Source organism: Streptomyces sp. NPDC007896 (assembly GCF_042959425.1).
In the GTDB taxonomy this organism is placed as follows: Bacteria; Actinomycetota; Actinomycetes; order Streptomycetales; family Streptomycetaceae; genus Streptomyces.
Genome location: NZ_JBIBKX010000002.1, coordinates 393,240 through 450,173, shown reverse-complemented (window position 1 = coordinate 450,173; position 56,934 = coordinate 393,240). Strand labels below are relative to the sequence as shown.

The 56,934-nt window shown below is 68.5% G+C and carries 52 protein-coding genes and 2 pseudogenes (2 of these 54 running past the window's edge); 30 read left to right on the top strand and 24 right to left on the bottom strand.

Annotated features, from left to right (window positions below):
- Nucleotides 1-91 carry the 3' end of a restriction endonuclease subunit S gene (locus ACFZDJ_RS09695; RefSeq protein ID WP_391057481.1) on the top strand. Its footprint begins 1,052 nt before the window's first position, so 91 of the gene's 1,143 nt are visible here — the last part of the coding sequence; its start codon lies beyond the left edge, outside the window; its stop codon occupies nt 89-91.
- 16 nt (nt 92-107) lie between these two features.
- On the opposite strand, the gene ACFZDJ_RS09690 is transcribed toward ACFZDJ_RS09695, so the two are convergent.
- The 3 genes from ACFZDJ_RS09690 to ACFZDJ_RS09680 form a co-directional block, all read right to left on the bottom strand.
- Nucleotides 108-776 carry a DNA repair protein RadC gene (locus tag ACFZDJ_RS09690; RefSeq protein WP_391057478.1) on the bottom strand — a complete coding sequence of 223 codons (669 nt, stop codon included), beginning with the start codon at nt 774-776 and terminating at the stop codon, nt 108-110.
- A gap of 25 nt (nt 777-801) precedes the next feature.
- Nucleotides 802-2,472, bottom strand: a complete 1,671-nt coding sequence (locus tag ACFZDJ_RS09685) for a DUF262 domain-containing protein (protein ID WP_391057475.1) — start codon at nt 2,470-2,472, stop codon at nt 802-804.
- Nucleotides 2,473-3,006: 534 nt separating this feature from the next.
- Nucleotides 3,007-4,320 carry a hypothetical protein gene (locus ACFZDJ_RS09680; RefSeq protein WP_391057472.1) on the bottom strand — a complete coding sequence of 438 codons (1,314 nt, stop codon included), beginning with the start codon at nt 4,318-4,320 and terminating at the stop codon, nt 3,007-3,009.
- A gap of 280 nt (nt 4,321-4,600) precedes the next feature.
- Between ACFZDJ_RS09680 and ACFZDJ_RS09675 the strand changes: the two genes are divergently transcribed.
- From ACFZDJ_RS09675 to ACFZDJ_RS09665, 3 genes are all read left to right on the top strand, one after another.
- Entirely contained in the window at nt 4,601-5,758 is a 1,158-nt protein-coding gene (locus ACFZDJ_RS09675) for a hypothetical protein (protein ID WP_391057470.1), read from the top strand.
- 946 nt (nt 5,759-6,704) lie between these two features.
- Entirely contained in the window at nt 6,705-7,379 is a 675-nt protein-coding gene (locus tag ACFZDJ_RS09670; RefSeq protein WP_391057466.1) for an HAD-IA family hydrolase, read from the top strand.
- The gene (locus ACFZDJ_RS09665; RefSeq protein ID WP_391057465.1) at nt 7,376-8,233 is read left to right on the top strand and encodes a DUF1932 domain-containing protein; all 858 of its coding nucleotides are present in this window, start codon (nt 7,376-7,378) and stop codon (nt 8,231-8,233) included. The genes ACFZDJ_RS09670 and ACFZDJ_RS09665 overlap by 4 nt, the downstream gene beginning before the upstream one ends.
- 37 nt (nt 8,234-8,270) lie before the next feature.
- On the opposite strand, the gene ACFZDJ_RS09660 is transcribed toward ACFZDJ_RS09665, so the two are convergent.
- The gene (locus ACFZDJ_RS09660; RefSeq protein WP_391057462.1) at nt 8,271-8,831 is read right to left on the bottom strand and encodes a guanylate kinase; all 561 of its coding nucleotides are present in this window, start codon (nt 8,829-8,831) and stop codon (nt 8,271-8,273) included.
- Nucleotides 8,828-9,868 carry an AAA family ATPase gene (locus tag ACFZDJ_RS09655; protein ID WP_391057459.1) on the bottom strand — a complete coding sequence of 347 codons (1,041 nt, stop codon included), beginning with the start codon at nt 9,866-9,868 and terminating at the stop codon, nt 8,828-8,830. Before ACFZDJ_RS09655 ends, ACFZDJ_RS09660 begins: the two co-directional genes overlap by 4 nt.
- Nucleotides 9,869-10,080: 212 nt before the next feature.
- Here ACFZDJ_RS09655 and ACFZDJ_RS09650 point away from each other — a divergent pair, with 212 nt between their 5' ends.
- From ACFZDJ_RS09650 to tyrS, 10 genes are all read left to right on the top strand, one after another.
- Nucleotides 10,081-10,278 (top strand): hypothetical protein, encoded by a 198-nt coding sequence (locus ACFZDJ_RS09650; protein WP_391057456.1) that lies wholly within the window; start codon nt 10,081-10,083, stop codon nt 10,276-10,278.
- Between the two features lie 179 nt (nt 10,279-10,457).
- Complete coding sequence (locus tag ACFZDJ_RS09645) at nt 10,458-11,267, top strand: HAD family hydrolase (RefSeq protein WP_391057453.1); 810 nt, start codon at nt 10,458-10,460, stop codon at nt 11,265-11,267.
- Entirely contained in the window at nt 11,264-12,277 is a 1,014-nt protein-coding gene (locus ACFZDJ_RS09640) for an alcohol dehydrogenase catalytic domain-containing protein (protein ID WP_391057450.1), read from the top strand. Before ACFZDJ_RS09645 ends, ACFZDJ_RS09640 begins: the two co-directional genes overlap by 4 nt.
- Before the next feature lie 155 nt (nt 12,278-12,432).
- On the top strand, nt 12,433-13,446 hold the full coding sequence (locus tag ACFZDJ_RS09635; protein ID WP_391057447.1) for a hypothetical protein: 1,014 nt from the start codon (nt 12,433-12,435) through the stop codon (nt 13,444-13,446).
- On the top strand, nt 13,440-14,336 hold the full coding sequence (locus tag ACFZDJ_RS09630) for a radical SAM protein (protein WP_391057444.1): 897 nt from the start codon (nt 13,440-13,442) through the stop codon (nt 14,334-14,336). The genes ACFZDJ_RS09635 and ACFZDJ_RS09630 overlap by 7 nt, the downstream gene beginning before the upstream one ends.
- Nucleotides 14,333-15,349: a hypothetical protein gene (locus ACFZDJ_RS09625; RefSeq protein WP_391057441.1), complete on the top strand. Its 1,017-nt coding sequence runs from the start codon at nt 14,333-14,335 to the stop codon at nt 15,347-15,349. Before ACFZDJ_RS09630 ends, ACFZDJ_RS09625 begins: the two co-directional genes overlap by 4 nt.
- Before the next feature lie 14 nt (nt 15,350-15,363).
- Nucleotides 15,364-16,074, top strand: coding sequence for a methyltransferase domain-containing protein (locus ACFZDJ_RS09620; RefSeq protein ID WP_391057438.1), 711 nt, complete (start codon nt 15,364-15,366; stop codon nt 16,072-16,074).
- Complete coding sequence (locus tag ACFZDJ_RS09615; RefSeq protein WP_391057435.1) at nt 16,071-17,162, top strand: hypothetical protein; 1,092 nt, start codon at nt 16,071-16,073, stop codon at nt 17,160-17,162. Before ACFZDJ_RS09620 ends, ACFZDJ_RS09615 begins: the two co-directional genes overlap by 4 nt.
- Nucleotides 17,159-18,070, top strand: a complete 912-nt coding sequence (locus tag ACFZDJ_RS09610; protein WP_391057432.1) for a glycosyltransferase — start codon at nt 17,159-17,161, stop codon at nt 18,068-18,070. The genes ACFZDJ_RS09615 and ACFZDJ_RS09610 overlap by 4 nt, the downstream gene beginning before the upstream one ends.
- 98 nt (nt 18,071-18,168) lie before the next feature.
- Nucleotides 18,169-19,572 (top strand): tyrosine--tRNA ligase, encoded by a 1,404-nt coding sequence (gene tyrS, locus ACFZDJ_RS09605; RefSeq protein WP_391057429.1) that lies wholly within the window; start codon nt 18,169-18,171, stop codon nt 19,570-19,572.
- A gap of 168 nt (nt 19,573-19,740) precedes the next feature.
- On the opposite strand, the gene ACFZDJ_RS09600 is transcribed toward tyrS, so the two are convergent.
- Nucleotides 19,741-20,370 carry a hypothetical protein gene (locus ACFZDJ_RS09600; RefSeq protein ID WP_391057426.1) on the bottom strand — a complete coding sequence of 210 codons (630 nt, stop codon included), beginning with the start codon at nt 20,368-20,370 and terminating at the stop codon, nt 19,741-19,743.
- Nucleotides 20,371-20,763: 393 nt separating this feature from the next.
- Between ACFZDJ_RS09600 and ACFZDJ_RS09595 the strand changes: the two genes are divergently transcribed.
- From ACFZDJ_RS09595 to ACFZDJ_RS09585, 3 genes are all read left to right on the top strand, one after another.
- On the top strand, nt 20,764-21,360 hold the full coding sequence (locus ACFZDJ_RS09595) for a DUF317 domain-containing protein (protein ID WP_391057423.1): 597 nt from the start codon (nt 20,764-20,766) through the stop codon (nt 21,358-21,360).
- A 98-nt stretch (nt 21,361-21,458) separates the two neighbouring features.
- Nucleotides 21,459-21,905 carry a hypothetical protein gene (locus ACFZDJ_RS09590; protein WP_391057420.1) on the top strand — a complete coding sequence of 149 codons (447 nt, stop codon included), beginning with the start codon at nt 21,459-21,461 and terminating at the stop codon, nt 21,903-21,905.
- A 90-nt stretch (nt 21,906-21,995) separates the two neighbouring features.
- Nucleotides 21,996-22,694, top strand: a complete 699-nt coding sequence (locus ACFZDJ_RS09585; RefSeq protein ID WP_391057418.1) for a hypothetical protein — start codon at nt 21,996-21,998, stop codon at nt 22,692-22,694.
- A gap of 48 nt (nt 22,695-22,742) precedes the next feature.
- Here ACFZDJ_RS09585 and ACFZDJ_RS09580 read toward each other — a convergent pair whose 3' ends face one another.
- The 8 genes from ACFZDJ_RS09580 to ACFZDJ_RS09545 all read right to left on the bottom strand — a co-directional run bounded on the left by ACFZDJ_RS09580 (nt 22,743) and on the right by ACFZDJ_RS09545 (nt 32,105).
- The gene (locus tag ACFZDJ_RS09580) at nt 22,743-23,288 is read right to left on the bottom strand and encodes a hypothetical protein (RefSeq protein WP_391057416.1); all 546 of its coding nucleotides are present in this window, start codon (nt 23,286-23,288) and stop codon (nt 22,743-22,745) included.
- Nucleotides 23,289-23,510: 222 nt separating this feature from the next.
- Entirely contained in the window at nt 23,511-25,235 is a 1,725-nt protein-coding gene (locus tag ACFZDJ_RS09575) for a relaxase/mobilization nuclease domain-containing protein (RefSeq protein ID WP_391057414.1), read from the bottom strand.
- Nucleotides 25,232-25,855: a plasmid mobilization protein gene (locus ACFZDJ_RS09570; RefSeq protein ID WP_391057411.1), complete on the bottom strand. Its 624-nt coding sequence runs from the start codon at nt 25,853-25,855 to the stop codon at nt 25,232-25,234. The genes ACFZDJ_RS09575 and ACFZDJ_RS09570 overlap by 4 nt, the downstream gene beginning before the upstream one ends.
- Nucleotides 25,856-25,976: 121 nt before the next feature.
- Nucleotides 25,977-26,906, bottom strand: a complete 930-nt coding sequence (locus tag ACFZDJ_RS09565) for a DUF2637 domain-containing protein (protein ID WP_391057858.1) — start codon at nt 26,904-26,906, stop codon at nt 25,977-25,979.
- A gap of 314 nt (nt 26,907-27,220) precedes the next feature.
- Nucleotides 27,221-27,841, bottom strand: coding sequence for a hypothetical protein (locus ACFZDJ_RS09560; RefSeq protein WP_391057408.1), 621 nt, complete (start codon nt 27,839-27,841; stop codon nt 27,221-27,223).
- Between the two features lie 179 nt (nt 27,842-28,020).
- A complete protein-coding gene (locus ACFZDJ_RS09555) occupies nt 28,021-28,707 on the bottom strand; it encodes a hypothetical protein (protein WP_391057405.1) in 687 nt (228 codons plus the stop codon).
- 5 nt (nt 28,708-28,712) lie between these two features.
- The gene (locus ACFZDJ_RS09550; RefSeq protein WP_391057401.1) at nt 28,713-29,555 is read right to left on the bottom strand and encodes a helix-turn-helix domain-containing protein; all 843 of its coding nucleotides are present in this window, start codon (nt 29,553-29,555) and stop codon (nt 28,713-28,715) included.
- Nucleotides 29,556-30,656: 1,101 nt separating this feature from the next.
- Nucleotides 30,657-32,105, bottom strand: coding sequence for a recombinase family protein (locus ACFZDJ_RS09545; RefSeq protein WP_391057398.1), 1,449 nt, complete (start codon nt 32,103-32,105; stop codon nt 30,657-30,659).
- 23 nt (nt 32,106-32,128) lie between these two features.
- Here ACFZDJ_RS09545 and ACFZDJ_RS09540 point away from each other — a divergent pair.
- Nucleotides 32,129-32,557: pseudogene (locus ACFZDJ_RS09540) on the top strand (aminotransferase class I/II-fold pyridoxal phosphate-dependent enzyme); the annotation flags it as partial.
- Between the two features lie 245 nt (nt 32,558-32,802).
- On the opposite strand, the gene ACFZDJ_RS09535 reads toward ACFZDJ_RS09540, so the two are convergent.
- Complete coding sequence (locus tag ACFZDJ_RS09535; RefSeq protein ID WP_391057396.1) at nt 32,803-34,842, bottom strand: FAD-dependent oxidoreductase; 2,040 nt, start codon at nt 34,840-34,842, stop codon at nt 32,803-32,805.
- Nucleotides 34,843-35,288: 446 nt separating this feature from the next.
- Entirely contained in the window at nt 35,289-35,843 is a 555-nt protein-coding gene (locus tag ACFZDJ_RS09530; protein ID WP_390933031.1) for a Uma2 family endonuclease, read from the bottom strand.
- Nucleotides 35,844-36,018: 175 nt separating this feature from the next.
- On the opposite strand from ACFZDJ_RS09530, the pseudogene ACFZDJ_RS09525 reads away from it, so the two are divergent.
- Nucleotides 36,019-36,198: pseudogene (locus tag ACFZDJ_RS09525) on the top strand (aminotransferase); the annotation flags it as partial.
- Between the two features lie 104 nt (nt 36,199-36,302).
- Nucleotides 36,303-37,502, top strand: coding sequence for a hypothetical protein (locus tag ACFZDJ_RS09520; protein ID WP_391057393.1), 1,200 nt, complete (start codon nt 36,303-36,305; stop codon nt 37,500-37,502).
- Nucleotides 37,503-37,611: 109 nt separating this feature from the next.
- Here the strand turns inward: ACFZDJ_RS09520 and ACFZDJ_RS09515 are convergent, their stop codons facing one another.
- Nucleotides 37,612-38,148, bottom strand: a complete 537-nt coding sequence (locus tag ACFZDJ_RS09515; RefSeq protein WP_067374173.1) for a YbjN domain-containing protein — start codon at nt 38,146-38,148, stop codon at nt 37,612-37,614.
- A 174-nt stretch (nt 38,149-38,322) separates the two neighbouring features.
- Nucleotides 38,323-40,908, bottom strand: a complete 2,586-nt coding sequence (gene clpB, locus ACFZDJ_RS09510) for an ATP-dependent chaperone ClpB (RefSeq protein WP_384908750.1) — start codon at nt 40,906-40,908, stop codon at nt 38,323-38,325.
- Between the two features lie 144 nt (nt 40,909-41,052).
- Between clpB and ACFZDJ_RS09505 the strand changes: the two genes are divergently transcribed.
- On the top strand, nt 41,053-41,466 hold the full coding sequence (locus ACFZDJ_RS09505) for a TIGR03618 family F420-dependent PPOX class oxidoreductase (protein ID WP_391057391.1): 414 nt from the start codon (nt 41,053-41,055) through the stop codon (nt 41,464-41,466).
- Nucleotides 41,467-41,852: 386 nt separating this feature from the next.
- On the opposite strand, the gene ACFZDJ_RS09500 is transcribed toward ACFZDJ_RS09505, so the two are convergent.
- Nucleotides 41,853-42,149 carry a (2Fe-2S)-binding protein gene (locus ACFZDJ_RS09500; protein ID WP_075033054.1) on the bottom strand — a complete coding sequence of 99 codons (297 nt, stop codon included), beginning with the start codon at nt 42,147-42,149 and terminating at the stop codon, nt 41,853-41,855.
- Nucleotides 42,150-42,515: 366 nt separating this feature from the next.
- Between ACFZDJ_RS09500 and ACFZDJ_RS09495 the strand changes: the two genes are divergently transcribed.
- Both ACFZDJ_RS09495 and ACFZDJ_RS09490 read left to right on the top strand, forming a co-directional pair.
- Nucleotides 42,516-43,508, top strand: a complete 993-nt coding sequence (locus ACFZDJ_RS09495) for a helix-turn-helix transcriptional regulator (protein WP_384908746.1) — start codon at nt 42,516-42,518, stop codon at nt 43,506-43,508.
- Entirely contained in the window at nt 43,505-44,494 is a 990-nt protein-coding gene (locus ACFZDJ_RS09490; protein ID WP_391057388.1) for a helix-turn-helix transcriptional regulator, read from the top strand. The genes ACFZDJ_RS09495 and ACFZDJ_RS09490 overlap by 4 nt, the downstream gene beginning before the upstream one ends.
- On the opposite strand, the gene ACFZDJ_RS09485 is transcribed toward ACFZDJ_RS09490, so the two are convergent.
- On the bottom strand, nt 44,457-45,491 hold the full coding sequence (locus ACFZDJ_RS09485; RefSeq protein ID WP_384908743.1) for a LuxR C-terminal-related transcriptional regulator: 1,035 nt from the start codon (nt 45,489-45,491) through the stop codon (nt 44,457-44,459). The genes ACFZDJ_RS09490 and ACFZDJ_RS09485 overlap by 38 nt on opposite strands.
- Before the next feature lie 360 nt (nt 45,492-45,851).
- On the opposite strand from ACFZDJ_RS09485, the gene ACFZDJ_RS09480 reads away from it, so the two are divergent.
- The 3 genes from ACFZDJ_RS09480 to ACFZDJ_RS09470 are packed head-to-tail and all read left to right on the top strand — an operon-like array spanning nt 45,852 to nt 49,194.
- Nucleotides 45,852-47,405 carry a circularly permuted type 2 ATP-grasp protein gene (locus ACFZDJ_RS09480; RefSeq protein ID WP_168509838.1) on the top strand — a complete coding sequence of 518 codons (1,554 nt, stop codon included), beginning with the start codon at nt 45,852-45,854 and terminating at the stop codon, nt 47,403-47,405.
- Nucleotides 47,402-48,334, top strand: coding sequence for an alpha-E domain-containing protein (locus tag ACFZDJ_RS09475; protein WP_168493960.1), 933 nt, complete (start codon nt 47,402-47,404; stop codon nt 48,332-48,334). Before ACFZDJ_RS09480 ends, ACFZDJ_RS09475 begins: the two co-directional genes overlap by 4 nt.
- A gap of 5 nt (nt 48,335-48,339) precedes the next feature.
- Entirely contained in the window at nt 48,340-49,194 is an 855-nt protein-coding gene (locus ACFZDJ_RS09470) for a transglutaminase N-terminal domain-containing protein (RefSeq protein ID WP_391057385.1), read from the top strand.
- A 33-nt stretch (nt 49,195-49,227) separates the two neighbouring features.
- Here the strand turns inward: ACFZDJ_RS09470 and ACFZDJ_RS09465 are convergent, their stop codons facing one another.
- Complete coding sequence (locus tag ACFZDJ_RS09465; protein ID WP_391057382.1) at nt 49,228-49,842, bottom strand: Uma2 family endonuclease; 615 nt, start codon at nt 49,840-49,842, stop codon at nt 49,228-49,230.
- A complete protein-coding gene (locus ACFZDJ_RS09460) occupies nt 49,829-50,293 on the bottom strand; it encodes an ATP-binding protein (protein ID WP_391057379.1) in 465 nt (154 codons plus the stop codon). Before ACFZDJ_RS09460 ends, ACFZDJ_RS09465 begins: the two co-directional genes overlap by 14 nt.
- Nucleotides 50,294-50,534: 241 nt before the next feature.
- Between ACFZDJ_RS09460 and ACFZDJ_RS09455 the strand changes: the two genes are divergently transcribed.
- Together ACFZDJ_RS09455 and ACFZDJ_RS09450 are read left to right on the top strand one after the other, a co-directional pair.
- Nucleotides 50,535-51,416 carry a Scr1 family TA system antitoxin-like transcriptional regulator gene (locus ACFZDJ_RS09455; protein WP_390933025.1) on the top strand — a complete coding sequence of 294 codons (882 nt, stop codon included), beginning with the start codon at nt 50,535-50,537 and terminating at the stop codon, nt 51,414-51,416.
- 11 nt (nt 51,417-51,427) lie between these two features.
- Nucleotides 51,428-51,616 (top strand): DUF397 domain-containing protein, encoded by a 189-nt coding sequence (locus ACFZDJ_RS09450; protein ID WP_391057377.1) that lies wholly within the window; start codon nt 51,428-51,430, stop codon nt 51,614-51,616.
- Here ACFZDJ_RS09450 and ACFZDJ_RS09445 read toward each other — a convergent pair.
- Nucleotides 51,594-52,085 (bottom strand): hypothetical protein, encoded by a 492-nt coding sequence (locus ACFZDJ_RS09445; protein WP_390933106.1) that lies wholly within the window; start codon nt 52,083-52,085, stop codon nt 51,594-51,596. The two genes, ACFZDJ_RS09450 and ACFZDJ_RS09445, sit on opposite strands and share 23 nt — an antisense overlap.
- A gap of 494 nt (nt 52,086-52,579) precedes the next feature.
- Entirely contained in the window at nt 52,580-53,707 is a 1,128-nt protein-coding gene (locus tag ACFZDJ_RS09440) for a substrate-binding domain-containing protein (protein ID WP_390933023.1), read from the bottom strand.
- Nucleotides 53,708-53,982: 275 nt separating this feature from the next.
- On the opposite strand from ACFZDJ_RS09440, the gene ACFZDJ_RS09435 reads away from it, so the two are divergent.
- Nucleotides 53,983-55,935 (top strand): PA14 domain-containing protein, encoded by a 1,953-nt coding sequence (locus ACFZDJ_RS09435; RefSeq protein ID WP_391057374.1) that lies wholly within the window; start codon nt 53,983-53,985, stop codon nt 55,933-55,935.
- Nucleotides 55,936-56,055: 120 nt separating this feature from the next.
- On the top strand, nt 56,056-56,934 hold the 5' portion of the coding sequence (locus ACFZDJ_RS09430; RefSeq protein WP_391057372.1) for a PA14 domain-containing protein. Its footprint extends 846 nt past the window's final position; 879 of the gene's 1,725 nt are visible here — the first part of the coding sequence; it begins with the start codon at nt 56,056-56,058; the stop codon falls past the right edge of the window.

The following is a 56,934-nucleotide window of genomic DNA, read 5'->3' as shown; positions in this document are numbered from 1 at the left end:
GCGGACAACTGAAGCCGGAGCAGAACAGACTGCACAAGTGGCTGCTCTCCGCCCCGCCCTCCTCAATGCTGCGTTCTCCGGTCAGCTGTAGCCGGCCTCGGAGACTCTCAGCCGGAGGTCGTCTCCACCCGCCGCCACTCCTGGTCCGTGACAACCACATGGTCCAGGAACCGGAGCCCGACCGCTTCCGCTCCCGCCACCAGGCGGGCTGTGGCGCGGCGGTCGGGCTCGCTGGGCTCCACGCGGCCGGTCGGGTGGTTGTGGGCCACGCCGAAGGCCGTGCCGCCCGTGGCCAGGACTAGGGCCAGCACATCGCGGACAGGAAGAATAGAGCGGTCAACCGCGCCCTCGGTCAGCGTTGCCTTCCGCAGTACAGCGCCAGCCGCATCGCACACAACGACCACGACCCGCTCATGCCTCAGGCCCGTCAGTAGCGGTGCCGCGGTCCTGGCCAGGTCGACGGATCCGCGGACGTATTGTCGACTCTCGATCTCGGCCGGTGCTGCCCGGCGCCCCAGCTGAAACGCGGCCGCGATGCGCGCCGCCTTTGCTGGCCCCATCCCCCGTAGCCCCGCCATCAGCTCATGTGCCGGTGTCCGGGAGAGTTCGTAGAGCCCGCCGTGCCGGGCGATGAGCTGCCCCGCCAGCTCCACCGCATCGCAACCGCCCGTGCCCGAGCTGATCAGCAGGGCGAGGAGTTCGCGGTCGGAGAGCGCTTCCGCTCCTCGGTCCAGCAGCCGCTCCCGGGGCCGATCAGTAACCGGTACATCCGCCATCCGCATTCCGGCCCCACCTCACCCATCAGTCCGCAGAATCGCGGTCGATCGGTTCGTCCAGGAGGGAGTCGGAGTCCGCTTCCTCCTCCAGCCCCTCGTCATCGGGCAACGACTGCGCCTCACCCCTCGCGGCAGGACTCACCGGTCCCGCCGCTCCACCGATCAACTGCATCAACCGCCGGTGCAACGTCTCCGACCTAACACGCAGAAATGTGTCGTAGTCGTCCCGCAGCGCCGCCTGGTAGGCGTCTTCCTCTACCAGGCAGGTGCTCAACCGCTCACGTAGCGGTCCCTCGCCCTCGATATCGGCCAGGTCCCGCAGATACTGCGAGGGGGGCCGGTCGGTCACCCAGATGTTGCTGTGGGAGGTCAGCATGACCAGATTGCCGCAGACATTCGCCCCGGCGCTGCTCACCCCGCGCGATCGCAGAAACGCCTTGGGAAAGAAGTGATGGAACTCCTTGTCGTTCTGCCACGACAAGGCCCTGCCAACATCGATCCGTTGCCCGGTGAGCAGGTCCAGCGGGTCCTCGTACGCAAGGAGGAGAGCGAGGAGCTTGCTCGGTGCGTTCCGTTTGGAGAAAGCACTCCGCCGCCACAAGGCGCTCCGCGGGAGTGCCGCTCCCGTCTCGACCTCTTGGGCCTCACCCTTGGCGAAGGCAGTGATCGCCTGCAGGTCGGGACCCATCTGGGCCTCGCTCCAGCCCTTGAAGTACTCACCGCTCGCGGTCAGCCAGAACCAGCGGCGCAACACGTCGTACTGCACGGACGAAGGCTTCGGCAGCTGCCGGAACACTTCGACGAGCACCGCGAACTGGTTGTAATAGGGAAGAGCGTCGGCCTTCGGCGTGCGAATCTGGGTGCTGAGGAAGTCCACTGCCCGCTCGGCCGCCTTCGCCGCCTCGACGACGGCCTCGCGCAACCGCTCCTTGTCGAGTTCTCTCAGACGGTTGATGTCCTTGGTGGAGAACCCGAATCCGGCGGCGACCGCGATCGTGCGGAGCATGGTCTTGGTGTCGACCCGGCCGTAGCGCTTTGCGTCGAGGACCTGGAGCAGAGATTCGATCTCCTCCTTGAGGTCGAAGTCGGGACTCCAGGTGCCGGCCCGCGCTACGTCGACGATGTTCATCGTCGTGCCCGTGCTGTTGATCCGTACGAAGACCTCCGCCGACTCCTCCGCCGACATGTGGTCCAAGGTCACCACTGGCACCAGGTAATTGGCGAACTGCTCGTACAACTCGGTCGCGCGCTCGCGCAACTCGGGGGACAACTCGGCTACCTGCCCGAAGAGGGATCCTGCCGAGCTCACCTTCCTCATGGGGATGATGTGCGGTCCGGTCGCGCTCTCCGGGGTGCGCTGGAAGAAGCGCTCCTCTTCCAGGTCGTAGGCGATGTCCCAGGAGCCGGTGCCGCCGTGCAGTGCGCCGATGATACTGGCGAGCCTCTGCTGGCCGTCGAGGATGTACTTGACCGGGCGGCCGGGACGCGGCGGATCCACCTCCAAGCCAGCGACGGTCTCCTCGCTGGCGAGTTGCTCCGTGGTGTCCCACAGCAGCAGGCTGCCGATGGGGTAGTTGCGCAGCACCGAATCCAGGAGGTGGAGGATCTGGTGGGGCCCCCACACGAACGCCCGCTGGTACTTCGGCAGCACGATCTCACCGGTCAGCACACGGTCGGCGAGCCGGGAGACCGGCACGATCGTCGGTTCCGGGCTAGCGGACTGGCGCCTGCGGCCTGTTGCGCTCACTGAGCATGCCCCCAATAGGCCGTGATCTTTGGAAGATTGTTCGCTGGGGATTCTACGGAGCAGCACTGACAGACAGACGTGCTCGAGACCGGATCGACACGGATGCTTCGGCACTGTCGTGCCCAGCCAGAGCTCACTCTCGCGGCGGCCGGACGCTGGCGGCCTTCAGGAGGGCGGGAGACCGTTACGCACGGTGTTGCGGGGGTGAGATCCCCCGAGCCACCCGACAGGGGCTGCCCCCAACACGCTTTCCAAATGTTCGTCTGGGGGTTCGGGGCGGGACGGGGGCGTCCTGACCTGCGGTGGAGCAGGTGATTGTAGGAGGTTCGGACGGCTCCGGACGGGAGTGAATGAGACCGACAACCAAAACTGAGGCCAGAGACAGCCTGGTTGATCCTGTTCTCAACGCCCCCGGGCTTAGCCCTGAGCCGTGTGGCTGGCTCAGCGACGCCGCCTCCGGACCGGCAACACCCCTGCTGAGATTTACAGCGATGCTTCCTGGTCAGTTGGTTCGGCGTTCTCGGGTCGGTCCCATTTCTCCCATGCAGCCAGCGCCCGTTCCCCTTGAGGTCCGCGCCACCTCATCTGTTCGATCTGCTTGTGTCCCAGGAACGATCCGGAGATCTGATTGTTGCCCGTGCACGCATCGAGGAGGTGTTCCAGCTGCTCGTCGGTGATCGAGTGGGCAAGGCCGTTGAGGACGTTGAGTACCGCTGCCCCACTTTCGTAGGAGCCAGCCTTCGAAGCTAGCTTGATCAACGCGGGAACCAGTCGTGGATCAGGGTGTTCTCCGAAGTAGCGGGGCAACGCCCCCGTCATGCCGGCCAGCGCGCCGGGTGTGGTGATGTCCGGAAGCCTATTGAGTAGCATGTCATCGATGGGGGCAGGAGGGAGCGGACCGAGGAAGAGCAGGTGAGTCTGCACCAGATCCAAGGGCTTGGCCACGTGCAGCAGTTCCTCCACTCGACCCCTTGTCCCGGAATGCAACGCGTCCCACGTGCCCGGTACGGAGCACAGGCCAGCGACCAGGGCCATGAGTCCGTCATCGTCGAGAAGGTTCTGAGCAGGGTCCAGTACGACGCGGAGCTGTTCTTCGAACAGGGCTGGGGTGATCTTCTGCAGTTCCCGCGCTGCGCGGGTGCTGCGTCGGCGCTTCTCCAGCGGATTTTCCGGCTTGAGGGTGTTCTTGCAGACGACTTTGATCAGATTCTCCTTCAACGCCTTCGTCCCGTGGTCCATGTAGCTGTGGCGGAGGTGGGCATTGAGACGCTGGTCGTCATTGGGAAACGAATCCGAGTTGATTTCCCTGCCGAACCGCTCGATCGCCTTGCGACCTGTTACCGCCGGATGTGACAGCAGTGCGTCTACCGCTGACGTCAGGTGTGCACGCACGAGTTCGGGTGATGGAGAGAACAGTTCCTCGTTGTCCGAGACGTAAGCCGGGTGGGCGCACAGGTGCCGGTCGTTGTAGAGGCGCGTCAGCTCCTCTGCCTCCCTGGCCCCGATCAGCTCCAGATCCTGGTGAGCCCGGGTAACGAGGTTGCGTTCGAACGTCTGGAGCGCGCCGACGTTGTTCCCCTTGATGGCGCGGTCCAGTTCATCCCGGAGCTGAGCTGCCCTACCGTCTTCGTCGGCGAGGAGCCGGATTTTGTCGATAACGTCCGCCGCTACAGCGATCCAGATTGAGATCAGCGCGGCACGGTAAGCACTGGCGCCGTATGCGGCCACCGCCTCCTCTACGTAGCGACGCGAGGTCAGTGACCTTACCTGGTTCTTGATGTCCTCCAACGCGCGCATGCCCACCCCTTCGTGAAGACCAACAGCCAAGCAGGGTAGACAAATGTCTCGGGGAGCGTGCGGCCAATGCCCGAGGATCGGCACCCGTGCCGTGCGAGCCCAGATGGCCTGCTGGCGGGTAGTGAACCCCTTGCGGTACCAGTGGAAGAGGATGTGCCGGGCACGATGCTGCGTGTTCCGAGGCCGGCGGAAGAAGCCCCATGGCCGCCCCGCAGCGGTATCAATAGACGGGCAAACGATCGCTGACCACGGTCTCAGGATCACAGGGGTGGGGTAGCAAGTGACTGATCAGTCGGTATTCGTCCTCGGTAGCGCTCTGCAGACGCTGGAGCCAGCCGCATTCGCGACCGAGGCGGAGTTCCAGGAGCTCCTCGCGCGCCACCCGCGGGTGCTGGATTTCGGCTCGCTGGCCGATGGCCAACCGTTGCGGCTGGTGCTGGTGGCGCGGGAGATGCGTGTTCCGACAAGTGCGGAGAGCGCGTCGGCGTACTGGCTGGACCACCTCTTCGTCGACGCAGACGGGGTGCCGACTCTGGTGGAGGTCAAGCGGGCGAGCGACACCCGGATCCGGCGCGAGGTCGTGGGTCAGATGCTGGACTACGCGGCGAACGGGGCACGTTACTGGCCCGGAGCGCTGCTTCAGCGCTCCTTCGAGGAGACCTGCGTCGCGGACGGCCGACCGCTGGAAGAGGCGTACGGCGAACTGCTCGGCGACCGCTCTCCGGAAGAGTTCTGGGCAACGGTCGAGGAACGGCTGGCCGCCGGGCAGATGCGGCTGCTGTTCGTCGCGGACCGGATCCCACTGGAGCTGAGGGCGATCGTGGAGTTCCTGAACCGGCAGATGCGGCAGACCGACGTGTACGCGGTCGAGCTGACCCAGTACCGAGGCGACGGAGACCTCCGCGTCCTGGTCCCACGCATCCACGGGGAGGTCGCCACGGCAGCGAAGTCCCCGTCCGGCCGCCGCACCACACAGCGAACCACACGGGACGACATGGACTCGGAGATCCGGGCTCGGCTCGCCCCGGAGCCGAGGCGGATCGCGACCGCTCTACTCGATCACGCGGCAGCCAGGGGACGGTTGGAGGGCGGTACGGCCACCTACCCGAGCATGTCCGTCCACTATCCCGTCGCCGGCCGCCACGTGCCGCTGTGGACGCTGTCCCTGTACGACCACCCCTCCAAGGAAGAACTCGCCTTCAGCTTCGGATCGATCACTCACCACCTCGGCCGCGACCGCGCGGCGGCGTTCGCGGAGTCCCTGCCGTCCGTTCCGGAACTGCAGAAGAAGCTGGAGGTGCAGCGGGAAAAGGGATACAAGGGCTGGCCGTCGGTCCGTCTCACCGCGCTGGCAGCCGAACCCGGTGCTGTGGAAGCGATCCTCGCTGCGATCCAGGAGCTCATGGACGGCCGGGAATCGTCCGACAACGTCGGTTGAGCGGGGAGTCGGCGGCAGGCGAGGTCCACGCTGATGACGGGGGCCGTACGCGAGCACCGTGCCGACCGAAGGGGTCTCGCCCGGCTATTCGTCCGTCCGCGCGGTCGACCTCCACGGTGCCGGAACCCGGGTGCCACACCGGTGCCGGCGCGGTGGACCAGTCCGGCGCCTCAGGCCGTAGGGCCTGGATGGCCTCCATCCCCATCCCGTGGTTCATCCCGCCGCATATGCAGTCGCATGCCGTATCCGGTGAGGCGAGGGCGCAGCTCGGCGAGCCGCAAGCGGATGTCTCACCGTCGCCTGGGTGCTGCTGGCACAGGGCGGACCAGCACGGGGTCCGCAGGTACCAGTCGAGGCATCCGACCGCGCCGGTCAGCTCGCGGTCGAGGACTGCCAGCATGACCGGAACGACGTCTTCCAGCATGGTGACGGTGCTCCAGTAGGACACGGGCGGTGCGCTACCGATGATTGTGTCTCGGTAGCCCGAGGCAAAAGTACGGGTCATGGCGTGGTCGCTGACGGCGCAGAGATCGGTACTCAGACCGAGGGGACGGAAGTCACCAATCGCCCATGAGTCGTCGGAGAGGTGAGCCCACCGACTGCCGGTGGGGTAGCACTCGAAACTGCCGCCGCGGATCTCCTCCCACTCGCGGATCATGCCAATCAGGACGGTCCCAGTCTCACGGCCGTCCGCGAGTCGTCTCTGCTCAGGGGGCGTCTTGGCCAGAGTGCGGCTGATCGCGTCTTCGGCTTGCCGGGTGTTCTGCGAGCTGGAGACTGCCTTTCGGCGCGACGAAACCAAACAGCACCTCTCACGACGGGTACACGATGGGGGCGATAGAGGCCATCGTTTCCCGGCCTGCTGTTGGGAAACCAGGAGCCGGTCAGAAGACTCGGACGGTACCCAGCAGTGTCTCGGAGAGGTACGGGCAATTAGGGTGCGGGTGTGCAGCGCCTCCTGGTTCTCTTCGATCTCGACAACACACTTGTGGACCGACGGGGCACGCTGGCCGACTGGGCCGCTGAGTTCGCCGCCCAGCATCACCTGGAGGACGAGGATCAGGCGGATGTCCTAAACATGGTGGCCGAGCGAGCCTATCCGTCCACCTTTGAGACGATTCGCACTCGATACCGGCTGCCTGCGTCGGCCGACGAGATGTGGCGCGCGTACTGCGCCGACATGGCGGCCTTGGTGTCGTGCCCGGCTGAGACCCTCGACGGTCTGGATGAACTACGTTCGGCCGGCTGGCGGGTCGGGGTGGCGACCAACGGCGCGTCGGACATCCAGCGTGCCAAGCTGCGTGCAACCGGTATCTCGGAGCGCGTGGACGGTGTCTTCGTCTCCGAGGACGCCGACGCACGCAAACCGCAAGTCCGACACTTTGCTCTAGCCGCGGCCCGCTGCGGTGGTGTGCTGCACGACGGCGGTTGGATGGTCGGAGACAACCCGGTCAACGACATCGCTGGCGGGCACTCCGCGGGTCTGCGCACCATCTGGATCGGCCATGGTCGATCCTGGCCGGCGGGCGCCTCTGGGCCCGACCACACGGTGCCGCATGTACGCGCAGCCATCGATCTGCTGCTTCTGCACACCGCCGATCCTGCGAGGACCGCGGCATGACGTACACAGTCGGGCTGCTGCACCCCGGCAGCATGGGCTCCGCCTTCGGCGCCCAGCTGCGCGGTCGTGGTCACACCGTGCTGTGGTGCCCCGACGGACGCAGCGACGCTACCCGCCGCCGGGCCAAGCAGGCGGGTCTCGAAGCCGAGGCGCTGACTGGGCTCGTCTGCCGCTCCGACCTGCTGCTCTCCCTGTGCCCGCCAGCTGCTGCGGAGGAGGTCGCTGCCCAGGTGGCAGAACTCAGCACGGTCGGCGCGGGCACGATCTATGTCGAAGCGAACGCCGTCGCGCCGCTGCGCGTGCAGCGGATCGCCGATTGTCTGGCCCCGATGCCGGTCGTCGACGCCTCGGTCGTTGGATCGCCTCCGGTGGGCGGCAAGACACCGACACTTTATCTGTCTGGCGTGGGTAAGCAGGCCGACAGGATCGCCGAGCTGTTCGCGGGAACCGATGTGCGGACCCACTTCCTGGGCGGCAGCATCGGCCAAGCCTCCGCCCTTAAGCTCGCGTACTCCAGCTACCAGAAGGTCTCCCGCGTCCTCGCCGCTGTGGCGTACGGAGCGGCCGAATCGTACGGAGTCGCGGATGAGCTGCTGGAGATCGCGGCTAATCGTGCTCGCAGCTATCTCGTGGAGACCGATTACATCCCCAAAACGGCTGCTCGCGCTTGGCGTTGGGGCCCGGAGCTTGAGGACGCGGCGGCTCTACTGGCCGATGTCGGACTGCCTGACTCCCTGATGCGCGCAGCCGCCGCGACACTCGCACGATGGGACGCCAACAGAGACGAGCGGCTGGATATCGCCGAGGCATTGGAAGCCCTGCGCGGTGAGCGAGACCAGGATGATCCGCGTTGAGCAGATCGCATGTGCCTGGTCATCGGCGCCCTGGCTGTCAGGCGTGAGGTGACGTTGCGCGGACGGTAGCATCGATCCGCTTCGCCGCTTCAGCAGCCGTCGCCGTATCCGTGTCCACGCTCAGTTCCCACTGAGCGTACGGATGATCCGCGAGATCGGCCTGGGTGGCGTCCCACGCGGTCAGCCGAGCCGCCGTGTCCGTGTCGCCCCGCTGCGGCGAGCGTAGTGCGACGGTCTCCTTGGAGCACCAGAGCAGGACGCGCACCCAGTGCGCCGGGAAGAGGGCGGTTACCTGGGCCATCCCGATCATCTGACCGAGGTGGACCACGGGGATCCGTCCGCCCTCCATAGCTTGTTCGAGGCCAGGCCGGTCGATGACGTAGATGTTGCCGTATCGCTCGTTGCGATAGATGACGTCGCCATGGGCGTCCAACTCGGCCAGTTGCTCCGGTGTGCCCATCCGGTAGCCCTGGGTCTTCCCTGCCCCGACCTTCAAGCGGGTGAACGCCACGTACTGCGGACTAAGTTCGGCGAGTGCCGCCGTGACCGTGTCCTTGCCGACCGCCGGCGGCCCGTACAGCAGGATGCCCTGCCTCACTGGAACACCGTCCCGAAGACCTGGCGCACCTGATCCGTCAGCGAGATCGCGGCGCCGAGTCGGTTGTCGACAACCAAGTGCGGAACAACGGGACGTAGTTCGAGGTCGAGGCCGGCGGCGTACGCGTCCCAGTTCTGGAGTTTCCAGCTGTCCCGGGCTGCAGACCGGAAGCTGATGTACTCGTGCATCGTGTCGAGGTCGCACTTGATCCAGACGACCGCCACGGTGACGCCGCGCGCTTCGCAGCGGTTGATCAGCCGCCGCATCCAACGAGGATCGGTGGCCTCGCTGATGAAGGGCGCGCTGAGAACGGTGCTGATCGCGCAGTCGATGTTCGCGTACGCGGTTTCCAGGAGGCACTGGTACTCCAGCGGGCGGACCTTCTCCCGGTAGAGATCGGTGTGCCGGTCGTTGGGCTCGCTGCCTATCTCTACGAGGAGGCGCTCGACGAGGGGGCGTGTGATCGGGTCCTTGTCGAGGACAGGCCATCCGGTGAGCTGGGATATGAAGCGGGCGAACTCCGATTTCCCGCTGCCCGCGTAGCCACCGACCATCAGCAGGGTCGGTTTGTTCGGGTCACCGCCTGTGTGACGGCGCTTCCAGGCGTCGAGGATGCGCTGCTGCATGCCCTGCCCATCAGAGTCCTCCGTGCCGGGCGCGAGTTGGAGCAACGCGCGCTCCACGGCGAGGATATGGGCTCCGTTGTGGGGTTCGCTCGACGCGGTGAACTTGAGCTTCCTGGCTTCGTCGGGCAGAGCGTTGCGGAAGCCGAGCTCGGGCTCGGTCGCGCGGTACAGCAGGCAGTACGCGCGGCGGTAATGCGGCCCGGGATAGATCTCGCCCTGCTCGTGTTGCCACAGCGTCTGGAAGTTGGCGGCCGGCACCGCGAGCCCCGCAGCCCCGGCGACTTCCCGCAGTTGCTCGCCCGCGCCTTCGAGGGTCAGGCCGTGGGCTTCGCGTTGCTGCCTCAGTTTTTCCGGGCGCCAACCCGGGCGACTCTTCCCCACTGCGCCTACCGCCTGCCCATTCCTGGTCATGATCCGGAGCCTAGGTCAGCCTCTCATGAGCGCGTGTGTAAGCGGATGTTGAAAAGTCAGACCTACCCGCCATGAACCGCTGATGAGCAGGTCCGGCAGCAGCTCGTGATACTCCGAGCGCCTCCAGGCCGCTGTCATGGTCACACCGACGCGGTCGTCCCAGTACCCGCCTCGGTCTCCAGTAATCGTCCGAGATCGGAGGGGGTTCTGCGGTGGCCGTCGACGTTGCTGTTCTGCTGATCCTCGGCATCGTGATCGCCTTCTTATGCCGCGGAGGTGGGCTCAAAGCGGGTCACGCCGTGGTGTGCATGGTTTTCGGTCTGTACCTCGCCGGGACCCACAACGTCGGCCCGTTCGTGAAGGACGTGACGGCGTCGGTCGCCGGCCTGCTGTCGGGGCTGAGGTTGTGAGCGCGCCAGCGGCGTCGCAGGGACTTGGCGGCCCAGCACGGCCCCCCTGGACCTGGTGGCCGTCCAGCCCTTCTTCGCCTCCTGCGGGACGCCGAAGAAGGCGTCCTCGGATCGTAAATCCAGCCGACCTGAGAGTCCGGTTCTACACGAGATCACCGATCTGCTGATGGAGCCCCACTATGCGCTATCCGCCGACGTCCACCCCGTTGTCGACGACGCTGCCCGCGGTCCCCACGCACCCAGTGGGCGACGTGCTGCTTGGCCCTTCACTCCAGCGGAACTCCGCTGATCCGGCTCCGCGCCCGATCGCGGTGATACTCGATCTCTTCGGCACGCTCGTAGCAGCCCCGAGTACGGTCGAACGGAAAACTGCCGCCGCCCAGTTCGCCGTGATCCTGGGCGTATCCCCGTCGGCCGCAGAGTCGGTGCTGTCCGACACCTGGCGGGTGAGGCACGACGGGCAGCTGCCGTCCACTACCGAGGTCGCTGCCCACCTCGCCACCCGCTGCAACGCCACTGCGGCCCGCGTGGGTGAGCTGGAGATGCTCCTGGTCCGGCTCGCCCACGTCCGGCTCCAGGCCGATGCAACTCTCCTGCGGGCCCTGGAGCAGCTTCAGCGTGGTGGCGTAAGGCTGGCCGTCCTCAGCGACGCCTCCCCGGACGTCGCTGAGTCATGGAACCGCAGCGATCTCGCGTCGCACTTCGACGCCGCCGTGTTCAGCTGCCGAGCGGGTGCGGTGAAGCCTGACCAGTTGCTCTACCGCGCCGTCCTCCGAGAACTCGGTGTCGCCCCGCATCAGGCCCTCTACTGCGGCGACGGCGGCGGTGACGAGCTGGCCGGCGCGGAGCGGGCCGGGATGCACGCGGTGCGCGTGGAGCGTCGCGGCGGGCCGAGCAGCCTCGTGTTCGGCGAGACCGCCTGGTCCGGCAGATCGATACCCAGTGTCGAAGCCCTGCCCTCCCTGCTGGACAGCTGGGGAAAGCGATGAACAGCCCTCGCGCGTGGGCGGTTGAGAACGGCGTCCTCCGCCAGCTCTCCGCTCCAGTCGGCACGCCTGCGGAGGTGTCCCCCGCACGCGACACGACGATCATCAAGACGCGCTACACGGGATTATGCGGAAGCGATGTCGCGAAGCTCAGTCACCCATGGCAGGGGCGTTTGCCCGCACCGTGGTACCCGGGGCACGAGATCGTCGGCGTCGACACGGAGACGGATGGCTGGGTCGCGATCGACCCGCTGGTCTCCTGCCGCTCGTGCCACTACTGCGACCGCGGCCATGTCCACCTCTGCCCACGACTCCGGCGCATCGGTTGGGATCTCCCCGGAGGTCTCGCCGACTGCGTGAGAGTGCCCCGCGAGAGCGTGATCCCGCTTCTCCAGATGCACGATCCCGCGCACGGAGTCCTCGCCGATCCGATGGCGGTGGCCCTGCACGGAGTCCGCTGCGGGCTTCGGCTGCCTCTGGGCCGGCTCGGCATCATCGGGGGCGGCGTCCTTGCGGTGTGCACGGCCATCTGCGCGGCAGGGGCGGGGTGGGACGTGTACATGCTGGTCAGGGAGCCCTCGCGGTTGCATCAACTGCGCTACGTTCTCGACCGGCAGATCACTCTCCACTCTGTCGAGCTGCCGGAATGCGATGCCGTCGTGGACGCCGCGTCTGGTCACAGCGACGGCCCCATACGCCAGGCGCTGAAGGCTGTTCGTGACGGAGGAACGGTTCTCGTCCAGAACGCCTACGCGCCCCGCGTCGTTCTCTCGGTTCCCCTGCGGGACGTCTTCCGTCGCTCGATCACCCTGCGTGGCTCCTTCTCCTATTGCCGCGCGGATGGCTACGACGACTTCAGGGACGCCATCGACGTCATCGCCAAGGGCGGCGACTGGGCCGCTCTGATGACCCGAGATCGCTTCCCCCTCAGCGAACTGCCACAGGGACTGGCGGCCCTGAGCAACGAAGCACGCCACCGTCCCTTCAAGGTCCTGCTCACATCCGACACGTGATGGAAGGAGCCCAAGCCGTGGTGGTCACAACGCCATTGCTGGCCCAAAAGATCAACTCGCCGGCCGACATCTCACCTCTAGACGTGCAGGAAGGAATCGCGCGCATCCTCGCCTTACCGGAAGGCGGCACTCGCGACGTAATGCTGGGGAGCGTCTTGACGGGACTGCTCCTGCGAGGACCAAGACTGGAGGAGGTCGAGGCGGCGGTCCGAGCCGCGTCAGCCCTGGACCGTGACAGCTGGGACTTCCACCAGCCGCCCGACGGCATGCGGTTCGTCGGCTATACGGGCAGCGGGAAGAAGACCTTCAAGACGATCAACCTCAGTACCGCCGCCGCGCTGGTGGCGGCAACCGGGGGAGCGCACGTCGCGAAGCTCGGATCGCGCAGTGCGTCATCAAAGACCGGATCGCGTGACTTCATCGACCTCGTGGGTGCGACGAGCGACACCGTGCCGTACCAGGAGATGGTGGACATCACGGCGGAGGCCGGCTTCGGGTTCTTCTCCATCGAGAACCGCGTGCCCGAGTTCGACCGCCGCTATGGAGGCAGGTTCCAGGCCGTACACGCCCTCAGCCTGGCGTTCCCTGCCCTCCTCAGTCCGGTCACCTGCCCCGCCTACGTCTACGGTCTCTCGCACCCCGCGGTCAGTGCTTCCGCCCGGCTGCTGTCCCGGCTCGGTCTGCCGGACGTGGCGGTGATCAACTCCAGCGTCGGCCAGACGGTCCAGGTCGACGAGCTGCTCCCCGGAAGCACGGTGCGGGCCTGTCGCATCAACGCCGGCGACGAGGACCTGGCGTTCAACGATGCGGTGCGCAAGGGCGCGGCCTCGATGCCGCGAGACCTGAAGTCCGTCACCCAGCACGAGGACCCCCAGGAGAACGTCGCCGCGGCGATCCGCGTGCTGGCCGGCCGCGACACCAGTCAGGCTCGGAACGCGGTCGCCCTCAACGCGGCCCTCCTCATGGTGATGTCCGAGGCGACCCCCACCATCCAGTCCGGCATCGACAACGCTCTCGCGATCATCGACGCGGGCGCGGGCCTGGACACCCTGCAGCTGTTCGTTCGGCTCACGGGTGGCGCCCCGCACCAGCTCAACTCGCTCCTGCGGCCCGTCTCCGCGCCAGCACCACTGGTCAGCCCCGGCATCAAGGAGATAGCAGCGTGCTGACGCACGACGAACTCGCGATCGTCCACCTGGTCCTCAACACCGACTGCAACGCCTGGGACCTGAAGCCCACCAGCACCTCACCGGGCGTGTGCCGCTTCTGCTACCGCGAACGCAACCGGGTCAACACCGACCCGGACACCGTCCGCCGCGTCATCGACCGCGTCCGGTCGGAGTCCGAGGCCCACCGGTGCGTCTTCACCGGCGGCGACCCCGTCATGCCGTACGACAACCACCTGGAGGTGGCCCTCCGGCACGCCACCGAAGTCGGCTTTGAGACGAACCTCCACACCAACGGGCTGCTCCTAGGTGACCGTTACGCCGGCCTCCGGGACCACGTGACCATCTACTCCCTGGCAGTCGACGGCCCGAGCGCCGAGACGGCCAACTGGTTCCGCGGGCAGGGGTACTTCGAACGGTTCCTTTCCAACGTCGAACTCCTCACCGCCGACCAGCGACGGCTCGCGTTCAACACGTTCACCTCAGCCGGCTCTGTGAAGGAACTGCCTCGCCTCGCCCAGTTCATCGCAGGCGTGACCCAGCAGACTGACGTCGAATACTGGCTGATCTCCCAGTACCGGCCCATCGGTCGCGCGAACACCCGCAAGGCGGAGATCTACGCCTTCGAGCGGAACGACTTCGTACGGGCCGTGGACGAGGTGCGCCACCTGGTCGACGGCGTGGAGATCTTCGCCCAACCCACGCGCGCCCCGGAGGACCAGTACCCCTTCCGGGTTTGGGTCCTCGCCGACGGAACGGTCACCGCAGATCTCGGCAGCGTCGCGGCGCCCCGCAACGAGGTGCTCGGCGACCTCCTGGCCGACGGCTTCGAACCGCTGGTCCGTCGGGCCTTCGCCCTCCGCGAGCAGACAAAGTTGGAAGGACTCGCATGAAGTTCGACACCGCGTACTACCAGAACGTCATCGACCAGCACCGCTACGAACGCCTGGGGCTCGGCGCCATCGACTTCACTCTCTCCGGGATGAGCCCCGACGACCTGCGGACGAAGTGGGTGTGCCACACAGGCGCGCGCGGGTTCGCGGAGGCCGTCGCGGACGGGCAGCCCGCGATCGTCACCACCGGCGTCGGGCTCGGCGGGCCGCCTCACGCCGGCACCCTCTTCCAGCTGCTGCGGGCGATCAAACTGCAGCAGTGCGGCCTCGACGTCCAGATCGTGCTGGGCGACCTCGACTCCTACAACGCCCGCCGCACGCCCCTGGACTCGGTCCGGAAGCTCGCCGACCAGTACGAGGAGTTCGTCCTGGGCCTCGGGTTCGACGCCAAGCGAGGCGTGCTGCGCCGACAGGAGCGCGAGACCGACGTCATGGCCACCGCGTTCCTATTGTCGCGCCACCTGGACGACGACGACTTCCACTGGGCGGAGGAGGACCTCGCCGGCCTCTACCGCAACCACGGCGTCTTCGACCACCTCAACTACGGCATGAAGCAGGCCACCCTGCTCATGGCCGCGGACTTCGTCCACCTCCTCCGCGAAGGACGTCACGTCCTGGTCTCCCTCGGGGTCGACGAGCACAAGTACGTCGCCCTCGCCCGGCGCGGAGCCGAACGCTGGGGCCTGCCCGCCGAACGGCTGTCCGGCATCTACACCAAGATGATCCCCGGCCTCGGCGGCCTCCCGAAGATGAGCAAGAGCATTCCCGGCTCCGGGATCGACGCCTCCATGCGCGCCGAGGACATCCGTGCCCTGCTCCAGGCGGACACCGACACCGCGCCCACCGACGACGGCTCGGCGCTGCTCCAGATGTACGCGTGCCTGCCCGAGGTCGACGGCCGGGAGTACGACCGGATCTCGGCCGCGCGCCGCGCCGGAGGCCCCGAGTGGCACACCGTACGCGAGCAGCTGGTCGAACGGATGCTCTCGCTGTTCTCCCACTGGCCCAAGTAAGCAAGGAGTCTCTCGTGCACACGAACACCGCGACCTCCCGCCAGCCCCTCGGCGGCAGCGAGACCTACTTCATCAGGAGCGGTTACCGCAGCCGGGACCAGGTGGAGTATTTCCTCGACGAGACGAACGACACTGTTACGTGGCAGCCCGACGTCTACCCCTACGCCGCCGCCCGGGCCGAAGAACTCGGCCGTGACGTCGTGATCGACATCGGCTGCGGACGGGCGGGCAAACTGGCCTCGCTGGCCGGTGAGTACCCGGCCTGGTCCTACATCGGCGTGGACTTCGGGGACAACCTGGTGTGGTGCCGGGACAACCACCCCTTCGGGGAGTGGATCGAGGTCGACCTCGAATCGACCGAGCGGCTGCCCATCGACCCCGCCCTCGTGCGCCGGTCTATCGTCGTCTGCTCCGACGTGATCGAGCATCTGGTGGATCCGATGCCGGCCCTGCGCCTGATCCGTGGACTCCTCCTGGAGGGAAGCGCAGCCGCCATACTGTCAACCCCGGCGCGCGAATGTCGCAGCGGTTACGACACTCCCGGTCCGCCCCGCAACCCCAGCCACGTCCGGGAATGGGCGAGCGACGAGTTCCAGGCACTGCTGAAGGCGTCGGGGTTCGAGATCCACTACGCAGGGCTCACCCGAAGTGACGACGCCTCTAACGGCCTCTCCACCCAGCTGCTTCTCGTCGGTGCGGGAACGGCGGAAGGGGAGCATCGGTGACAGCGGTTGCCAGGACCGAGGGGCTACGCGTCGTCCACCTGCCGGCGCGCACCCCGTACGCGTGGAAGCTGCAGAGCCGCGATTTCCGCATCCTGAACGGGACCGAGATCCCCAACGGCGACACGGTGCCGGCGGCGGTCGACGCCACCTGGCTCCTCGAACACGGCCCTCTCACCTGGCTCGACGTCCTCCACCTGCACCACATCGACTTCGAGGACACCGCCACCCTGGAACGTCTGCTCGACGAGTGCCTGAACCACGGAGTCACCGTGGTCTTCACGGCCCACGACACGCGTCCCATGGTGGGCGCCGCTGAGGACTTCACCGCGCGGCTCCGCATGCTCCAAGCCGCCGAGGTCAGCTGGGTCTGCTTGACCGAGGGCTCCGTCGCGACGCTGGCCGAGGTTCTCGGCCAGCGTCCGCGGGCAGCGATCATTCCCCACGGCTACGTCGCGGCCCCGGAGCCCCTGGCCGACCTGGAGCGCGAGTCGAGCAACTCGACCGGCAGGTACCTGATGTTCGGCGCGTCACGGGCCAGCCGAGACCAACTGTCCACCCTGACCAACTGGAGCCTGGGGCTCATGGACCCCCACAGCACTCTCCATCTCCTTCTGCGCGCGTTCAGCCCCGCCGACTTCGCCGGCGGGGGCCGCGCTCCGCTGCTCTTGGAGACGGCCCGCCGCGACCCCCGTATCCGCCTGACCATGCGCCCGTACCCCACAGACGAGGAAGTGGTCCGCGCCGGCCTGGCCTCGGACGCCCTGCTGCTCCCCTACCTCTGGGGAAGCCACTCCGGGCAGCTGGAGCTGGCCTTCGACCTGAACCTGCTTCCCGTCTGCTCCCGCACGGGGCACCTGCCCGAGCAGTACGAACGGCACAAGGGGCTCGTCGAAGAACCCGAATGGTTCGACTGGTCGCAGGGGCACCCGAACCTCTTCGGGGAGAAGTTCCTGTCCGCGCTGGAGAAGGCGGCAGTGCGGCTCGGCTCCAGGACCCGTCGGTTGAACCGTGAGTTCCTCGACTACAGGGCTCAGGAACACCGGACGATCCTGCACCGATACGCCCGCGTGTACGGAGGTGACCGGTGAGCGTTCGACCGCGTATTTCGTGCGTGATCCTGTGCCACAACTACGGCCGGTATCTCGACCGTGCCATTAAGAGCTGTCTGGAACAGGAGCCCGGAAACTTCGTCCTTCACGAGGTCATCGTCATCGATGACGGATCTAGCGACGAAACCGAAGAAGTCTGTCTGCGATACAAAGGCGACGTCAAGATCATTCGGAGAAACCAGCAGGGTTTCGGCCAAACCCTGACCGACGCCTTTCTCCTCAGCACCGGCGACTGGGTGGCTCCGCTCGACGCTGACGACTGGTTCCACCCGTCGAAGCTGCGCACGTGCGCCGAGGCGATGGCGGGTGAAACGCTGTTCATCGAGCACTGGGAAAACGTGGTCGACTCCGACGGGAAGCGCATGCTGGAGGAACCGCATCCTGGCGGAAACACGAGCACTCTGCTGGTTCACCGAGATGCCGCTCTCACCCTCCTGCCGGCGAGCAACGAAATCTTCTTCCACGCCTTGCGACAAGCGGGCCGGGGCGTTGTCCTCCAGGAGCCGTTGACCTTCTACCGGGTCCACCCCCGCAGCATGACCGACCGCAGTACTCCCGGCGTGTCCCAGGACTACCGGGCTGACGTGTGCCTCGCACTCTCTGACCGCCTCCGCGCCCTCTATGCCAGTCCTCCCGGATGGGCGACCACCCGCCAGCTCAGAAGAACCTCCTGGCATTTCCGGACACTCGCTTTTGGTCACAGGGTGGAATCCGCCATGCAGCGAAAGGAGCGTTTGTCGGCGATCCTGCTGATTCCGGGGATGCTCATCGGCACGCTTCGTGCACGTGCCTCCATAACGCCGTGGCTCCGCTCCCTCTCCAGCACGATCACGGGAAGGCCCCTGGTGCGGCTGACGACGGCTCCGGAAGAGCAGACTCATTCATGATCATTCCGGTGATGCGTGGAGGGTGGCGATGATAAAATCGCCGCTTCCAATCCCATACTGGTCAGGCCAGTTGTCCGACCCAGGAGCGTATAGGCGCCATGAGCCGTTTGAGTGAGTCCGTCACCCGTGTCATGCACATCCTCGATGGAGCGGACCTGGGCGCGGACTATACGGTCGCGCAGCTGCTCGGCGAGACAACAGCAAGGCGCTCCCTCGACCTCTCCGACCTCTCCCCCCAGGAGCAGGCCGCCCTGGTCGAGGGGCGCGCAAATCACCTGATCCCCTCGGCCGCGGTGCTCGCCGAGAAGATCGAGGCCGCGCAGGCGGCGGGACGGTCGTTCGTTGTGAAGTACGGCATCGACCCGACCTCGCCCGATGTTCATCTCGGACACGCGGTGCCGATCATCATCGCCAGCCGGTTCCAGCGGATGGGCCACCACGTCGTCTTCATCATCGGCGACGTCACAGCCAAGATCGGCGACCCGTCGGGACGGTCCTCGGACCGACCGCCCCTCACCGACGAGGACATCGCCCGCAACCTGAGCGGCTACCAGCAGCAGGTCACGCCGTTCATCGACTTCGAGCGTGCCGATCTGCGCTTCAACGGCGAGTGGCTGAACAAGGTCACCCTGCCGGAGCTCGTCGGGGTCCTCGCCCGGGTGCCGGTCTCCATGTCGCTCCAGCGCGAGGACTTCCGCACCCGGCTAGCCGATGGCCATGGACTGTCTGTCGCCGAGTTCGTCTACTCCGTCGTCATGGCATGGGACTCCGTGGCCATCGATGCCGATGTCGAACTCGGCGGTGTGGACCAGCTGTTGAACCTCCAGATGTGCCGCAAGGTCATGGAGATCTCGGAGCAGGACCCCGAGGTTGTCATCACCACCCCGCTCATCGAGGGCACCGACGGCACGGGCACCAAGATGAGCAAGAGCAAGGGCAACTACGTGGGCCTGACGGCGTCGGCCGATGACGTCTACGGCCGGCTGATGTCCATCCCCGACCACCTCACCGAGCCGTACCTCCAGCTGCTCACCGAGTGGACGGACGACGAGATCCGCGTGATCACCAAGCGCCTGGAGGAGGGGACCGCGCACCCGATGGCGGTCAAGCGCATCCTCGCCGGCGAGGTGGTGGCTGCCCTTCACGGCCTGGACGCGGCTGCCGCGGCCCGCGCAGAGTTCACGGCGCGCTTCTCCAAGCGGTCCTTCGGGGACACCCAGAACCTCCCGGTCGTCTCCCTGAAGGACCACGCCGACGACACGATCGGAGCCCTGGTCAGCCGCACGCTGGACTTCGCTCCCAGCATCTCCGCTGTGCGCCGCGTGGCTCAGCAGAAGGGCCTCCGCCTGATCCGCGAGTCAGACGGAGACCAGCAGGCCACGTCGCTCACGGAGGCTTCCGTCCAGCAGACGCTCGGCGAAGTTGTGAGCGAGGCAGGGGCACTTGAAGGTGCCGAGCTTTACCTCAAGGTGGGCCGCAAGGTCGCCCGTATCGACGTCTGAGATCACGTGCGGCGCCGACTCACCTGCGTGAGTCGGCGCCGTTCTGTTTGCTCTCGGTGCGACCTGCAGGCGCGTAGATCGATGGTCATGAGAAGGGACGGACGGGCATCCCCGATCGGCGTCGGCCCGAGCGGGATTGCCGGTGATACGGCGGGCGGCTCGAACGGATCATGAAGCCCAGCCGTGGGTTATAGCGAGTCGGCCGGCCTGATACACGTTGCGCTGCTCGGTGATCCACCGCTCGACCTGTTCTACGGATTTCGCGACTGGCTGGTCCGTGGTGTCGAGCCGTTGAGTGCGCCATCTGGGATCACCGGTGTGCCAACCGGTCCAGCGGTGCCAGGCCATCTCGGGTGAGCCGTTGTTGATGATGACGTCGGGGCGGTGACGGGGGTCGAGAGCGTGCTTCCGGTGCCATGCGGCCCAACCGAGGAAGGCATCGACCGCCGGAGCGTCCCACCGACCCGGGTCGCGCTCGGCGAGGCGAGCACGCCGGACCTCGTCGGCGACATCGACGAGGCACACGGCGATGCCGTCCAGTAGTGGCGCGGACGGTACGGCGCGGACTTCGCCCAGGGGAGACTGTCCGGTGAGCAGAGGGTCAATGCCGCGATCCTGGTACTCCAGCGCGCGTCGCACCCACATCTCGGTCATGCGATGGCGCCAGCGCAGGTCGGCGCTCTCCGGCACACCGAGTTCATCGAAGTCGTGCACGACGATCTGCCGGAGCCTGCCGACCGCGGCGTAAGCGAGCGTCGTCTTGCCCGAGCAGCTGGACCCGGTGAGCTTGAACAACATCGCCCCAGAGTGCCAGCGCCGCGGCATCTCTCTCGACCCGATTCTTCGCGCTACCCGCCTCCACCGGGTGCCAAGTGAGGGCAGCGAATGCTCGGCCAGATTCCAGCCCGCTCGCGGTCACGAATACCAGCATCTTTAGGCAGTTCGCCGGGGGCAGACAGGAAAGATCCCGGAACGACTGGTGCGCTGGGTGCAAGGCATGTCAACGTACAACACCCTGCTGGTCAACCCATCCCCGAGCCTACGGAGGCGCCCCTGCACCCGCACCACCCCAATCCCTCCCGTCCCGACTCACCGGACCCGGTCTACTGGGTCACTCCCCGCCACCTGGCCGGTGACGACAGCGCTCTCGCCGAGCGGATCGGTGACACCCTGGCCGGCCTCGGCTGGCGCATGTGGCCCACTGCCCGCCATACCCTGCTGTACGTCAGCCCAGACGGGGTGCGTGGCGCCGAGTGGATCCTCGCGGCCCACCCGTTCGAGCTCGGCGGACTGCCTGTTGCCTGGCAGCTGAGCGCCCGCCCGCATGCCACCTCCGTGATGACGGGGTGGAACGCGTACTTCACCACCGGCGTCCCGTGCGAGGCACTCGCCGAACTTCTCCTGGCGATCGACTCCCATGCAACGCCGGACAACGGCTTCGCGGAGCCTGAGACGGTCCTCAACGCGCTCAGTGCCCGGGGCTGGCTCCGCGACGTGGATCGTCCCCGCACCACCGCCACGGACCCAGGGTTCTCCTGCAACGTCTCCTTGGAGATGATGCCACCGCTCGTCCAGGACGCCGACCCGAGTCCTGACCTGATGGGGTGGCAGGCGTGGGCGGAACCCGTTCTCGGCGCCCCGTACCTGTGGTGTGCCAGTTTCAGCGCCAGCGTCCCCCACGACCTGGTCGCCGCGTTCGCCGCGTCGCTCGCCTCAACGGCTCCGGTGCCGCGCCGCACGCTGCCCAAGAGCGCCGAGGGTCGGCTCAGCGTCGTCCGTCGCAGCTGACGATCCGCTCCCGGAGGCAGCAGTTGTGCTGCTCGTCGCGGATCCCCCTGAGTCGCACGTTTCCCCTGTGCCCGTCAGATGACAGAGATGGAGGCTTCGTGTTCCGACGACGTGCTCGCGCCGACCGTGAGTTCCGTGAGGCCCAGCGTGAGTCTCTCGCGCTACTGCAGATGCATGCGCAGGAGCCGTGGCCGTTCGACATCACCCAGACCGAGGCGCCGGCCGGGGTGGGCGCGGAAGCGGTCGTGCCGGATTTCCCGCCAGCAGAGGTGCGGGCGCCGTCCCGGCACGATGTCGAGGGCGTGATGATGCGCTGGATGCAGCCGCTCGTCATCGACGGCGAGGTCCACGCGTGCCCGACGTGTGGCACGTACCGGGACTGGATCGTCTTCTGCATGCGCGACGATTCGGTGTGGCTGCGCTGCCGGGCCGGCCACCAGGTGCAGGAGCCCTGTCTGGACGCCGCCTGGTTCAACCGCAACTCCGGTCCGGTCGACCGCTGGCATCCCACCCTTGAGGACGGGCTGCGCCACCTCGGCCACTGAGCCCCGAAACCCCAAACCACTCCCACGTATCGCTGGCGCTCGGAGAGCCAGCCTGGTCAGACCACCCGTTGCGTCAATTTTGGGGTTCGTATGCGCCTTCACAGCACGATCGTCCTTAGTTTGAGCGCTCTCACCGTCGTGGACTTGGCGGGCTGCTCCACCTCCGGCACGCCTACCGACGCCCGGGCCTTTTCCGCCTCCGCGCCCGCGCGCCAGGAGGGCGAGAACGCCCTGGCGCCCGCGCTGCTGTCCTCGTCCGCTCTGAGTAAGCGCCTCCTGGACGAGAGCGACCTCGGTGAGGGCTACGCCCGCAAGCCGCAGCAGCCCGAGCGGCACGATGACGTCACGGTGTCCGGCTGCCCGGCCCTGGACAAGCTTGGCGGAGCCGCTGCGGTCGGCGGCAGTCTGGACTTCCCCCGCAAGGCGAAGGCGTCCTTCACCTACTTGGACGGCAGCGACTCCGAGGTGGCCGAGGAGCTGTACAGCGGTACCGAAGACAACCTCTCGAAGGGCATGAGCCGGATCTTCGAGGCGATGACCTCCTGCCCCACGTACCAGGTTCTCGTCGGCGCTACCCCCGTCACGGTCAGAACGCAGAAGCTGCCCGCTCCGAAGCTGGGCGAGGAGAGGTGGAGCGAGCTACTCACCTTCATCGCCGGCGGACACATCAGCGTGGTCAAGCAGACGGCCGTCCGTACCGGCACGGTGGTCGTCGTGGTCTCTGGCAGCGCAGCCCTGGTCGATGCCCACCTGGCGAAGGCCGTCGACAAGGCCGATAGCGCTTTTTGAGCGCGGGTGGGGGGCTTGACGCCATGGTGGAGCGTTCAGGTCCCGGGGTCAGAAAACTTGATCGTCCGTGGCCCCTGCAGACCGAAGGCGTCGGTTCTCCTCTTCCAAGGCGGCTACGCGTCGTTCGAGTTGAGCGCGGGTGGGCCTCTTCGGCGACGGGGGTGGAGGAGCTGCCTCGGGAGGAGGTGGGGGTGGCTTCGCAGCAAGGCCGATTGGCTCGTAGGCCACGATCACCGAGGGGTCCTTCCCGCATTCGAGGCACTGCATCGAGTACGGACCGTGTGTCGTGGGTGTGGCGACCTCCCGGTGCCGGCGGGTTTCAGCGATGTGCCCGCAGTAGAGCCGCACCCGCCACCGCATGATCTCGTGCTCCGGTGTCTTGAACTTCTGCATCAACTCCCATGCCCGTCTGAAAGCCTCGTGCTTGCGCTTGGTGATCTCGGGGTCGGCTTGCTCCCTTGCCTGTGCCTCTTTGGCCCGCTCCTCGCTCCGCTTGCTGGAGGCTTCGCTTTGCTTCTGGTTTCGGTGGTCCCGTCGGGTGAGCTGGTAGTCCTCCAGGGGAACGCCGCTGCTTTCGTACTCGACCTCCGCCATGGGGTGCACCGTAAGTCCGGCAGCGTTCATCCCCGGTCCGGGTGGGCGGAGTTGATCGTTGAGTGCGTACGACTGAACGAGGCCGAGCACCTCTGAACGGGGTCTGTTTCTGGCTGTTGGCACAAATGCGTGACGGGCCCGACCGGGAGAACCGGTCGGGCCCGTCGTCATCGCGCAGCCGGTGGCATCAGCGGCGCGGTCGGCTACGGACCTTCGCCAGGATCATCGGCGCGGTGCGCGTGATGCCGGAGGCGTTGCGAGGTGCCGTGCCATGGCCTGGCGGCCAGTGAGGCGGCTGGCTCGGGTGGGTTCCGGAGCCGGGGCGTAGGCGGGAAGGCCGGCCATGCGGCGCAGGCGCCAGACCAGGACGTCGCTGATGGAGTCGGCGGTGCCCAGTTCCCTGCGAGCGGCAGCCTCAGCGAGGAGAAGCTGAGGGTTGTGGCCTGCTTGCGCGGCGTCGGCGAGGGTGGCGGCCAAGGCGTCCCAGCCGGGTTCGGCCAGGACAGTATCGGCGAGGTCGAGTAGCGCGGTGCGCACGGTGGTGGCGTGGTGGTGGCGCAGGGACGGGGCGATATGGCGGCCACGCTCGCGCAGCACCATGAGGGGTTCGGCGGCTGCCTGCTGGTAGGCGGCCCGGAGGTGTGCTGCGGCTCGGCGGGCGGCCTCGGCCTGCTGGGCGTGCTCTCGCTGAGCGTGCCAGTGGGCGGCAGCGACGGCGAGGAAGATCAGCGTGTCCAGGACCAGCGCGGTGCCGGCCCCGTCCTCGCCCCGGCCGAACGCGGGCCCGCTGTTGACCAGGTCGCGGGCTGCCCGGCGCAGGTCCTGCGCGTGGCGGAACTCGGCGCGGGTATGGGAGCGGGAGGCCCGCTCGAACTCCCAGGCCGCCTTCCGCAGTTCGTTGCGGGTGTGGAGAGCCGAAGTCTTGGCGAGGGCATCAAGGACCTCGCCGACGGCGGCGATCTGGGCGGCAGCTGCGCCGTCGTCGCTGCTGTGGTCGAGGACGAGCACTGCCGCCCAGGCAGCGTGGGCGGTCGTGCGCCGTGCTGTCGCGGGTGCCGAGGACGCGGTAGAGCGTTCCTGCTGCTTGCTATCGGCGGTCCCCGGTGGGGCGGAGTCGCTGGTGAAGCGTTCCTCGATGCGGGGCAGGGACAGGTCGGGCGCGAGGGTGGAGCCGGCGTAGTAGATCGGCTCCTTGTCCCCGTTGCGATCACCCGGCAAGGCGACCTTGTAGCCCTTCACGTCCCCGGAGGGCAGGACCCTGGTACGCACGAGAAGCCCGGCGTCCTTGAGTCGTCCGAGGAACTCGTCCGTGGAGGCGGCGCCGGCCACCGCACTACGCACGGTCTCGCGCAGTTCCTCGCGCGCGGCGCGGTCCCAGCCCAGGCGATCGGCCTTGTGCCGCTCGGCGCTGGTGGTGCGCTTCGCCGCAGTGCCGTCGCCGGGGGCAACGCGGTGGAGATCGTAGTCGGCTTCGATGAGGCGGGCTTCGGCCTGGGCGCGTTTACCGGAGCGGTGGTGGTCGGGACGGCGGCCGTCTTCGCGGACGAGGGTGGCGATGATGTGGATGTGGTCGTCGGCGTGGCGGACGGCGGCCCAGCGGCAGCCGGCGCCGTCGCCGGGGTCGATGCCGGTGGCCGCGACGATGCGGCGGGCGATGTCGGCCCACTGTTCGTCGGTCAGGACCGGGTCGTCGGGGGCGGCGCGCACCGAGCAGTGCCACACGTGCTTATCGGGTCGCTGGTCTGCGTCGAGCAGATGGAGGGGCTGGTCGAGGAGGCGAGCGAGGTCCTTCTTCGTCGCCGAGGGGTCGCGGCCCGGGTCGGGGGCCATGTGGTCGAAGGAGGCGACCAGGTGAGGGTCGACGTGCTCCTCGTGCGTGCCCTTGCCGTAGAGGTAGTGGAGCAGGCCGAGGGTGCTGCTGCCCTGCCGGTGGATGCTGGGGATCAAGCCGCCTCACCCTCCTCGCGGTTGGCCGTACGGTCGACGGCCTTCCTCGTGGCGTTGGCCGCGCGGTGGATGTCGGCGAGCACTTCCTTGAGGTAGGGCACATCGCCACCGGAGTTGAGCGCCTTGGCCACCTGGTTGAGGTTGCTGCCGGCCCAGCCGAGCTGACGGCGCATGGCAAACAGCTCGGTGAGCACATCGCGTTCGGTGGCGATGGTGGCGGCGGTGCGGGACTGGTCGCGGGCGGCGGCAAGAGCGGAGTGGGCGAGGAAGCCGGCCACGCTCATGCCGACGGTATCGGCGCCGGCCTGGATGATGGCGTGCTCGTGATCGCTGAGGCGGACGCTCTGGGCAGGACGCTGCTTCTTCGCGCGCGGACGCGCCTTCCCCTTGATCGTGGTCCGGCGTGCACGGCCGGCCTTTCCCGGCTGCGATCCGCCCTCGGTCGCAGCCTCCCCGTCCGGCGCCCCCTGGCGCCGGACGGGCCCCGCCACCCCCGGGGCGGGTTCGGGTTCGGGCGCTCCCCCTACGGGGGAGTGTCCGAACCTCCAACTTGCTGCGCTGTTGACGCCGGTGATCATCTCCTGCTGAGGGGTGGAGAGTTCGTGGTGCGAGTCGTGCATGGGGCGGTCTCCGTGGGGTGTTGGTGCCAGGTGCTCAGCCGTGCGCGGCCCCGGGCCCGTGCACTTGTCGGCGCAGGGCACGGGGCGAGCCGAAGGGGGAAGAGTCGGTGCGCTGCGGGGGTCAGCCGGTGCCGACAGGGCGTGCGTCGAGTTCCCTCAGCGGCTGGGAGGCGGCTTCGCCTAGCACGTCGAGAGGCTCGTCCTCGAAGCCTTCGTACGCGTCGGGCTCGGCCTGACCCGTGCGCTCGGCCTGCAGCTGGTCGCGCAGGGCGCGGGCACGTTTCTGGCCGATCCGCAGTGCGCTGCGCAGACGCTCGGCGGTCAGCCAGTCGTCGCTCCAGCCGGCGGTCAGGTGCCGGGCTTCGGCGAGGATTTCGGCGTCGGTGCGGGTGCGGTCGGCGGTCGACTTGGCCGCGGCGGGGACCCGACCGGTCGCCCGGCGTCGGGTGGCTCCGGTCGAGTGCACCGCGGCGGCCGACCGGGGCGGTCGGAGAGCGGAAGCCGACTCCTCGACCTCGATCGGCCTCGCCGCAGGCATCTCGGCGACCTTCACTGGGGCCGACTCGGTCGACGACCCGGGGGCCGTGTCGGCCCGGTCAGACCTCGACCGTGCGTCCTGCCTGTCGGCTTGCTCACTAACCGACTGGCAAGAGTGAGCCGACTCGGGGTTGTGGTGCAGCACCTTCGCCACGAGGTCCGACCCGAAGTAGATCGACCCGACCGGGAGCGAAGTCGCCAGCAGCACGAGGACCCAGTTCGCGGGGTCCCAGTCGGTCAATCGGCCCCACCGTGTCGGCATGGTGTGTAGGGCCGGGGTGAGGCCGTGCACGTAGTTCAGCAGGAGGCTGGCGATCGTGTAGGTCGCCAGGACCCGCAGCGCGAACTTCCGGTCGGCATCGGGCAGCACGAGTGTGGCAATCAGCGCGAGGGCCATCAGCCCGTCGACCACGATCGGGTAGAAGAAGGCGGCGGTGGGGTCGGCGCCGATGGCTCGGGCAACGTCGGACAGGGCATTCCACGAGACCCGGAAGGCCATGAGGACGACGGCCATCAGGCCGACGACGAGAGTGAAGCGTGCACCGCCGTTCGCGCGGTGGCCGCCGGCGCGTACGACTGCGTGGCGGCCGAAGCGAGCCCGGAGCCGGGCGAGGCGGGAGCGGTGGCTGTCGGCGCTGGGGATGGCGACCGGAGGTATCGGGGTCGGGGAGGGCAAGTCAGATATCTCCAGGGTGGGGAGTACGAAGTGAGAGCAGCGAGCTTGGGCTGGTCGCGACGGCGGGCTCGGCAGTCAGTTCCCAACCCAGTGAGGGGCTGCGCGTGTGCTCGTCACCTCGCATGCACGGTCTGGGCTCTCGCGTGGGTGGCTCACGCAGACGGATGGGCGCCAGTCTGTGGGTCTGCGGTGGTGGGCTCCTGGCTCGCCGTCGGGCTGTGCTCGACGATGCCGAGGCGAGCCAGCAGCAGTGCGCGCATGCCGCGTCCAGCGGAGTCAGGGCCGCGGCGAGGCTGGTCGAGTCCCAGGGCTTGGCGCCACAAGGCCGCTGCCATCACCGGGCCGTAGCAGGCGCCCACGGTGCCGCCGACGGGACCGTATTCGGCGTAGGCAGGAATGCTCAGCACGGCCGCGAGCATCCAGACCAGGACGCCGGCCACGCCGGCCTCCCGTCGTGGTCCGTGCAGGTTCTGGCGGGCGACCAGTGCGGAGGCGACCATTGCGAGCTCGCCGGTGGCGAAGAATGCGGTGCGCTCGATCGTGTTGTGCATCCCGAGGTGGTGGTCGGCGAACCGCCAGCTGGTGACCGCGCTGAACACGGTGCACGCCACGGCCGCGACATACGACACGGCCACCGGCATTGAGCTGCGTCGGCGTCGCTCGGACGACTGGCGTGGGCTGTACCAGCACAGCATCACCACCATCCCGACCTCGAAAGTCGTCAACGCGGTGACCAACATGAGGTCGGCATCTGCATGAGGGAACGTGGGCATCAGCGGGCGCCTCCGAGTAGCAGGACAGGGGATATCAGGGCAGTAGGCGGGCATGAGAGAGGTCTCCAAGGAAGCCGTCTGGGCATGGCGGTGGCGCTGCCGACGGGCAGTGAAGGTGGGATTGGGGTACGGCGAAGGAGCCGCTGGTCAGGTGCCGGCGCCGACACGAGGGCCACGGTTCACGCGGCTCCCTGCTGGCCTAGCTCCGCAGCAAGGTCCACGCGAGTGGGGTGCGGGGTAGCGCGGGGTGCGTTGCCGCGGGCATGGCCGTCGAGCCCCAGGCGCCGGCTGCGGCAAGGCTCACCCTCGTCGGCATGGCACCACCGGCACGGGACGCTTAGGGCGTCGGGCTGTCCGGCGGCGACGGCGGCCTCGCGGGCGGCGCGAGCCGGCCGGTAACGGGCGAGTTCGGTGCGGACGGTCGGCGGGATGCACGACCCGATGGCGGCGAGGCGGGCTTCGACGTCGGGGTGCGGGCTGCCGCTGGTGATCTGCCGGTGCGTCGATGGCTCAGCGGTGCCGGTGGCGACCGCTTGTCGGTTGGCGACCAGTTCGGTCCGCCAGGCTGACCAGTCGTCCGGGTCGGCGACCGGTGTGGGGTCGGTGTGGCGGCTGAGCCGGTCGCGTCGGTAGGCGTGCCACTTGCGGGCAATGTCCACGGGCAGGATCGCGTACGGGGACGCGAGGACGTGGCCCCGTATCGCCTCGCGGACGTCCCAGCCGTGAGCGGTGGCGAAGGGCACGTCGTGGAGCAGCTCGTGCCACTGGGCGATCTGGTCACGGGCCTCGCCCGTGCCGGGGCGGATGGTACGGGGGTCGAGACGGCCGATGCATGCCAGGACGGCGGCGACTTCGTTTCGTTCCAAGGTGGTCACTCCGTTCCGGTCGGTTCGTCGAGGGCGGCGAGCAGGGCGGCCATGTGCGCCTCGGCACGGGTCATGCCGACCTGCGGTGCGGAGGTGCCGCCGGGCAGGGCGTAAAGATTCGGGCGGCCAGGGGCGGGGGTGTGCTCCCGGGCGATCCACGCTCGCCAGTCGGCAGCCCACGCGGTGGCGGGACGCGGCGGCGACATCGCCCGGTACGAGCGCCATTTCTCGTCGGCGGCGTGCAGCGCGTGCTCGCCGAGCCGGTCGAGGTGGCCGTGGTGCCGCAGCCAGGCCCGGGCACCGTCGTCGATCCTCCACTCGGCGGCGGGGATGAGCGGGACAGAGCTGCTGCTCTTACCGTTCACCTTCGGTTCACTACCGTTCTGGGGGTCGGAATCCACACCCCCTCCGGGCCGGAATCCGCACCCCGCGGGGGCCGGATTCCGTTCCCCAGGATCGGATTCCGGTCCCCCCTCCGAGGAGTCGGCAGGGTCGGATTCCGGCACCCCGAGGGTCGGATTCCGGTCCCCCTGGAAGGCCGGATCCTGGTCCCTCTCGGGGGCCTGTTCGGCCAAGAACCGGGCCGCGGACGGGAGGTGGTAGTACGTCTCTCCGCGTGGTCCCTTGCGGTCGGCGAGTTGCTCCAGCTCCCCGTCCTTGATCAGCTTGGCGAGGGCGTCACGCACGGCGGTACGGGAGGCGTTGGCGCGTTTCATGAGAGTGGGCACGGACGCGTACGCGTTGCAGCGCCGGTCGGGGCACCGGTCGGCGATCAGGGCGAGGACCATGCGGGCGGTGCCCTTGCTGCGGCTGTGGTCCCACACCCATTCGCGGGCGTCAAGGCTCATCTGGAGGCGGCTCCTATGTCGAGGCTGAGGGGTGCGCGCGGGCTCTCTGCGGGCAGTTCTCAGGAGGGGGCGCGGTGTGGGGTTCCCGGCGCATTTGTGTCGGCCAGGGCGGTTGCGCGCAGGCGTATGCGGGGGGCGCCTTGGCCCCTGCTATGGCGTGTCGGGTATTCGTGGCTCCGAGGTCAGCGTCCGGGCGCACGACCAAGACAGCCACACCCGTCCGGCACAAGTCCAGCATTACGCCGAGAAATCAAACAGCTAACGGCGAACGCGTCCTGCGCCGCTTTTCCCGGAACGGTAGATACGAATCTCCGGTTGACGAGACCGCGACATAAACCGGGTAACTCGCAGTCCATCGCCAGGGGGCAGTACTGGCTCGACGGCGAGCCGAACTAGATTGCATGCCAGGCCGGAGCGAGCACGGTCAGAATATGGCGATGCGATGAGCCCTCCCCCGCCGTGAATTCGAAAGTCGAAAACGCCACGCCACATTTCGCCGCTCTTCGTCCGTAGGGCAGGGAAAGCGACACGAAGGAAGCGGAAATTGGCGGCGAATCCCCGGTTGCCGAAGCCAGCATGGTCATGCCGCTTGGACATAACTCGCGGTAGAGAGCAGGTCCGCGAGCCGGGCGGCACTCCGCGGGCTGATCGTCGCGGTGAACCCGTCGCACACTCGTCGGAGAGCGGCCTCCCTGGCCTCATCCGGCTTCTGACGGTGGTCACAGTCGCGCTCGGATGCGATATCGAGGTCAGGCTGGATCGCGGTGAGCTCTGGCTGTCGTTGGGGCATGGACGTCCTCAGGGCATATCGGTCGGCAGGCCACCTGCCGCGACGCAGAGCGAGCGGACGGGTGGCGGGTGACGTCAATAGTCCGGAGGATCGCCGGTTTCCCTAACCGGCGATCGTCGGTTACGATCTCTCGCCGCGCGCAAGACTGGCACTCTGAGCCAATCGCGGTCCCGGGCGCCAACTGCGGTTCCCTCGCTCGTATTTGGACAGAACCGCGAAGCGGGCGGACCTGGCGCCGAGGCGGCCCCATCGGGCCTGAGGACGACGTACAACCCACACACCTGCCCCACACGAGCGGGCCGCCGGCCTTGCTACAGCGGGTTCTGCTCGATGCCGATCCGGTCCCAGTCCATGTACCGGCCGAACTTCTTCGGCTCGTCTATGACCACCCCGGAGAAGAGAAACCGCAGCACGGCATTGCGTCGCTCGTCCGTCATGTCCTCGGCGTCCCACGCCGCCCGCGCGCCCGCGCCCGTAAGACCGTCAAGGAGCACCATCGGCCTGACAACGACCTTGCGCTGCGCCTTGGCGATGCGGTCGGTGATCTCCTTGCGCATCTTGCGGTACTCCGCCGTGGAGATCTCCTTCGCGGTCCACATCTGGTTCAGCTCGCCGAGCTGCCGCTGGTCGTCCTCCAGCTCCTCGGTCACGCTCTCGGAGAGGTTGCTGCTGGCGAGTCGGCCGTCGACACGCAGCTTGCCGAGTAGCTCGATCGCGGCGTCGACGACGAAGTCCTCCAGCGTCAGGGCCATGATCGACCGGGTGCACTTCTTCTCGTCGTTCCTGCCCCGGCGGTTGCACTGGTAGACCGGTCCGTTGCCCTTGGCGGTTCCGGACATCAACGTCCCGCACCGCCCGCACATGACCAGGCCGCGCAGCAGGTAGTAGCGCTGCGGCGGCTGGCTGAGCGCCTCCCGATGCACCGCCGACCGGTACTCGCGCCGCGTCCGCACTTCCGCCCACACGCCTGCGTCTATGATCGCGGGCCAGGTTCCGGGGCCGGCTTCCACACCCTGATGCATGCGGATTCCCGCGACGTGCCGGGAGTCGAGCAGCGCACGGACAGTGCCACTGGTCCACGCCTTGCCACCAGCTGTGCGGATGCCCCGGCTATGCAGGTTCTTCGCGATGGGCGCCGCACCCTCGCCCTTGAGATAGCGGTCGAAGACCTCCCGGACGATCTCGGCCTCCTCCTCGACGATCGTCATCCCGTCCTTGGTGTAGCCGAACCGCCTGACACCTCCCTGCGGCTTGCCCTCCCGTGCCCGGTCCTGCATGGCGGACTTCAACCGCCGCGAGGTGTCGTCCGAGGAGCGGCAGGCGTGCGCGACCTCGATGCGGAGGATGAAGCGGTCGTCGGGGTCGGAGAGGTCCCGCCGGTTCGCCTCGCCGTGGAGCGTGATGGCGTGGTCGTCAGAGACCTGGAGCAGTTCCTCCAGGTCCCGGGGCTGCCTCATGAGCCGGTCGGGGTGGTAGGCGATGATGTGGCGGAAGCCGCGATTCCGGGCGTTTTCCAGCAGGCGGTCCCAGCCGGGTCGCTTCCGCTTGCGGCTCCAGGCCGAGCGGCTGTTGTCCACGAAGACGTGGGCGGGGTCGATGACGAAGCCGCGCCGGTCGGCGATCTCGCGGCAGATGCGCTCCTGGCGGTCGACGCCGGTCTGGTCGTCATCGTCCGCCTGGGAAATGCGGCAGTAGATCGCCGCCGGCTCACCGGGGATGGCGGTGCTGGTGTTGCCCCTGGTGGGCTTGTTGCGCAACATGTGAATGAGTGTACGAACGAGGAGTCGGCTGGGTGACGGGCACGCCGGGCCTCGTCACCGCCGTACGGTCGGCCAAGCAGTTCCTGACGTACGTGGCGTCGGGGCCGTTCCAGTACGCCGTGGCCGAGGCGCTGGCGCTGCCGGACACGTACTTCGAGGCGTTCCGCGCGGACATGCTGGCCAAGCGGGACGTGCTGGCGGCCGGGCTCACGGAGGCGGGGTTCAAGGTCTTCCAGCCGGCCGGCACTTACTTCATCACCACCGACATCCGCCCCCTTGGCGAGAGCGACGGCTTCGCCTTCTGCCGCGCCCTCCCGGAGCGCGCGGGCGTGGTGGCCATTCCCAACGCGGTCTTCTACGACGACCGTGAGGCCGGGGCACCGTTCGTGCGGTTCGCGTTCTGCAAGAGGGACGACGTTCTCCACGAGGCCACCAGCCGCCTGCGGCGCCTCGCGTCGTTGGGCTCCAAAAAAACAATCCAGTCTTCGCCGTACTGCGCGGGCCGCCCAACCCACCGTCCCTGACAACTGGGCCCGGCCACGGCTCGGTGATCAAGCTTTCAGAGCCCGCATGTTCACCGAGTCGATCGCGCAGCGGGGCCAGTCCAACTCGCCGCGGGCGCCGAGTGAGACGACGTCTGGGGGAGCCGTCCGGCCCACAGCCGGGCAGCCCCCTCAGCAAGATCTTCGTGAGCCTTCTAGGCCAGGTGCACCTCCAGTGCCGCCCGTACGCCGGACTCGACGGCACCCTCGATCCACGACGGCTTGACCGAGGTGTGGTCCCCGGCGAAGCGCAGCGGCCCCTCGGGGGCGCGGATGTGCCCGAGGAGTTCGGTGTGCTGGCCGGGGAGCAGAACGGACGCCTCACCGTACGCGTACGGATCGCGCAGCCAGCTCTGGGTGCGGCCTGCACCGGTGTAGAAAACCTCCACCCGCTGTCCGTAGACCTGTTGCAGGCCGCGCAGGGCGTACGGGTAACGGGCCTCGTCGTCGAAGGAGTCCCAGCGGGAGGCGTCGTCAGCCCAGCAGTAGGAGGCCAGGACGACGCCTCCCTTGCTGCCAGGGACGGGGTGCGACGGGTTGATCATGAAGCGGTTGGAGTTGTCGGAGACCGACCCGCCGCCGATGATGTGAGCAGCCTCGGGCTGGTCGCGGCCGACCCAGCGGTTGGCGGCGTAGTGCGCGCGTTGTGCCGGGCTGATGTGGCCGCGCGGCACCGAGGGGTGCGCCCCGAGCAGGCTGCCGTCGGCGGGCGCCTTGCCACGCAGGTAGTCGTCGTACAACCCAGTCCGTACGGCGTCGAGTTCGCGTTTCCAGTCGGTCTCGGTGAACTCCCACCAGCGGCGGCTGAACTCCAGCAGCACCTTGGTCGCGCTGTCGTAGTGCAGCTCGGCGACGGCACGGCGCTTGCCGTATGCCATCAGCGGGCTGATCTGCACCTGTCGTAGCCCGGAGAAGGGCACGGTGACGATCGCCAGGTCACCGGTGAACTGCTCGCGCACCACCTTGCCGTCGCGGCCCTCCGACACGGTGTCGATCCACACGTGCGTGCCATCCCGGCGCACGTGCGAGGTGTCGTCGGCACCGGGCTCGTGCTGTCGGTCGGCGTCCCAGTACTCGATGTGCGTGGCGCGCCGGTCGCGGCGCAGCACGTCGGACACCTGCCGCAGCAGCGCGTCCGGGAGTGTCGCCGTGCCGCCGACCAGCTCCCAGAAGGCGGTGTCCGGGCTGATCAGGGACTGGCTGATGAAGCTGTGGATGAAGGACAGCGGCAGCCGCGAGGTCAGGTTCTCCAGGGTGCCGACCAGGTCGATGGTGCGCTTGTCGAAGCCGGCCTGTTCGGTCAGGAACCGGTACATGGACCAGTCGCCGTAGCGTTGGACGACCCGTGCCCAGCCCTGTACCCGCTCCGGCATGGGTTTGTCGACGCGCTTGCCGTCCGGCCCGACCGTGCTGAACTCGTCGCGTGCGGGGTCGAGGGCATCGCCGAGGATCTTGGAGGAGGGCGTGTCCCAGTACTTGCGGGGTACTCCGAAGGACTGGTTGACGCGGCGGGGGGATCTGGAGTAGTCGGAGCGGCGTACGCGGATGCCGTTGACGTGCAGCCATGCGTGGTTGACGGGTTTGCCGGATCCGTCGACGTCGACGAGGTGGAACGGGCGCTTCTTGACACCGAGTTGCTCGATCAGGTGCATTACCAGCGGGTGGCTGCCGGGGATACGCATGGCGCCGGCCTCCGCGTACTGCCGCGGATCCGCGAACGGCTGCACGGCGTGCTCGTGGCCACCGGTGCGGAAGGTCTTGATACGTCCGCCGACCCGGTTGCCGTTGGCCTCCAGCAGCGTCACGTGGTGTCCGGCGCGCTTGAGCAGCCAGGCGGCGACGAGGCCGGCCGGACCAGCGCCCACGACCAGGACCTTCTTGGCGGCCTTGGTCCGGGCGCGGGGCAGCCCGGAACCGAGGATCTTCTCGTACGTCGGTACGAGGGGCCTGTCGTGGGCGTCGACGACCAGCAGCGCGCGGGCGACGGCAAGACAGGTGTCCCAGTCGGCGGTGGAGCGGGACGGGCAGGGGGCCTGCCCCGGGACGGCGGGAGCGGCAGGGGCGGCCGGTGCCGCGGTCGCCGGGTCGGCGGTGCCCAGTCCGAGGACGGTGACGCCGGCGGCCGTGCCGGCGGCGGTCGTGAAACGCCGCCGGGACAACGGCGGTTGGCTGGCTGTGGTGCGGAGTTCATGCATACGTCCTGGATAGGGCCCGCCAGAGTGCCGTGAACAAGAGATGATCAATGGTCACCCGAACGTGCGAGCGCGGGGGCTCGACTCCCCCGCCCGTAGCGCACGCGCGCGGAACAGATGCTTCCGCGCGCCCGCACGCCTCCGGCGGCCGAAGGCCCGCGGTTCGCGGTTCGCGCCCCGCGCTGTCCCTGCTGCCTGCTGCCTGCTGCCTGCTGCCTGCTGCCTGCTGCCTGCTGCCTGCTGCCTGCTGCCTGCTGCCTGCTGCCGAACGAGTCCGGGCCGTCCGTCGGTCAAGCGCGTCTACGTGCTGTCGGCCGCCGCAGTGGTCCGGGCCGAACTGCCGAACGGTGCGACGGCCTCGCCCCCTGTCTCGCCCCCTCGTCCCATCCCTCGGCCACGACCCCGACGGTAGCGTGCGGCCGAGGACGTACGACGCCGGGAGTCCTTCGTCAGCGGGCGTCCGCCTCGTGCTCCGGACGCGGGAGTTCGTCGAGGTCGAGGGTGAAGGTGCGGCCGTCAGCCAGGGGGATGGGGAGCTTGCCCGTGCCGTACTTGTGGGTGTGTGCCGCGATGTAACCGGTGGCGTTCGGCTGGGTGTGGAGGACGACTTCCTGGGCGTAGGGGTCTACGACCAGGTAGATGGGGATGCCGTAGCGGCCGTACTTCGCGGTGCAGTCGTCGTAGTCCTTGCGGGCGGAGGAGGTCGAGACGACCTCGGAGATCAGCAGGACGTCCTCGAAGCTGTAGCGCTTGCCCTCCCGGCGGGCATCCTCGCGAAGGATCGCCAGATCGGGGGCGGAGTTCTCGTCGGCGGGGAAGTCGATGTAGACGTCGGAGGTGGTCTTCGCGTGGCGTCCGAGGGACACGATCGTGTCGTACTGCATCGACTTGATCGTGCTGGAGTGCTCGAAGCTCTGCGGAGTCATGATCACCTTTCCGTCAGCTCCGAACAGGACCGTGTATCCCTTGGGGAACTCGGTGTGCACGATCCCATCGACGCTCATGGACGGCTCCTTCCCGTGTGTGGTCAGGATACGACGGACAGTGCCGCGTCACCGAGCCCGGCGGTACGGCTGTGAGATCGGTCCGGACAGGTTCTGCGGCCGGCTCGACGGCGGTGCTGGAGATCCCCTCGGTGGGGCTTGTCGCGCGACATACAAATGAGTGCACGAACAAGGCGTCGCCTGGGTGACGGGCACGCCGGGCCTCGTCACCGCCGTACGGTCGGCCAAGCAGTTCCTGACGTACGTGGCGTCGGGGCCGTTCCAGTACGCCGTGGCCGAGGCGCTGGCGCTGCCGGACACGTACTTCGAGGCGTTCCGCGCGGACATGCTGGCCAAGCGGGACGTGCTGGTAGCACGGGGGCCCAGGACGGTGGGGAGGGCGCGCCGAAGTGGGGGAAACCGTACCCGCCCAGGCGTGTAAAGCTCGCAAATACCCCGTCAGGGACGCACAGTTCGGGTGTGACCCACGCCAGTACCCTTCCGGCCCCCGCCGCCCCGAAGCCCGGTGACGAAGGGCACGGCCGCCCGGCGCGCCTCGCGCACGGCCTGCCCCCTGTCGCGCACGCGCTGGCGCTGTTCGCGACGGCGCGACTCGTCGGCGTTCTCGTGCTCGCCGGAACCGCCTGGGCGGGCGGCAAGCGCCCCCTCGCCCTGCTCGGGCGGTCCTGGGACTCGCTCTGGTACCTGGGGATCGCGGCGCACGGCTACGAACGCACCCGGTACTTCAGGCCCACCGTCGTCCACAGCGACCTGGCCTTCTTCCCGCTGTATCCGGGGCTGATCCGCGCCGTCACCACGCTGACCGCGCTGAGCGGCGGCGCGGCGGGACTGCTGGTCGCCTGGACCGCCGCCGCGGTCGCCGCCTGCGGGATCTACGCGATCGGGGCCCGGCTGCACGGACGCGCCGTCGCCACCATGCTGGTCCTGCTGTGGGGCCTGCTCCCGCACTCGATCGTGCTCTGCCTGGCGTACACCGAGCCCGTCCTCACCGCCTTCGCCGCCTGGTCGCTGTACGCGGTGCTCACCGGGCGCTGGCTGTGGGCGGGCACGCTGGCCGCGCTCGCGGGCATGTCGCGGCCGAACGGGATCGCGGTGGCCGCGGCGGTGCTGGCCGCTGCGGCGTGCGAGGTCTGGCGGCGGCGCGGACGGGTTTCCCACAGGCTGTGGACGGGCGTCGCGCTCGCGCCGGTCGGCTGGGGCGGCTATGTGCTGTGGGTGGGCCGGCGCAAGGGCGATCCGTTCGGCGGCTATTTCCAGGTGCAGCGGCTGTGGGGCTCGCGCTTCGACTTCGGCGCCGGTTCGCTGCGCTTCGTCCAGCATCTGCTGACGCACGGGGACCGTTTCGTGTTCCCGATGACGATGGTGGTCGTGGCGGCGGCCGTGCTGCTGTACGGGCTGCTGATCGCGGACCGTGCCCCGCTGCCACTGCTCGTGCACAGCGGGGTACTGCTGCTGATCGCGCTCGGCGGCTCCGGGTTCTTCGAGTGCAAGCCGCGCTTCCTGCTGCCCGCGTTCCCGCTGCTGCTGCCGCTCGCCAGGGCGCTGGTCCGCACGGCAAGAGCCCGGCCCTGGCACGCCGTCCTGGTGGTCGGCGCCCTGGCCGGGCTCTCGTTCGCCTACGGCGCGTATCTGGTCGTCATCGCGCACACGCCGCTGTAAGAGCTCCGAACAAAAATGAGCGCCCGGCTCGCGACGACCGGCACGCACCGGACGCCGCGAGCTGATCGGACTCTCATTTTGTTCGGAGCTCTAAAACCTGGTGGGAGGACTACTCCTCGTCGTCGTCCTCGGGCTTCTCCTCCGCCTCGTTGACTTCCTGCTCAAGGCCGAGCTGCTCGACGAGCCACTTGTCGAACTCGATGGCGGCCCGCACCCAGCTGACCGTCGACGAAACGAAGTGCTCGAGGGCGACGCCGGTGCCGATCAGCATCTGTGCCTCGCCGATCAGGCGGACAGTGCCGTCGTCGTGCGTGTGGCTGTAGACCTTCGGCCACAGCGTGCGGCGGTTCCAGTCGTCGATGGACTCCAGCAGAGTCGGCTTCTCGTCGATCTGGTGCGGCCGGTCGTAGAACGTCCGCACCGAGAAGACCTGCTGGTCCCCCTCGCCGCGGAACATGAAGTACGTACGGAACTCCTCCCACGGCGCCGCGAGGTCACCCTCGTCGTCAACGACGTACTTCAGCTCCATCTGGTCCAGGAGCTGCTTCACGAGGTCCTGATCCGGGACGACGGGGCCCGCCGGTCCGCCGGGCTGCGGCTCGGGCTGGCCCCCGAAATTCGGAATCGAGGACGGGTCGATGCTCACCGTGTATTTCCCTTCGTACGGATGCTGCCATCCTCCCCCATCACGGGCGGTCAGTGGCAACCCCCACAGGCAAAGGCACGGACACCACCACCGGGAGTGTGTATCCGATGCGGCCAGTGACGACGGCGCCGCCGGGACCGGCGCCGTCGACCGCTGAGAATCAGCCCGTCCGGGCTACTGCGCGACCCCCACGATCAGGCCGTCCCCGAATGCGTCCACCCGGACCGTGTCGCCGTCCTTGACCTCGCCCGCCAGGATCTCCTTGGCGAGCCGGTCGCCGATCGCGGTCTGGACGAGGCGGCGCAGCGGCCGGGCCCCGTACGCCGGATCGTTGCCCTCGTCCGCGAGCCAGGCCAGGGCCGCGTCGCTGACCTCCAGGGTGAGCCGGCGCTCGGCCAGCCGCTTGGCGAGGCGGCCGATCTGGAGCCCGGCGATGCGCTCCAGCTCCTCCTTGTTCAGCGCCGAGAAGACCACGAGGTCGTCGAGGCGGTTGAGGAATTCTGGCTTGAAGGAGGCCCGTACGACCTCCAGGACCTGCTGCTTCTTCTCCTCCTCGGAGGTCAGCGGCTCGACCAGGAACTGACTTCCCAGGTTCGAGGTCAGGATGAGGATGGTGTTGCGGAAATCGACCGTACGGCCCTGTCCGTCGGTGAGCCGTCCGTCGTCCAGCACCTGGAGCAGGATGTCGAAGACCTCCGGGTGCGCCTTCTCGACCTCGTCGAGCAGGACGACGCTGTACGGGCGCCGGCGCACGGCCTCCGTGAGCTGGCCGCCCTCCTCGTAGCCGATGTACCCGGGCGGGGCGCCGACCAGCCGGGCGACGCTGTGCTTCTCGCCGTACTCGCTCATGTCGATGCGGATCATGGCCCGCTCGTCGTCGAAGAGGAAGTCCGCGAGAGCCTTGGCGAGTTCGGTCTTGCCGACGCCGGTCGGGCCGAGGAAGAGGAACGATCCGGTGGGCCGGTCCGGGTCGGCGATTCCGGCGCGGGTGCGGCGTACGGCGTCGGACACGGCCTGGACGGCCTCGCTCTGGCCGATGAGACGGCGGCCCAGCTCCTCCTCCATGCGCAGAAGCTTTTGGGTCTCGCCCTCCAGGAGGCGCCCGGCCGGGATGCCCGTCCAGGAGCCGACCACGTCCGCGATGTCGTCGGGGCCGACCTCCTCCTTGACCATGGTGTCCCTGGCGGCCTCCTCCTCCGCCTCGGAGGCCTCCTCCAGGTCCCGCTCCAGGGTGGGGATCTCGCCGTAGAGCAGCTTGGAGGCGGTGTCGAAGTCGCCGTCGCGCTGGGCGCGTTCGGCCTGGCCGCGCAGCTCGTCGAGCTTCTCCTTCAGCTCGCCGACGCGGTTGAGGGACTGCTTCTCCTTCTCCCAGCGGGCGGTCAGGCCCCGCAGCTCCTCCTCCTTGTCGGCGAGGTCGCGGCGCAGCTTCTCCAGACGCTGCCGGGAGGCGGGATCGGTCTCCTTGTCGAGGGCCAGCTCCTCCATGCGCAGCCGGTCCACCGCGCGCTGGAGTTCGTCGATCTCCACGGGGGACGAGTCGATCTCCATGCGCAGCCGGGAGGCGGCCTCGTCTACGAGGTCGATGGCCTTGTCGGGCAGGAAGCGGGAGGTGATGTACCGGTCGGAGAGGGTGGCCGCGGCGACCAGCGCGCTGTCCGCGATCACCACCTTGTGGTGGGCCTCGTAGCGCCCCTTGAGTCCGCGCAGGATCGCGATGGTGTCCTCGACGGACGGCTCGGCCACCAGGACCTGCTGGAAGCGCCGCTCCAGGGCGGGGTCCTTCTCGATCCGCTCGCGGTACTCGTCGAGGGTGGTGGCGCCGACCATCCGCAGCTCACCGCGGGCGAGCATCGGCTTGAGCATGTTGCCGGCGTCCATGGCGGAGTCGCCGCCCGCGCCCGCGCCGACGACCGTGTGCAGCTCGTCGATGAAGGTGATGATCTGCCCGTCGGAGTCCTTGATCTCGGCGAGGACGGTCTTCAGCCGCTCCTCGAACTCACCCCGGTACTTCGCCCCGGCCACCATGGCGCCGAGGTCGAGCGCGACCAGCCGCTTGTTCTTGAGCGACTCGGGCACGTCGCCCTTCACGATCCGCTGGGCGAGCCCCTCCACGACGGCGGTCTTGCCGACGCCGGGCTCACCGATGAGGACGGGGTTGTTCTTGGTGCGCCGGGACAGCACCTGCACGACCCGGCGGATCTCCTGGTCCCGGCCGATGACCGGGTCGAGCTTCCCGTCGCGCGCGGCGGCGGTGAAGTCCGTACCGAACTTTTCGAGCGCCTTGTACTGGCCCTCGGGATCCGGGGTCGTCACCCGGCGTCCTCCCCTGCTCTTCTGGAACGCCTCAAGCAGCTTCTTCGCACTGGCGCCCTGCTGGGAGAGTACGTCGCCGCTCGGGCCGCCCTTCGCGGCGATCCCGATGAGGAGGTGCTCGGTGGAGAGGTACTCGTCCCCGAGCTCCTTGGCCTTGTCGGCCGCCTCGGCGATGACGGCGAGCAGTTCGCGGTTGGGCTGCGGGGGCGCGACCGTGGACCCGGTCACGCTGGGCAGGCCGGCGAGGACGCGCTCGGCCGCGGCCCGTACGGCGGCCTGGTCGGCGTCGACCGCGGCCAGCAGGTCGGTGATGTTCTCGTTCTCCTGACCACCGAGCAGCGCGAGCAGCAGGTGGGCAGGGGTGAGGTCGGGGTGCCCCTCGGACACCGCCCGGCTGGTGGCCGCGTTGATCGCGTCCCGGCTCCTGTTGGTCAGCTCGGCGTCCACGTTCGCGTTCTCCTCCTCAATACGACCCTGATGTACGACTCTGATGTACGGACTGACTCACCCAACGTACACAAAGTTGAGTCTATTCCACTCAAGTAAGGTCGGGAAGCCATGGCACTCACGGGTGGGGATACATTTCCGACCATGAGCGCATACCCGGTGGACCCGCACGATCCCGACCCCGCGTACCTCGTCTTCTGGCGGGAACGCCATCTGTGCACCCTCACCACCCTCCGGGCGGACGGCAGCCCGCACGTCGTGCCTGTCGGGGTTACATACGACCCCGAGGCGGGCCTGGCTCGGGTGATCACCAACAAGTCCAGCGCGAAGGTGGGGCACGTGCTGGCCGCGGGGGCGCAGGGGGCGCGCGTCTCGGTCTGCCAGGTGGACGGGCGCCGGTGGGCGACGCTGGAGGGGCGCGCGAGGATCGCCGCGGACTCCGCGCGTGTCGCGGAGGCGGAGCGGCGGTACGCGGAGCGGTACGGGAGGACGCCCTCCCCGAACCCCGACCGGGTGGCGATCGAGATCACGCTGACCTCGGCGATGGGGCACGGCTGACCGGTCCCGGGCGGCGGGGCCCGGCCGACCCGTCCCGAGCGGCGGGGTCCGGCTGACCGGTCCCGGGCGCGGGGTCCGACCGGCCGCGGGAGCGGGACCCGGTCGACCGGCCCCGGGCACGGAATCCGACCGACCGGCCCCGGGCACGCAATCCGACCGACCCGTCCCGGACGGCGAGGTCCGGCCGACCCGTCCCGGGCGCGGAACCGGCCGACCGGCCTCGGGCGGGAGGCCCGGCTGGTTTCAGCCGTTGCGGAGATGGCATGGAGAGGGGCGGATACCTGGATCTTTCGCCCAAAACTGCAGCGGCGTCACCGTGTTCAGGTCACGGTGACGCCGCTGCGGGGGGAAGTACCTGCGCGATCTACTACGACGGGGGAATCGCGTCAGGCACTGCGGGGGGTGGCTGAGATGGTCCTTACGTCCGGGACTTCCGGCTCGGCCAGCTGGTGGTCACGCTGGTCGAGGTTCACAAAGATCATTCCGTACCGAATGGCACATCGCACGGGCTGCGGCGCGCCGCGCGGGCGCCGCAGACACCGGTACGCCCGGACGTCCTCGTCGTCGTCCCGGGTGACGACGACCGGCTCTCCGAACACCGTCACCATCAGCGAGTCGCCACTGTGGGGAATGGCGGTCGCCAGGTCGATGAAGTGCCAGCCGGAGCGGTACGCGGTGGCCATTTCTCGGCGGAAGGATCGGTCGTCCGGGGGTGTCGTCACGTCAGCCCCCGGCGCCGTCATCCGTACTGACCGACGACGCGCTCCCACCGGCAGGCGTGGTGGACACGGCTACCGCCGGCCAGGCACTGTCCGCCCGAGCGTCACCCTTCCCATCGGAGAGGCCACTCAGCGCACCGAAGGCCACAACGGCGGAGAAGGCGGCGACAAGCACCGAGCGAAGCATTTTGTTACTCATATTCGGCTTCGTCCTCACTTGAAGGTCCCCTCTTCCCCCGTCGGATACGACGATGGCTCATTCGGGCACGTCATGGCCACATAATCGATGCATCATGTTCCTGCACGTTCAGGACCCTGGGGGGTGGAGATTTGGCAACGAATCAGACTAAAGCGACACATCCCCATGCGGTGACCGAGTTGTGTGAGGAGGGAAGCCGCCTTTACGCGAATGCCCTCCGCACGGGACGTATCGCCCGCGCGGAAGTGGAGACGGCTCCCTGCCTGATGGAGTTCGCCCTACTCCATCCCGATCCTGATGACGCCAACTGGCTGCGTCCCGTACCCGCGTCGATCGCCCTGTCCCAGCGACTGAACCCCCTGGAACACGAGATCACCGAGCGCAGGCGGCTGTCGATCGAACTGGCCGACGCTTTCGAGCCGTTCATGGCCCTCAGCGCGCAGACCACGGTGAGCACGCACTCCATCACCGTGCTGGAGGGCGGCGACCGCATCAACGCGGCTCTCAACCTCGCCACGGCCCAGTGCCAGACCGAGATGCTCACGGTCCAGCCCAGCGGCAACCGCGGCGAGCGCTCCCTCATCCAGGGCCTGGAGCGGGACAGGGTGCTGATCGAACGTGGTGTGAGGATCCGGACGCTCTATCAACACACGGCCCGCTACAGCCCGGAAAAGCTGGCCTACGTGGACAAGCTCTCCAACGGCAAGGTGGAATACCGCACCATCGACGAGCTGGTGGAGCGCCTGATCATCTGTGACGAGACCGTCGCCGTCATCCCCGCGCGCGACGATCAGCAAGTGGCGCTGGAACTCCGCCATCCGGGCCTCGTCCGCTACCTGATCAAGGTCTTCGAGTTCATGTGGGCCCGCTCGGTCCCACTGAGCACCGGCGCTCCCTACGAAACCGACCCCGACGGCATCACGGACATCCAGCACTCCATCGCCAAACTCCTGGTGGAGGGCCACGTCGACGAGGCCATCGCCCGCCGCCTCGGCATGAACGTCCGCACCTGTCGCTCCCACATAGCCAAGCTGGCCACCGCTCTCGGCAGCGGCAGCCGCGCCCAACTCGGCTATCTCATCGCGGAATCGGGAATCCTCAAGCAGGAGGGAGCGGCGGGGTGACCGAAGCGCCGCACCCGGCCCACGGCGTGGAAGAACTGTGCCCGGCCGGATCGGAGCTGTACGAACGGGCCCTGCGCGAAGGGCGCGTACGCAGCGCGGACGCCGCAGAAGCACCCTGCCTCGTCGACTTCGGACTGATGCACCCGGCCATCGAGGATCTGAACTGGCTGGAGCCCGTCGCCCCGGCTGTCGCCCTCCACCGGTTGTTACGGACCTCCGAGGAACGCGTCGCGGAAGAACGGCGGCGCGAGGCCAGACTGGCCGCGGTGTTCGAGCCGCTGATGCGGATCGACGGCCGGCGCACGGCAGCCACGGACACCCCGACGATCCGGGTCCTCAGCGGTACGGAGCGGATCAACGGGGCCATCACCGAGGCCATGGCCGACGCATCCCGGGAACTCCTCACCATCCAGCCCCACGCCGGCCACATCGGCCGGCGCTATGAGGCGGCCGAGGCCACCGCCCTGGGTCGCGACCAGGCCCTGCTCGACCGCGGCGCCCGCATCCGCACCCTCTACCAGCACACGCTCCGCCACTCACCCATGACTCTCGCCCGCTACGAACAGCTGAACGGCGACGTCGAGGCTCGGAGCCTGGACGAGATCACCGACCGGCTCATCGCCGTCGACCGCGCCGTCGCCTTCATCCCCGCCGACAAAGACGGCTTCCTCGCCCTGGAGGTCCGCCATCCGGCCCTGGTCTCCTACCTCGTGACCACCTTCGACCGGCTCTGGCGCCTGGCCACCCCCATGTACCCGGAAGCCGTCCAGCGCCCGTCCCACAACGGCATCACCCCCCGACAACGGGCCATAGCCGCCCTGCTCGTCGAAGGGCACACGGACACCGTGATCGCCGACCGCCTCGGCATGAACGTCCGCACCGCCCGCGTCCACATCGCCAAACTCGCCGTCACCCTCGGCAGCGAGAGCCGGGCCCAGCTCGGCTACCTCATCGGGCGGTCGGGGATTCTCGAGCGGGATCACTGACCGGCAGCAGTTCCGCGGCGCGCTGCGGTCCGTCCAGGCCCGCCTGCGCGATCCGCACCCCCAACTGGGTGCGGCTCGCGGCGCCCAGGGTCTCCGAGAGGCGTGCGATGTGGGCCCGGCAGGTGCGGACGCTGATACCCAGCCGCTCCGCGACCACCGCGTCCTGGTGTCCCTCGGCGAGCAGTGCCGCGATGGACCGCTCGCGGTGGGTGATGCCGTCGATGCCGGTGTCCGGGAGCGGCGCGGCGAGCGGGATCGCCAGGCGCCACAGCCGTTCGAAGACCGTGACCAGGTAGTCGACGAGGGCGGGGTGGCGCAGTTCCAGGGCGATGGTGCGGTCGGAGTTGGCCGGGATGAACGCCACCTTGCGGTCGAACAGGATGAGCCGCTCCACGACCTCGTCGAGGGTACGGGCCTCCGCGACTTCCCCCATCAGCTCCATGTAGTTGTGCAGGCCCTGGCCGTGCCGGGCCACGTGTGTGTACAGGTCGCGCATCCGCACGCCCCGCCGGCGCATCTCCAGCGCCCGGTGCAGTCCCTCGGAGAGTTCGTCCTCGCGACGGATGCCGCCGGGCTGCACGGTGAGCACCTCGGTCGCGCACGCCTCGGTCGCCTCGTCCATCGCGGCCCGGATCCGCGGCAGTCCGTCGAGCACGCGGATCGCCACGCCCTCCGTGGGCGCCTGGACGCGCCCGCCGAGACCGGCGTACCACTCGAACGCGGCCACCGCGTCGCCCACCCGCGTCTGGCTGGCGCTGACCTCCTCGTACACCCCGCGCAGCAGCCGTGTCATGACCTCCTGCGGCGAGGTCGGCACCAGCCACCCCATGTCGTCGGGGTCCGGATGCAGCAGCGCCAACTCGACAAGACAGGGCACCGTCTCGGCGTCCTCGCGCGGCACGCGTCCGCGCCGCACGGCCCGGGAGTACACCCGGTCCCCGGCCTCGCACAGTCGGTCAGCGCCGTGCGGATGCCTGTCCCTCCTGTGCCCGGCCATCTTCCACCCCTGGCTCCAGCATCCTCGCGATGCGACGCCTCCGCGCCGTCCGCAGCGCAACTATGCGCGGCCCCGACCGCCATCGCAACACGGCTGCACCCTTCGCACGCCCCCTCTCGCCCGCATACGTCCTGAAATATCCCCACCTCCGCACGGCGCTCTGCAACAACATGACGGTGGTGGCGGTGCGCCGCCCGGTGCATCGTGGACCCGCTCACCCAGGGCGACACGGCGTCCTGGCCCGCCCTGGCCGGACACTCCTCGTCCGGCCAGGGCTCCTCCGACCCTTGTCCGGATCGCGTGAGCTGCCGGAAATCGTCGAGTGATCGGTACGTTACGTACCGCACCTACCGTCAGGCCATGGCGGACATATTTGACGCGTACGCGTTGGCCGATGCGTGGGACGAGATGTTTGAGCGGCCGGGTGAAGTCAGGACCGCCTATGAGCCGGTACTGGCCGCCCTGCAGCCGATCGAACCGGGTGAACTGCGCTTCCGGGCCGACCAGATGGCCCGCGCGTTCACCGACCGGGGCGTGACCTACGCCTTCGCGGGCGAGGAGCGCCCCTGGCCGCTGGACCTGGTCCCCAGGATCCTCGACGCCCTCGAATGGGACCTCATCCAACGGGGGGTCTCCCAACGGGTGAGAGCCCTGGAGGCCTACCTCTCCGACGCCTACGGGCCCTGCCGCGCCTTCGAGGACGGGGTCGTGCCCTGGCGTCTCCTGCTCAACTCGCCCCATTTCCATCGGGCGGCGCACGGGATCGAGCCACCCGGCGGCGTACGCATCCACGTCGCCGGCATCGATCTCGTACGGGACGAGGCCGGGGACTTCCGGGTCCTGGAGGACAACGTCCGCGTGCCGTCCGGAGTCTCGTACGTCATCGAGAACCGGCGCGCGATGACCAGGATCTTCCCGTCCCTCTTCGCCGAACAGCACGTCGTCCCCGTGGACGGCTACGCGCAGAGACTTCTGGCGGCCCTGCGCGCCGCCGCGCCCGACGGGGTCGGCGACCCGAGGGTCGTCGTGCTCACCCCCGGCCCCAGCAACGCCGCCTACTTCGAACACGCCCTGCTGGCCCGGCTGATGGGGGTGCAGCTGGTCGAGGGGCACGATCTCGTCTGCCGGAACAACCGTGTCTGGATGCGGACCACGCGGGGCGAGATGCCGGTGCATGTCGTATACCGACGGCTCGACGACGACTTCCTCGATCCGCTGCACTTCCGGCCCGATTCGGTGATCGGCTGCCCGGGCATCCTCAGCGCCGCCCAGGCGGGCACCGTCACGCTCGCCAACGCGGTGGGCAACGGCATCGCCGACGACAAACTCCTCTACACGTACGTACCCGATCTGATCCGGTACTACCTCGGCGAGGAGCCCGTTCTCCCGAACGTCGAGTCCTACCGTCCGGACGAACCGGGCCAGTTGGACGCCGTCCTCGACCAGATCGACCAGCTGGTGATCAAGCCGGTGGACGGGGCGGGCGGCCAGGGCATCGTCATCGGCCCCAAGGCCGACCGGGACACCCTGGAGCGCACCCGGGAGGCCGTCGCCGCCGATCCGCGTGGCTGGATCGCGCAGCGGCCCGTGGCGCTCTCCACCTCGCCCACCCTCGCGGGCGACCGGATGGCGCCCCGCCACATCGACCTGCGCCCGTTCGCCGTCAACGACGGCACGGACGTCTGGGTGCTGCCCGGCGGCCTCACCCGGGTCGCCCTCCAGGAGGGCAACCTCATCGTCAACTCCAGTCAGGGCGGCGGCTCCAAGGACACCTGGGTGCTGGCGGAGGGCCCTGCCGAGCTCCCCCAAGTTCTCGACTTCGCCGACGACGGCACGGCGTTGGACGTGGTCCCGCGCCAGCTCGGACCCGACGGCGACCGTGGCGTCGTACAGGAAGGGGCACAGCAGCAGTGAACGACGTGATCCTCTCCCGCATAGCCGAGGCCCTGACCTGGACGGGCCGTTACGTCGAGCGGGCGGACGCCACCGGCCGCATCCTCGACGCCTACCTCCACCGCCTCCTGGAGGACCCCTGGCGCGACGAGGACGTGGCCTGCCGCTCCCTGTACGCCATCCTCGGCGTCGACGCGGGCGCCGAACGCGTCGACATGCAGCAGGTCCTGGACCAGCTCGCCTTCGACGCCCGCTCCACCTGCTCCATCGAGGGCGCGCTCGGGGCCGCCCGCCTCAACGCCCGCAGCGCCCGCGAGGCCGTCTCCTCCGAGATGTGGGAGTGCCTCAACTCCACCTGGCACGCGCTGGCCGACCAGCGCCTCGCGGCCCGCCGTACGGGCCCGTACGCGTACCTGGAGCTGGTACGCCGCCGGGCCGCCCTCTTCTTCGGCCTCGCCGACTCCACGATGAGCCGCGACGACAGCTGGCGTTTCGTGGTGCTGGGCCGGAGCCTGGAGCGGGTGGACATGACCGTACGGCTCCTGTCCGTCCGCGTGCTGGACGCCGTCCACGCGCCCGACTGGCCGACGCTGCTGAGCGCGAGCGGCGCGGACGAGGCGTATGCCCGGGTGTACGGAGGTTTCGGCGACACCCCGAGAGTGGCCGAATTCCTCCTCCTCGACCGGGACTTCCCCCGGTCCGCCCTGCACGCGCTCACCACCGCCGAGGAGTGCCTCGCCGCCCTCGGCCGCCCCCGTCAGGACCCGGCCCGCCGCCCGATAGGCCGGATGAGAACCCGCCTGGAATACCTGGACCTGACGGCCCTGGAGGAACAGCTCCCCCTGCTCCTCCGTGACCTGCAACAAGCGTGCATGGCCTCGGCGGAGGCGGTGGCGGAGAGGTTCTTCCCGTACCAGGGGCCCGTCGAGTGGGCCCAGGAAGGAGCGTGAGCGCGATGAGCACTCCCGTGACACGCCGGCTGCGGATCCGGCACACCACCCGCGTCTCGTACGCACAGGCCGCGGTCTCCTCCCACAACGAGGTCCGCATGACCCCCCTGACGCTCCCCGGCCAGACGACCCTGGACGCCAGGGTCACGGTCAACCCGACCACGCCCACCTGGTCGTACTGGGACTACTGGGGCACCCAGGTGACGGGCTTCGACCTGATGGAACCGCACGAGGACCTGACCATCACGGCGTCGAGCCTGGTGGAAACGGCCCCACCGGGCCCGTCGGCCCCCGCGCCGACCTGGGCGGAGGTCGCGAGAACGACGGCGAACTCCCGCCTCCTGGAGTACGCGTCCCCCACCACCCGTACGACGGTGACACAGGAGCTGGTGGAGCGGGCGAGGTCGGCGTCGACGGGCCTGGACCCCCACGAGACGGCGGTCGCGGTCTCGTCCATGGTCACCGACCAGGTCTCGTACATCCCCGGCGCCACCGGCGTGAACACCGGCGCGATGGAGGCCTGGGAACAGGGTGCGGGCGTCTGCCAGGACATCGCCCACCTGACGGCGGCCCTCCTGCGCGGCCTGGGCCTGCCCACCCGCTATGTCTCCGGCTACCTCCACCCCGAACGCGAGGCCGAACTCCACCGCCCGGTCGCCGGCCAGAGCCACGCCTGGATCGAGTACTGGGCCGGCGACTGGACCGGCTACGACCCCACCAACAGCACCCGGGCCGACGAGTCCCACGTCGTGGTCGGCCGCGGCCGCGACTACGACGACGTCACCCCGCACAAGGGGATCTACCGGGGCGTGGCCGGGGGACCGCCGGAGGTGACGGTGGAGTTCACGCGGGTGGCGTGAGGGGGAGGTATCCCCCATGGGCCGGGCGCGGGCTCAGCTCCGCTTGGGCCCGGTGATCGCCTCGCCGATCACGAAACCCTTCGCGGGGCCTTCGGGGATGGTGACGTCGGTGCCGTAGGGGACCCGGTGGACTCCGACCCAGTCGGCCTTCTCCGGCTGGGGCTCGGTGAGGACGGTGACGGTGCCCTGGTTGTCGTGGTCGTCGATGATCACGTAGACGGGGATGCCGGCGCGGGCGTATTCGCGTCGCTTGCGGACCCGGTCCCGTTCCTGGTGGCGCTCCCCCTGGGAGACCACTTCGGCAACGAGGTACACGGCTGAGGCGACGACACCGATGCCGTCTTCGTCGGCGCTCGCTCCCGGTCCTCGTGCGGCCACTACGACATCCGGGATCCACACACGGCGACGGCCCAGCGTGACGGCCATGCCGTGATACGCCTCGTACTCGCCCTCGCACCCATACCTGGACATGGCCTCCCCAAGCCGGTTCGCGATCGAGCCATGCCGCACGCGACCGATGCGCTGGACTTCGAGAACCCCCTCGACGATCTCGGCGCGGTAGCCCTCGGGGAGTTCCATGGCCTTCCACGCCTCCCACAGGACTTGGTCCAGTTCGGCGGCGTCCGGGTCGACCTCACGCTCGGGCATGACGCACCTCGAAGAGTCCGCCGGGCTCCCCCTCCCCTCGCAACTCGAACCACACCCCCTTCGCGAACCGTCCCGCCCGGTCGGCGGCCACGCCCCACAGGTCCGCGACCTCGGCGACCAGCGCGAGGCCGCGGCCCCGGCAGGCGGTGGGAGTCGCCTCCGGCGTACGCGGGGGGTCGTGGCTCTCGTCGTACACGCTGACCCGTACGCGGGCCGGGCTGAGCTGGACGCGGAGCATGGTCGTGCCCTTGGTGTGCAGGTGGACGTTGGTGACGAGTTCCGAGGTGCACAGGATCGCGGGCAGCACGAGGGGTGCGCGGTCGAGGGTGAGGAGCACGGCGCGTACGAAGTCCCGGCAGACCTTGGGAGCGGTGGCGTCGGCGGGAGCGAAGAGGCTGTATTCGTAAGCGAGTTGGGCAGGCCGGTGGGGCGCCCTGCGGGCAGCTTCCATGGGGGGTTCGGCTCCTGTCGTACGCCCGCGATGGCATGGCCCGGATCCGGCTGGCCGACGGTCCGGGTGCGCTTTCGTTTGTGGGCAGGGGAGTTGGACGACTCCGGTACGGTTCCGGAGCGTTAGCAGTAACACACTCAAGGTAACCAGATAGGGCTCTAATTCTCAACCTACTTGTCGCAATTGGCAGACCAACCCATTCCCGCACGGCAGACTTTGACGGAGTAGGCGAGGAGACACCGTGGGACTACGCACCACCATCAGCGAACGCCAGCGACGACTTGGCAGCGAGCTCAAACAGTTGCGCGAAAAGGCCGGACTGAACGCAGGGGAAGCCGCCGGGCGGATCGGCATGAGCCGCGGACAGCTCAGCCACATCGAACTCGGACGCACGTCCGTTCTCACGGAACGCCTACTGGACCTGTGCAGCACTTACGGGTGCACAGACGAGCCCTACGTCGAGGCCCTGGTCGCCATGTCGGAGACAACCGGCAGGGGTTGGTGGAGCACCTACAAGAAGCACCTGGGTCCGAGCGCACTCAACCTCGCCGAACTGGAGGCCGGCTCCGTCGCGCTACGGATGCACGAGCCCATGTTCATCCCGGGCCTCTTCCAGACCGCCGACTACGCCCAGGCCATCTTCAACAGTCCCAAGCTGGGCTTCGAGAACATCGAGGAGGCCCTGAAGTTCCGCATGGAGAGGCAGCGGATCCTCACACGGGAGAACCCACCCACCGTGCACGCCGTGATCCACGAATGCGCCCTGCACATGAGGTTCGGCAGCCCGAAGGTCGTCCGCGAGCAACTGTTCCGGCTGATCGAACTCGCCCGCCTGCCCCACGTGACCATCCAGATCTACCCGTTCAGCGCCCAGGCCTACGCGGCCCTCATCGGGAACTTCACGCACATCATTCCCGACAACCCGAATCTGAGCACCGTCATCCTCGAACAGCCTCTGGGATTCCACTACTTGACCGAAGAGGACCAGCTACGGCAATACACCTCGCTCTTCGGTCACCTCGCCGAGAACGCCCTCAACCCTGTCGACGTATCGTTGGCCCCCGAAGCACACTCAGTGAAGGACTCGCTGGCCCTGATCCAGCATCTTCTCTACACGCTTTAGGGGGAGCCAAGGTGTCCGAACTCGAATGGCAGAAGTCGTCCTTCAGTGGTGGTCCCGAAGGGAACTGCGTAAACGTCGCCACCACCCCCGACGGAACGATCCGCCTACGCGAGAGCGACGAACCCCGCACCGTACTCGCCACCACCCCAAAGGGGCTCGCCGCCCTCCTCCAACACCTCAGGCCGCGGCCCAGCTCGTGAGCAGGGCCTCGCGCGCGGCCCGCCAGGGCGTCACACCGTCGCCCTCGACGCTCCCCCACTCCAGCAGCCGCGCCACGTCCGCCGTACCGTCCACGAACCGGTTCAGCAGTGCCACCGACAGCTCGTACTCGGACTGGACGTAGCCCCCGACGGCCGCGGTGTACACCGTCAGCTCGGCCTTCTCCTCATCCGTCCGTACGTGGAGTTCGAACGCGGGCGGTGCCTCACCGCCGCCCGTCGCCATGTCGAGGACGGTGTCCATCACGTTGTTCACCAACCACCGCGTACTGGAGCGCACCTGCACGTCGTGGACGGTGACCTCACGGACGTCCGCCCAGGACCAGAACCCCTCCTGGCCCGTACCCACGGCCTCAAGCCCCTCGGGGGTCAGCCGCACCCCGCGCCCGTACCCCTCGGGTTCGGCGCCCACGTACACGCTTTCCTTGGTGATCCAGAACAGGCCAATCATGGCCACGGACGCCTCCAGCGCAACTAGCGCATCAAACACAACAAGCACGGTCCCCCTCTGAGACACGCGCAGCCCCGAAACGGTTCACCCGGCGATCACGCTGTCGCCGACCCGGTTCAGTCCGATTCGCGCGGAGCACCGGGTGATACAGCCGATGAAGAGGGCGCTCCAACGACGGACCAGCTTCTCCAGTTCTTCCTCTGACCGAGGTCAGTAGCTCAGACAGAGCAGGAATCCCGCACCGGCTCAACGTCCTCATAGGCGGCAAGGGCTTCGCCTGCACCGGCAGCGGCCCGACCACCAGCACAGCGATCCTGGACGCCGTACGGGCCGAACGGGCCCGCACTGCCCGCCCCCGGACCGTACGTACCTGAGAAGCACTGGAGCACCGATCCGACGAACGCGCGGGAGCCCCTCGCCCAGGGCTCCCGCGCGTTCGTCAGGGAAATTTGTCAGTGCAGGTGTCGGTGCAGGTCGTCAGTGCGGGAGCACGGCTACTTGAGGCCGATCGCCGTGCAGTCCGCCTTGGTCGAGGCCGCGCAGATCTGCTTGACGGTGTAGATGCCGTCCTGGATCACCGTCTCCTTGATGTTCGCCTTGGTCAGGGCGACCACGGGCATCAGCTGGGAGGGGATCTTCTTGTTCGTGGGGCTGTCGACCTTGTCGCGGGTGAGCGCGTCGAACTCGATGCCACGCCCCTGGACCTTCGCCACGGCCATCTCGGCGGCCGCGGAGGCCTCGTCGGGGTAGGACTTGTAGACGCTCATGTACTGCTCGCCCCGGACGATCCGCTGCACCGCGTCCAGCTCGGCGTCCTGGCCGGTGACCGGCGGCACCTTGCTGACGCCCATGGTCTTGAGGGCGTCGATGACGGCGCCCGCGAGGCCGTCGTTGGCGGAGTAGACACCGGCGATGTTGTTGAGGCCGATGGCCGTGATGGCCTTCTCCATGTTGGCCTTGCCGACGACCGGGTCCCAGTCCTTGGTGTCGTACGACTTGGAGATGTCGACCTTGCCGTTGAGCTCACCCAGGGCGCCGGCCTTGAACTGCGCCGCGTTCGGGTCGGTGGGCGAGCCGTTCATCATGACGATCTTCTTCGAGGCGGAGTCGGTGCCGAGCGCCTCCAGGAGGGCCTTGCCCTGGACCTGGCCGACGAGCTCGTTGTCGAAGGAGATGTAGGCGTCGATCGGGCCCTGCGCCAGACGGTCGTAGGCGATGACGGGGATGCCCGCGTCCTTGGCCTTCTGCACATCGCTCGCGATGGCCTTGGAGTCCACCGCGTCGACGAGGATCACGTCGACCTTGTCGGCCACCATCTGCTGGAACTGCTGGCTCTGCTTGGTGGCGTCCTGAGCCGCGTTGGCGTAATCGACCTTGCCCTTGTTGTTCGTGAGCTTGGCGACCTGCTGCTCGATGATCGGGTAGTCGAACTTCTCGTAACGGGTGTTGGCCTTCTCCGGGAGGAGCAGACCAACCGTGATGTCGTCACCCTTGGTCGGGCTCGCCTTGGTGCTGCTGCCGCCGATCCCGTCCACGACACCGCACGCGGCGAGGGAGACGGTCATCGCGGAGCAGGCCAGGGCTATGGCGGTACGACGAAGCCGGGTGTTACGAGTGTTCACATCAGGTGCCTTCCGGGCGAGGTAGCTGCTTTGCGACCCAGGTGGCTGAAAGCCAACGCGGCGATCACCTCAGCGTCAAGGAGTAACCACTTAACGAGATGGCAACAGCATTCTGTGTTCCCCAAGTGAACACGATGGGAAGGGGGTGCGCCGCCACTTCCACAGAACCCCTCTGATTGACTTGCGTCACTCGCTCCCCGGCGGCATACAACCCACCCCAGCGCCCGGGAGTCTCCAAGGTGGCCGCGCACACCGCAGCACGGATCAGGGGAAGCATGAGACCAGTTGGACGGGGTGGACCGGCGCTCGCCGCGACACTGACGATCGCCACCACGGGGGGCCTGCTCGCCATATCGGGGGCACCCGCCTCCGCCGCGAGCAGCTGCGCATCACCGGCGTACAAGCGGCAGTTCTACGCGAACACCACTTTCTCCGGCACACCGAAGAAAACGGACTGCGACGCCGCGGTCGGCGAGAACTGGGGCACGAACGCCCCCGCCTCCGGCCTGCCCAAGGACAACTTCGGCGTCCGCTGGACCGTGACGAGGGACTTCGGCTCCGGCGGGCCCTTCGCCCTTCCCGTCGCCGCCCAGGACGGCATCCGCGTCTACCTCGACAACACCCGCAAGGTCGACCTCTGGAAGAACGTCTCCTCGACGGTGAAAAAGACCGTCAACGTCACGATTCCCTCCGGCAAGCACACCCTGCGCGTCGACTACGCCAACTGGACCGGCGCCGCCAACGTCTCCTTCGCCTACAATCCGCGCACCGCGGCCTCCGTCGACAAGGTCAAGCCCCTCACCCCGACGGGCACCTCCGTGGCGTACGACAAAGCCACCGGCAAGGCCAAGCTGACCTGGGCGAAGAACCAGGAACTGGACCTCGCCGGCTACCGCGTCTACCGCCGTCTCAAAGGCAGCACCACCTGGTCGAAACCGGCCACGACGACCACCACCTCGTACACCGACACGACCGTGCCCGCGACCGGCGACACCTACTACTACGAGGTCCGCGCCCACGACAAGGCCGGCAACGAGTCGACGGGCACCGCCGACCAGGCCGTGACCACCGTCGACCGGACCCCGACCGCAGCGCCCGGCGGCCTCGGCGCCAAGGTGCGCACCGGCTCCGTGGCCCTCGGCTGGAACAAGGTCTCCGGTGCCGCCGCCTACCGCGTCTACCGGGCGAACGCCCCGCAGGGCCCCTTCCAACAGCTCGCGTCCTCCGTGTCGGACATCTCCTACCGGGACATCTCGGCCGACATCCACCAGCGCCTGTACTACCGGGTCACGGCCCTGGACCCGGCCGGCAACGAGTCCGTCCCGTCCGCGACCGCCGACACCGGCGCCCCGGACACCCTCGCGCCCGGCCAGATCACCGGTCTGACGGCGGAGGGCACCACGGCGGGCAACGCGCTGCGCTGGAACGCCCCTTCGGACGACGTCGAGCACTACGAGCTGTGGGCCGCGCCCGTGGGGCAGTCGGACCCGGACGGGCCGGACCTGGTCCTCGGCACCTCGTTCAACGACCTCCGTGCCCCGGCCGGCACCGCCGTCACGTACACGGTGCAGGCGGTCGACGCGTACGGGAACATCTCCCCGGTGTCCGAGGCGGTCGCCGCGACCCGGCCCGCCCCCGGCGACTCGGCGGCGCCCACCGGCGTGACGGTCACCCCGCACGACAGCGGCACCGAACTCACCTGGGCCTACTCGACGGACGGGGCGGTGTACGGCACCCGCGTCTACCGCCGCACCGACGCCTCCGCCGCCTGGGACCGGATCGGCTCGACCACCACGAACCGCCTCTCGGACGCCGAAGCCCCGCCAGGCCGCGCGTCCTACTACGTGGTGGTGCTCGACGCGCAGGGCCGGGAGTCGGCGCCCTCCGACGTCGTCTCCTTGGACCGGGTCACCCCGGCGACGCCCACAGCGCCGCTGCCTCCGCTGCTCGCGCTCTCGGCGCCGTACACCGAGTGCACGGCCAACGACTGTGCGGGGCACGGCGGATCCGGCCAGACGGCCACCGTGACGATGACCCGCCCCGCGGGCGACGACCGCGTCATCGGCGGGTACCAGTGGCGCGTCACCGGCGGCACGTACGCGCAGACCACGAACGGCAGCCTCACCTGGACACCGCCCACGAGCGGGACCTACGTCGTCGAGGTGGCCACCGTGGACGTGTACGGGCGCGTCGGCCCGTCCACCCACCTGACGTTCAAGGTCGCCTGACCTTCAAGGGTCGCCTGACCTTCAAAGGGCGGCAAAGATCCGTACAACCAATCCCCTTCCTTGTCGGTCCTGATCGTCAACGGCTTTGCCCGCCGTTGACGATCAGGACCGAAGGAACGCATGAACCCAGCCAGACGCACGACGGTCGCGACCGCCACCGTCCTCGTGCTCACCACCGCAGGCAGCCTCCTCACCGCCACCTCCGCCGCCGCGGCCACCACCTGCACCTCGCCGGTCTACAAGCGGCAGTTCTTCGCGAACACCGCCTTCTCGGGGACGCCGAAGAAGACCGACTGCGACACCGCGGTCAACGAGAACTGGGGCACGAACGCCCCCGCCTCCGGCCTGCCCAAGGACAACTTCGGCGTCCGCTGGACCGTGACGAGGGACTTCGGCTCCGGCGGGCCCTTCGCCCTTCCCGTCGCCGCCCAGGACGGCATCCGCGTCTACCTCGACAACACCCGCAAGGTCGACCTCTGGAAGAACGTCTCCTCGACGGTGAAAAAGACCGTCAGCCTCACGATCCCCTCCGGCAAGCACACCCTGCGCGTCGACTACGCCAACTGGACCGGCGCCGCCAACGTCTCCTTCGCCTACACCCCCCGCACCACCGCCACCGTCGACAAGGTCAAGCCCCTCACCCCGAGCGGGACCTCCGTCTCGTACGACACGGCGGGCGGCAACGCCAAGCTGGGCTGGGTGAAGAACAAGGAGATGGACCTCGCGGGGTATCGCGTGTACCGCCGTCTCAAGGGCAGCGCCACCTGGTCGAGACTGGGTGCGACGACCACCACCTCGTACACCGACACGACCGTGCCCGCGACCGGCGACACCTACTACTACGAGGTCCGCGCCCACGACAAGGCCGGCAACGAATCGACGGGCACCGCCGACCAGGCCGTGACCACCGTCGACCGGACGGCGCTCGCCGCGCCCGCCGGGCTGATCGCCACCTCCCTGTCCAGCGGGCTGCAGCTCGACTGGAACGGGGTCACGGGA

Coding starts and splice junctions, on each gene's coding strand:
- ACFZDJ_RS09690 (WP_391057478.1), bottom strand. CDS start 776: ATGGCGGATGTACCGGTTACTGATCGGCCCCGGGAGCGGCTGCTGGAC.
- ACFZDJ_RS09680 (WP_391057472.1), bottom strand. CDS start 4,320: ATGCGCGCGTTGGAGGACATCAAGAACCAGGTAAGGTCACTGACCTCG.
- ACFZDJ_RS09665 (WP_391057465.1), top strand. CDS start 7,376: ATGACGTACACAGTCGGGCTGCTGCACCCCGGCAGCATGGGCTCCGCC.
- ACFZDJ_RS09655 (WP_391057459.1), bottom strand. CDS start 9,868: ATGACCAGGAATGGGCAGGCGGTAGGCGCAGTGGGGAAGAGTCGCCCG.
- ACFZDJ_RS09645 (WP_391057453.1), top strand. CDS start 10,458: ATGCGCTATCCGCCGACGTCCACCCCGTTGTCGACGACGCTGCCCGCG.
- ACFZDJ_RS09640 (WP_391057450.1), top strand. CDS start 11,264: ATGAACAGCCCTCGCGCGTGGGCGGTTGAGAACGGCGTCCTCCGCCAG.
- ACFZDJ_RS09625 (WP_391057441.1), top strand. CDS start 14,333: ATGAAGTTCGACACCGCGTACTACCAGAACGTCATCGACCAGCACCGC.
- tyrS (WP_391057429.1), top strand. CDS start 18,169: ATGAGCCGTTTGAGTGAGTCCGTCACCCGTGTCATGCACATCCTCGAT.
- ACFZDJ_RS09600 (WP_391057426.1), bottom strand. CDS start 20,370: ATGTTGTTCAAGCTCACCGGGTCCAGCTGCTCGGGCAAGACGACGCTC.
- ACFZDJ_RS09595 (WP_391057423.1), top strand. CDS start 20,764: ATGTGGCCCACTGCCCGCCATACCCTGCTGTACGTCAGCCCAGACGGG.
- ACFZDJ_RS09585 (WP_391057418.1), top strand. CDS start 21,996: ATGCGCCTTCACAGCACGATCGTCCTTAGTTTGAGCGCTCTCACCGTC.
- ACFZDJ_RS09580 (WP_391057416.1), bottom strand. CDS start 23,288: ATGGCGGAGGTCGAGTACGAAAGCAGCGGCGTTCCCCTGGAGGACTAC.
- ACFZDJ_RS09570 (WP_391057411.1), bottom strand. CDS start 25,855: ATGCACGACTCGCACCACGAACTCTCCACCCCTCAGCAGGAGATGATC.
- ACFZDJ_RS09565 (WP_391057858.1), bottom strand. CDS start 26,906: ATGGCCGTCGTCCTCATGGCCTTCCGGGTCTCGTGGAATGCCCTGTCC.
- ACFZDJ_RS09560 (WP_391057408.1), bottom strand. CDS start 27,841: ATGCCCACGTTCCCTCATGCAGATGCCGACCTCATGTTGGTCACCGCG.
- ACFZDJ_RS09550 (WP_391057401.1), bottom strand. CDS start 29,555: ATGAGCCTTGACGCCCGCGAATGGGTGTGGGACCACAGCCGCAGCAAG.
- ACFZDJ_RS09545 (WP_391057398.1), bottom strand. CDS start 32,105: ATGTTGCGCAACAAGCCCACCAGGGGCAACACCAGCACCGCCATCCCC.
- ACFZDJ_RS09535 (WP_391057396.1), bottom strand. CDS start 34,842: ATGCATGAACTCCGCACCACAGCCAGCCAACCGCCGTTGTCCCGGCGG.
- ACFZDJ_RS09530 (WP_390933031.1), bottom strand. CDS start 35,843: ATGAGCGTCGATGGGATCGTGCACACCGAGTTCCCCAAGGGATACACG.
- ACFZDJ_RS09505 (WP_391057391.1), top strand. CDS start 41,053: ATGAGCGCATACCCGGTGGACCCGCACGATCCCGACCCCGCGTACCTC.
- ACFZDJ_RS09500 (WP_075033054.1), bottom strand. CDS start 42,149: ATGGCCACCGCGTACCGCTCCGGCTGGCACTTCATCGACCTGGCGACC.
- ACFZDJ_RS09485 (WP_384908743.1), bottom strand. CDS start 45,491: ATGGCCGGGCACAGGAGGGACAGGCATCCGCACGGCGCTGACCGACTG.
- ACFZDJ_RS09480 (WP_168509838.1), top strand. CDS start 45,852: ATGGCGGACATATTTGACGCGTACGCGTTGGCCGATGCGTGGGACGAG.
- ACFZDJ_RS09470 (WP_391057385.1), top strand. CDS start 48,340: ATGAGCACTCCCGTGACACGCCGGCTGCGGATCCGGCACACCACCCGC.
- ACFZDJ_RS09465 (WP_391057382.1), bottom strand. CDS start 49,842: ATGCCCGAGCGTGAGGTCGACCCGGACGCCGCCGAACTGGACCAAGTC.
- ACFZDJ_RS09460 (WP_391057379.1), bottom strand. CDS start 50,293: ATGGAAGCTGCCCGCAGGGCGCCCCACCGGCCTGCCCAACTCGCTTAC.
- ACFZDJ_RS09445 (WP_390933106.1), bottom strand. CDS start 52,085: ATGATTGGCCTGTTCTGGATCACCAAGGAAAGCGTGTACGTGGGCGCC.
- ACFZDJ_RS09435 (WP_391057374.1), top strand. CDS start 53,983: ATGAGACCAGTTGGACGGGGTGGACCGGCGCTCGCCGCGACACTGACG.